This is a genomic window from Superficieibacter sp. 1612_C1 (assembly GCF_015234305.1).
Classification (GTDB): domain Bacteria; phylum Pseudomonadota; class Gammaproteobacteria; order Enterobacterales; family Enterobacteriaceae; genus Superficieibacter.
The window spans coordinates 1,263,464-1,320,169 of record NZ_JADGMI010000001.1; the positions used below are offsets into that span (position 1 = coordinate 1,263,464).

The 56,706-nt window shown below is 55.7% G+C and carries 52 protein-coding genes (2 of these 52 only partly in view); 18 read left to right on the plus strand and 34 right to left on the minus strand.

All coding sequences use genetic code 11. The features are described from left to right. Window positions 1-240, plus strand: the end of a protein-coding gene (locus tag INT84_RS06060) for a virulence factor SrfC family protein (protein WP_194206031.1). 1,899 nt of this gene lie to the left of the window's left edge; 240 of the gene's 2,139 nt are visible here — the last part of the coding sequence; the start codon falls outside the window, past its left edge; the stop codon is at window positions 238-240. Window positions 241-278: 38 nt separating this feature from the next. Here the strand turns inward: INT84_RS06060 and INT84_RS06065 are convergent, their stop codons facing one another. Next, window positions 279-452, minus strand: a complete 174-nt coding sequence (locus INT84_RS06065; protein WP_194206032.1) for a GhoT/OrtT family toxin — start codon at window positions 450-452, stop codon at window positions 279-281. Between the two features lie 191 nt (window positions 453-643). Here INT84_RS06065 and yncL point away from each other — a divergent pair, with 191 nt between their 5' ends. Next, window positions 644-739 (plus strand): stress response membrane protein YncL, encoded by a 96-nt coding sequence (gene yncL, locus INT84_RS06070; protein ID WP_072094343.1) that lies wholly within the window; start codon window positions 644-646, stop codon window positions 737-739. Window positions 740-798: 59 nt separating this feature from the next. Here the strand turns inward: yncL and INT84_RS06075 are convergent, their stop codons facing one another. From INT84_RS06075 to INT84_RS06090, 4 genes are all read right to left on the minus strand, one after another. Then, complete coding sequence (locus tag INT84_RS06075; RefSeq protein WP_176920179.1) at window positions 799-1,245, minus strand: DUF421 domain-containing protein; 447 nt, start codon at window positions 1,243-1,245, stop codon at window positions 799-801. A gap of 9 nt (window positions 1,246-1,254) precedes the next feature. After that, window positions 1,255-1,773 (minus strand): hypothetical protein, encoded by a 519-nt coding sequence (locus INT84_RS06080; protein WP_194206033.1) that lies wholly within the window; start codon window positions 1,771-1,773, stop codon window positions 1,255-1,257. Between the two features lie 114 nt (window positions 1,774-1,887). Further along, complete coding sequence (gene patD / locus INT84_RS06085) at window positions 1,888-3,312, minus strand: aminobutyraldehyde dehydrogenase (protein ID WP_194206034.1); 1,425 nt, start codon at window positions 3,310-3,312, stop codon at window positions 1,888-1,890. A gap of 183 nt (window positions 3,313-3,495) precedes the next feature. Beyond that, entirely contained in the window at window positions 3,496-4,905 is a 1,410-nt protein-coding gene (locus INT84_RS06090; RefSeq protein WP_194206035.1) for a PLP-dependent aminotransferase family protein, read from the minus strand. 169 nt (window positions 4,906-5,074) lie between these two features. On the opposite strand from INT84_RS06090, the gene INT84_RS06095 reads away from it, so the two are divergent. From INT84_RS06095 to INT84_RS06105, 3 genes are read left to right on the plus strand one after another with little or no spacing between them, the layout of a single operon-like run. After that, entirely contained in the window at window positions 5,075-6,475 is a 1,401-nt protein-coding gene (locus tag INT84_RS06095; protein ID WP_194206036.1) for a cytochrome ubiquinol oxidase subunit I, read from the plus strand. Continuing rightward, window positions 6,475-7,485: a cytochrome d ubiquinol oxidase subunit II gene (cydB, locus tag INT84_RS06100; RefSeq protein ID WP_176920184.1), complete on the plus strand. Its 1,011-nt coding sequence runs from the start codon at window positions 6,475-6,477 to the stop codon at window positions 7,483-7,485. The genes INT84_RS06095 and cydB overlap by 1 nt, the downstream gene beginning before the upstream one ends. Continuing rightward, entirely contained in the window at window positions 7,485-7,613 is a 129-nt protein-coding gene (locus INT84_RS06105) for a DUF2474 domain-containing protein (protein ID WP_176920185.1), read from the plus strand. Before cydB ends, INT84_RS06105 begins: the two co-directional genes overlap by 1 nt. 134 nt (window positions 7,614-7,747) lie before the next feature. Here INT84_RS06105 and INT84_RS06110 read toward each other — a convergent pair whose 3' ends face one another. Together INT84_RS06110 and INT84_RS06115 are read right to left on the minus strand one after the other, a co-directional pair. Beyond that, complete coding sequence (locus INT84_RS06110) at window positions 7,748-9,712, minus strand: U32 family peptidase (RefSeq protein WP_194206037.1); 1,965 nt, start codon at window positions 9,710-9,712, stop codon at window positions 7,748-7,750. Window positions 9,713-9,783: 71 nt separating this feature from the next. Beyond that, window positions 9,784-10,320, minus strand: a complete 537-nt coding sequence (locus INT84_RS06115; RefSeq protein ID WP_304949798.1) for a helix-turn-helix domain-containing protein — start codon at window positions 10,318-10,320, stop codon at window positions 9,784-9,786. Between the two features lie 62 nt (window positions 10,321-10,382). Here INT84_RS06115 and INT84_RS06120 point away from each other — a divergent pair, with 62 nt between their 5' ends. After that, window positions 10,383-11,582: a benzoate/H(+) symporter BenE family transporter gene (locus tag INT84_RS06120; RefSeq protein ID WP_228065975.1), complete on the plus strand. Its 1,200-nt coding sequence runs from the start codon at window positions 10,383-10,385 to the stop codon at window positions 11,580-11,582. Here INT84_RS06120 and INT84_RS06125 read toward each other — a convergent pair. Then, window positions 11,556-12,428 carry a helix-turn-helix domain-containing protein gene (locus tag INT84_RS06125; RefSeq protein WP_194206040.1) on the minus strand — a complete coding sequence of 291 codons (873 nt, stop codon included), beginning with the start codon at window positions 12,426-12,428 and terminating at the stop codon, window positions 11,556-11,558. The two genes, INT84_RS06120 and INT84_RS06125, sit on opposite strands and share 27 nt — an antisense overlap. A gap of 184 nt (window positions 12,429-12,612) precedes the next feature. On the opposite strand from INT84_RS06125, the gene INT84_RS06130 reads away from it, so the two are divergent. After that, window positions 12,613-13,518: a DMT family transporter gene (locus INT84_RS06130; RefSeq protein ID WP_194206041.1), complete on the plus strand. Its 906-nt coding sequence runs from the start codon at window positions 12,613-12,615 to the stop codon at window positions 13,516-13,518. A 46-nt stretch (window positions 13,519-13,564) separates the two neighbouring features. Here INT84_RS06130 and INT84_RS06135 read toward each other — a convergent pair whose 3' ends face one another. The 3 genes from INT84_RS06135 to INT84_RS06145 all read right to left on the minus strand — a co-directional run bounded on the left by INT84_RS06135 (window position 13,565) and on the right by INT84_RS06145 (window position 16,290). Then, window positions 13,565-14,230, minus strand: coding sequence for a DUF3313 domain-containing protein (locus tag INT84_RS06135; RefSeq protein WP_194206042.1), 666 nt, complete (start codon window positions 14,228-14,230; stop codon window positions 13,565-13,567). A 167-nt stretch (window positions 14,231-14,397) separates the two neighbouring features. Continuing rightward, on the minus strand, window positions 14,398-14,622 hold the full coding sequence (locus tag INT84_RS06140; RefSeq protein ID WP_228065826.1) for a hypothetical protein: 225 nt from the start codon (window positions 14,620-14,622) through the stop codon (window positions 14,398-14,400). Window positions 14,623-14,697: 75 nt separating this feature from the next. Then, window positions 14,698-16,290 (minus strand): ABC transporter substrate-binding protein, encoded by a 1,593-nt coding sequence (locus INT84_RS06145; protein WP_194206043.1) that lies wholly within the window; start codon window positions 16,288-16,290, stop codon window positions 14,698-14,700. Window positions 16,291-16,408: 118 nt separating this feature from the next. Between INT84_RS06145 and pepT the strand changes: the two genes are divergently transcribed. Then, window positions 16,409-17,638: a peptidase T gene (gene pepT / locus INT84_RS06150; RefSeq protein ID WP_194206044.1), complete on the plus strand. Its 1,230-nt coding sequence runs from the start codon at window positions 16,409-16,411 to the stop codon at window positions 17,636-17,638. Here pepT and tehB read toward each other — a convergent pair. Then, window positions 17,635-18,231 carry a tellurite resistance methyltransferase TehB gene (tehB, locus tag INT84_RS06155; RefSeq protein ID WP_194206045.1) on the minus strand — a complete coding sequence of 199 codons (597 nt, stop codon included), beginning with the start codon at window positions 18,229-18,231 and terminating at the stop codon, window positions 17,635-17,637. The genes pepT and tehB overlap by 4 nt on opposite strands. Window positions 18,232-18,346: 115 nt before the next feature. Between tehB and ydcK the strand changes: the two genes are divergently transcribed. After that, complete coding sequence (gene ydcK, locus INT84_RS06160; RefSeq protein ID WP_194206046.1) at window positions 18,347-19,327, plus strand: YdcK family protein; 981 nt, start codon at window positions 18,347-18,349, stop codon at window positions 19,325-19,327. A 3-nt stretch (window positions 19,328-19,330) separates the two neighbouring features. Here the strand turns inward: ydcK and rimL are convergent, their stop codons facing one another. From rimL to INT84_RS06175, 3 genes are all read right to left on the minus strand, one after another. After that, window positions 19,331-19,885 (minus strand): 50S ribosomal protein L7/L12-serine acetyltransferase, encoded by a 555-nt coding sequence (rimL, locus tag INT84_RS06165; protein WP_194206047.1) that lies wholly within the window; start codon window positions 19,883-19,885, stop codon window positions 19,331-19,333. A 72-nt stretch (window positions 19,886-19,957) separates the two neighbouring features. Beyond that, on the minus strand, window positions 19,958-21,613 hold the full coding sequence (locus tag INT84_RS06170; protein ID WP_194206048.1) for a glucan biosynthesis protein D: 1,656 nt from the start codon (window positions 21,611-21,613) through the stop codon (window positions 19,958-19,960). A gap of 225 nt (window positions 21,614-21,838) precedes the next feature. Next, a complete protein-coding gene (locus tag INT84_RS06175) occupies window positions 21,839-23,182 on the minus strand; it encodes a VOC family protein (RefSeq protein ID WP_194206049.1) in 1,344 nt (447 codons plus the stop codon). 323 nt (window positions 23,183-23,505) lie between these two features. Between INT84_RS06175 and INT84_RS06180 the strand changes: the two genes are divergently transcribed. Beyond that, the gene (locus tag INT84_RS06180) at window positions 23,506-24,429 is read left to right on the plus strand and encodes a LysR substrate-binding domain-containing protein (protein WP_176920213.1); all 924 of its coding nucleotides are present in this window, start codon (window positions 23,506-23,508) and stop codon (window positions 24,427-24,429) included. A 478-nt stretch (window positions 24,430-24,907) separates the two neighbouring features. Here the strand turns inward: INT84_RS06180 and INT84_RS06185 are convergent, their stop codons facing one another. The 3 genes from INT84_RS06185 to INT84_RS06195 all read right to left on the minus strand — a co-directional run bounded on the left by INT84_RS06185 (window position 24,908) and on the right by INT84_RS06195 (window position 28,175). Then, entirely contained in the window at window positions 24,908-26,596 is a 1,689-nt protein-coding gene (locus tag INT84_RS06185; protein WP_194206050.1) for a methyl-accepting chemotaxis protein, read from the minus strand. 152 nt (window positions 26,597-26,748) lie between these two features. Further along, window positions 26,749-27,867 carry an S-(hydroxymethyl)glutathione dehydrogenase/class III alcohol dehydrogenase gene (locus INT84_RS06190; protein ID WP_194206051.1) on the minus strand — a complete coding sequence of 373 codons (1,119 nt, stop codon included), beginning with the start codon at window positions 27,865-27,867 and terminating at the stop codon, window positions 26,749-26,751. 32 nt (window positions 27,868-27,899) lie between these two features. After that, entirely contained in the window at window positions 27,900-28,175 is a 276-nt protein-coding gene (locus INT84_RS06195; RefSeq protein ID WP_176920216.1) for a metal/formaldehyde-sensitive transcriptional repressor, read from the minus strand. 117 nt (window positions 28,176-28,292) lie between these two features. On the opposite strand from INT84_RS06195, the gene INT84_RS06200 reads away from it, so the two are divergent. Beyond that, complete coding sequence (locus INT84_RS06200) at window positions 28,293-28,970, plus strand: SOS response-associated peptidase (protein WP_194206052.1); 678 nt, start codon at window positions 28,293-28,295, stop codon at window positions 28,968-28,970. A 3-nt stretch (window positions 28,971-28,973) separates the two neighbouring features. On the opposite strand, the gene INT84_RS06205 is transcribed toward INT84_RS06200, so the two are convergent. From INT84_RS06205 to cybB, 3 genes are all read right to left on the minus strand, one after another. Beyond that, window positions 28,974-29,174: a hypothetical protein gene (locus tag INT84_RS06205; RefSeq protein WP_176920220.1), complete on the minus strand. Its 201-nt coding sequence runs from the start codon at window positions 29,172-29,174 to the stop codon at window positions 28,974-28,976. 108 nt (window positions 29,175-29,282) lie between these two features. Beyond that, entirely contained in the window at window positions 29,283-30,584 is a 1,302-nt protein-coding gene (locus tag INT84_RS06210) for an MFS transporter (RefSeq protein ID WP_194206053.1), read from the minus strand. Window positions 30,585-30,760: 176 nt separating this feature from the next. Beyond that, a complete protein-coding gene (gene cybB, locus INT84_RS06215; protein WP_194206054.1) occupies window positions 30,761-31,291 on the minus strand; it encodes a cytochrome b561 in 531 nt (176 codons plus the stop codon). Window positions 31,292-31,480: 189 nt separating this feature from the next. Between cybB and INT84_RS06220 the strand changes: the two genes are divergently transcribed. Continuing rightward, entirely contained in the window at window positions 31,481-32,413 is a 933-nt protein-coding gene (locus tag INT84_RS06220) for an alpha/beta hydrolase (RefSeq protein ID WP_194206055.1), read from the plus strand. Window positions 32,414-32,592: 179 nt separating this feature from the next. Here INT84_RS06220 and aldA read toward each other — a convergent pair whose 3' ends face one another. Beyond that, window positions 32,593-34,032: an aldehyde dehydrogenase gene (gene aldA, locus INT84_RS06225; RefSeq protein WP_194206056.1), complete on the minus strand. Its 1,440-nt coding sequence runs from the start codon at window positions 34,030-34,032 to the stop codon at window positions 32,593-32,595. Between the two features lie 163 nt (window positions 34,033-34,195). Continuing rightward, entirely contained in the window at window positions 34,196-34,984 is a 789-nt protein-coding gene (locus tag INT84_RS06230; RefSeq protein WP_228065828.1) for a YdcF family protein, read from the minus strand. A gap of 205 nt (window positions 34,985-35,189) precedes the next feature. Here INT84_RS06230 and INT84_RS06235 point away from each other — a divergent pair, with 205 nt between their 5' ends. Genes INT84_RS06235 through INT84_RS06245 form a run of 3 tightly spaced genes read left to right on the plus strand, consistent with a single transcriptional unit; the run spans window position 35,190 to window position 39,320 of the window. Next, the gene (locus tag INT84_RS06235; RefSeq protein WP_370529633.1) at window positions 35,190-36,842 is read left to right on the plus strand and encodes an MFS transporter; all 1,653 of its coding nucleotides are present in this window, start codon (window positions 35,190-35,192) and stop codon (window positions 36,840-36,842) included. 19 nt (window positions 36,843-36,861) lie between these two features. Continuing rightward, complete coding sequence (locus INT84_RS06240; RefSeq protein ID WP_194206057.1) at window positions 36,862-37,944, plus strand: HlyD family secretion protein; 1,083 nt, start codon at window positions 36,862-36,864, stop codon at window positions 37,942-37,944. Next, window positions 37,941-39,320: an efflux transporter outer membrane subunit gene (locus INT84_RS06245; RefSeq protein WP_194206058.1), complete on the plus strand. Its 1,380-nt coding sequence runs from the start codon at window positions 37,941-37,943 to the stop codon at window positions 39,318-39,320. Before INT84_RS06240 ends, INT84_RS06245 begins: the two co-directional genes overlap by 4 nt. 64 nt (window positions 39,321-39,384) lie before the next feature. Here INT84_RS06245 and hrpA read toward each other — a convergent pair whose 3' ends face one another. Beyond that, window positions 39,385-43,287 carry an ATP-dependent RNA helicase HrpA gene (hrpA, locus tag INT84_RS06250; protein WP_194206129.1) on the minus strand — a complete coding sequence of 1,301 codons (3,903 nt, stop codon included), beginning with the start codon at window positions 43,285-43,287 and terminating at the stop codon, window positions 39,385-39,387. 201 nt (window positions 43,288-43,488) lie between these two features. Here hrpA and azoR point away from each other — a divergent pair, with 201 nt between their 5' ends. Next, window positions 43,489-44,094 carry an FMN-dependent NADH-azoreductase gene (gene azoR / locus INT84_RS06255; RefSeq protein WP_194206059.1) on the plus strand — a complete coding sequence of 202 codons (606 nt, stop codon included), beginning with the start codon at window positions 43,489-43,491 and terminating at the stop codon, window positions 44,092-44,094. Window positions 44,095-44,154: 60 nt separating this feature from the next. On the opposite strand, the gene INT84_RS06260 is transcribed toward azoR, so the two are convergent. From INT84_RS06260 to INT84_RS06305, 10 genes are all read right to left on the minus strand, one after another. Then, complete coding sequence (locus tag INT84_RS06260) at window positions 44,155-44,670, minus strand: hypothetical protein (protein WP_194206060.1); 516 nt, start codon at window positions 44,668-44,670, stop codon at window positions 44,155-44,157. 37 nt (window positions 44,671-44,707) lie between these two features. Further along, window positions 44,708-45,103 carry a hypothetical protein gene (locus tag INT84_RS06265; RefSeq protein WP_194206061.1) on the minus strand — a complete coding sequence of 132 codons (396 nt, stop codon included), beginning with the start codon at window positions 45,101-45,103 and terminating at the stop codon, window positions 44,708-44,710. After that, window positions 45,079-46,356 (minus strand): phosphatase PAP2/dual specificity phosphatase family protein, encoded by a 1,278-nt coding sequence (locus INT84_RS06270; protein WP_194206062.1) that lies wholly within the window; start codon window positions 46,354-46,356, stop codon window positions 45,079-45,081. Before INT84_RS06270 ends, INT84_RS06265 begins: the two co-directional genes overlap by 25 nt. Then, a complete protein-coding gene (locus INT84_RS06275) occupies window positions 46,353-48,110 on the minus strand; it encodes a bifunctional alpha/beta hydrolase/class I SAM-dependent methyltransferase (RefSeq protein ID WP_194206063.1) in 1,758 nt (585 codons plus the stop codon). The genes INT84_RS06270 and INT84_RS06275 overlap by 4 nt, the downstream gene beginning before the upstream one ends. Beyond that, window positions 48,103-48,744: a 1-acyl-sn-glycerol-3-phosphate acyltransferase gene (locus INT84_RS06280; RefSeq protein WP_194206064.1), complete on the minus strand. Its 642-nt coding sequence runs from the start codon at window positions 48,742-48,744 to the stop codon at window positions 48,103-48,105. Before INT84_RS06280 ends, INT84_RS06275 begins: the two co-directional genes overlap by 8 nt. 4 nt (window positions 48,745-48,748) lie before the next feature. Continuing rightward, the gene (locus tag INT84_RS06285) at window positions 48,749-49,666 is read right to left on the minus strand and encodes a phosphatidate cytidylyltransferase (RefSeq protein WP_194206130.1); all 918 of its coding nucleotides are present in this window, start codon (window positions 49,664-49,666) and stop codon (window positions 48,749-48,751) included. Next, a complete protein-coding gene (locus INT84_RS06290) occupies window positions 49,666-50,265 on the minus strand; it encodes a CDP-alcohol phosphatidyltransferase family protein (protein WP_194206131.1) in 600 nt (199 codons plus the stop codon). Before INT84_RS06290 ends, INT84_RS06285 begins: the two co-directional genes overlap by 1 nt. Before the next feature lie 111 nt (window positions 50,266-50,376). Then, a complete protein-coding gene (locus tag INT84_RS06295) occupies window positions 50,377-50,700 on the minus strand; it encodes a YdbL family protein (RefSeq protein ID WP_194206132.1) in 324 nt (107 codons plus the stop codon). Window positions 50,701-50,707: 7 nt separating this feature from the next. Beyond that, complete coding sequence (locus INT84_RS06300; protein WP_176918109.1) at window positions 50,708-50,899, minus strand: YnbE family lipoprotein; 192 nt, start codon at window positions 50,897-50,899, stop codon at window positions 50,708-50,710. A 9-nt stretch (window positions 50,900-50,908) separates the two neighbouring features. Beyond that, complete coding sequence (locus INT84_RS06305; RefSeq protein ID WP_194206065.1) at window positions 50,909-53,521, minus strand: YdbH family protein; 2,613 nt, start codon at window positions 53,519-53,521, stop codon at window positions 50,909-50,911. Between the two features lie 281 nt (window positions 53,522-53,802). Here INT84_RS06305 and INT84_RS06310 point away from each other — a divergent pair, with 281 nt between their 5' ends. Both INT84_RS06310 and INT84_RS06315 read left to right on the plus strand, forming a co-directional pair. After that, entirely contained in the window at window positions 53,803-55,596 is a 1,794-nt protein-coding gene (locus INT84_RS06310; protein ID WP_194206066.1) for a sensor domain-containing phosphodiesterase, read from the plus strand. Between the two features lie 150 nt (window positions 55,597-55,746). Then, window positions 55,747-56,706, plus strand: partial view of a 2-hydroxyacid dehydrogenase gene (locus INT84_RS06315; protein ID WP_194206067.1) — the 5' portion only. The gene runs 30 nt beyond the window's last position; the window shows 960 of its 990 coding nt (coding positions 1-960); it begins with the start codon at window positions 55,747-55,749; its stop codon lies beyond the right edge, outside the window.

Here is a 56,706-nt window from a genome sequence, read left to right on the forward strand (position 1 = left end):
CCGCTGGCGCAGCGTCCGGCAAGCAGGATAGCCAAAGGCAGCGTGATTTTTGCTCCCACAGAGGCCATCGCCATGACCCGTCTTGATCGCCTGGCAGAGCAGCCCGTTCATGCCGCTACCCGTTACGTCTACGACTGGCTGGTGGCGCTGTATACCCGCGCCAGTGAAAATCAGCGCTACCAGAATCCGCTCGACGTCACGCCAGCGGACCGGGAGCGACTACTGGCACTGCTACCCTAATCGTTGCCCGGCCATTTGTGCCGGGCGCATCGCGAAGGTCAGAAAATAGACAACAGCAGCGCCATGGGAAAACTAAAGGGCCAGGTCGCACCAACCAGCAGCGCCGCCACCAGGCGGATACTGGGTTTGTCTTTCGTCAGGAACCAGGTGATCAGGGCGCAGATCGCGGCCATGACCACATAAAAAATCAGCATTTTTTGATAAAACGTCATAACCAATGTCTCCTCCCTGGAGAAAAATGCCGCGAATATGCTCTTTTTTTTGACCTACATCAAGTTTTTCTGGCACAAATTCCTAAACCCAAACTAAAATCAAATCTGCGCAAACAAAAGTATTGGGTTTTCGACCCAATTTTTCTGTGCGCAAGCTACCATTTGGTCAAACTTTTGAGGGTTAAAACACTATGGAAGTTTCGGACAAAACAGTGGTGATGATTAATGTTTTTGCAGCGCTCGGCCTTTTCAGCCTGCTTTCATTGCGTTTTGGATGGTTCCTCTGAAGATTTTGTCACTTCAGTGACGCAACGCCCGGCATCCGCCGGGCGTTCATCATTCCGCCCTAGGACTCTTTAGTAATAATGGAAATATGACCATTGCGCTCGAGGATCGCGAATTTAATATCGGATATTTTATAGACTCCCTGATTATTTCGCGCCGAGGCCATAATATCGTCACAGGAGATATCAGCCAGTTTCATCTTCTCATGCAGTAATTCGCCATTCTCCACCAGAATAACCGGCGAGCCGTCAATCATCGATTCGGCACCCGAAATATACTTTTTAATCATGCCAAAAATCATATCTACCACCACTAACGTGATGATGGTTAAGGCTGCACCGGTGACGGAAAAATCATTGCCCAACAGCGCCTGCTGCGTGGCCTCACTGATGATAAGGAGTAAGATCAAATCAAATGAGGTCATCTGTAATAATGTGCGCCGTCCAGCAATTTTAAATACCACCAGCAACACCAGATAAATGGCTACCGCTCTGACTATCATGTCCATATTTTGTTCCTACGGATAAATAAATTGTGAGAAAGTCACGGTTTCAGTGTTATTAAGGGTAATTTTATTATGCCGGTTGCCTGGATTAAGCGGCTCTAATCCAATCCAGACGCTGTGCTCCGCCGGCCCACCTTTCCCCGGATATTCAAGGATCAGACTATTGTTCTGACTCAACGTGTGCAGCGGCTGGGGTTGCAGCGTGCGGATCTCATAACGTTCCATCAAATCGCCATCCAGAGCCAGAGTAAACCCCCGCCCCGGCTCGCCACGCACGATCACTTTGATGGAGATATCGCTGGTTTGCCTGCCGAAGCGTTCATACTCTACCGAAACGCGATTATCCGGGCTGGCGGCCGTGGTTTCACTGAAAATCCCGCTGGAGAAAAGGCCGCATACGCCCGCCACTATAATCAGCACCAGCAGTAGAAAACCCCACCGGCGGCAGCCCGCTTCAAAGCGCAGCCAGATATCATTCTCATGCACTGGCTGGGAGGCATTACTGTGAATTATCGAGCTATCTTTGCGCATCCATTAAGCCTGTAAAAGTAACCTGAAGTAATGGAAGTATGGCTCAGAAGTGAAAAAGCGGTGAAGTTTCGTTGCGCTTACGGGAACCGTTCAGGCCCCGTAAGCGGATGATAATTAGTGCTTAATCATAACGTGGCGGACCACGGTATAATCTTCAAGGCCATACAGCGACATGTCTTTACCGTAGCCCGACAGTTTCTGTCCGCCGTGGGGCATTTCGCTGACCAGCATGAAATGCGTATTCACCCAGGTGCAGCCATATTGCAGACGGGCGCTCAGCCGGTGCGCCCGTCCAACGTCGCGGGTCCAGACGGAAGAGGCCAGACCATACTGTGAATTGTTGGCCCACGACAGGACCTGATCTTCATCGCGAAATGCCGTGACGCTGACCACCGGACCAAAGACTTCATGCTGGACAATGTCATCCTCCTGTCGCGCCCCTGCCAGCAGCGTTGGCTGGAAATAGTACCCTTTTCCGCCAGCTTTGCTGCCGCCAGTGACAACCTGAATATGATCGAGCGCTTTGGCCTTTTCAACCGCGGCACTGACCCGCTCGAGGTGGGCCTGGGAACTGAGCGGCCCCAGCTCGGTGGTCTCCTCCTCCGGTGCGCCCATTTTCAGGCTGGCAACCGCCGCGCCGAGTTTTTCCACCAGCGCGTCATAAATGGCTTCATGCGCATAAAGGCGACAGGCGGCGGTGCAGTCCTGCCCGGCGTTATAAAAACCAAACGTGCGCACGCCTTCGACAACCGCATCCAGATCGGCATCATCAAACACAATCACCGGGGCTTTGCCGCCCAGCTCCATATGAGTCCGTTTTACCGACGAGGCGGTGTGGCTGATGATATGCTGGCCGGTCGCAATAGAGCCGGTCAGCGACACCATCCGCACTTTTTCATGCCCGGTTAGCGGATCGCCTACCGTTTTACCGCGCCCGAAGAGGACGTTAATCACGCCCGCCGGGAAGATATCTTTTGCCAGTTCCGCCAGCGCCAGTGCGGTAAGCGGTGTGATTTCAGAGGGTTTGATCACCACGCAGTTGCCCGCTGCCAGCGCCGGAGCCAGCTTCCAGGCCGCCATCATCAGCGGATAATTCCACGGCGCAATAGAGGCCACCACGCCCACCGGATCGCGGCGGATCATCGACGTGTGCCCTTCCAGGTATTCTCCGGCGGCCAGGCCGTTCAGACAACGCGCCGCGCCGGCGAAGAAGCAAAACACATCCACCACCGCCGGGATTTCATCACCGATCACAGCATGCAGCGGCTTGCCACAGTTTTGTGACTCCAGACGAGCAAGGCGGTCAGCGTGCTGCTCAATGACCTCCGCCAGCCTTAACAGGCATTCCGCACGGACTTTGGGTGTGGTTTGCCCCCACTGGGCAAAGGCCGCGTCTGCCGCTTTTACTGCCGCATCCACCTGCGCGGCAGACGCTTCGGCGATCTCAAGGATCACCTCGCCCGTCGCCGGGTTATACACCGCCTGTTTTTCGCCTTCACCGGCCACCAGTTCGCCATTAATCAATAAATGATGTTGCATAGTGTTGTCCTGTTCAAAGTGATCGGGTCCTGTACATCAAAATGCAGCAAGCGTGCCAGGTGTTAACGACACGTCGACATTGATAAAAGGATAGATGGCAACCGGGCGGTGTGACGCACGCAGAGTGTTAACGCCGCCACATAACTGAACAGTGATGCACATTCGCAGTGCACCAGCAGGAATTTACCCCATCATCTCGCGGATGAGCACGCCGAGGGTGCGTACTGCGCTATCCTCTTTTTCACCCCAGCCCCAGGAGGTGTTGAAGCGAAAAAAAGGCCGCCATGCGCCCGAGGTCGAAAACATTTTGCCCGGCGCGATGCTGATATGGTGCGCCAGCGCCCGCTCGCTAAGCTCCCCGGCGTCGAGATGAGAAGGCAGTTCCAGCCACAGAAAATAGCCGCTATCGTTGTGATGAATTTTTACCTCCGGCGGCAGATAACGCAGCATCGCCTGCCACGCCAGCTGTTTGCGCTCGGCCAGCTGGCGACGCAGCCGCCGCAGGTGGGCGTCGTAGCGCCGGGTAGAGAGATAATCGACCAGCGCCAGCTGCATCGGCGAACTGCTGGAAAGCGTGCTCATTAGTTGCAGTTGTTGAATACGCCGGGCGTGTTTCCCTGCCGCCACCCAGCCAATGCGAAACCCCGGCACCAGGCATTTGGAAAACGAGGAACAGTGCAGCGTCATGTCATCGCGATCCCAGGCCTTAGCGGGCAGCGGTTTCTCGCGGCCAAAGTAGAGCTCGCTGTAGACATCATCTTCAATCAACACCACATTATGCGCCGCCAGCAGCGCGACCAGCCGGGCTTTTTTGGCCGCACTCAGGGTAAAACCGAGCGGGTTCTGGCTGTTGGTCATCAGCCAGCAGGCTTTGACCGGATACGTCGCCAGCGCCTGTGCCAGCGCCTCCAGATCGATACCCTCTTTCACGTCGCTTGCCACCGCCAGCGCCTTCAGCCGCAGACGCTCCAGCGCCTGAAGCGCGCCGTAAAAACAGGGGTTTTCAACGATCACCCAGTCGCCAGGTTCCGTCACCGCCTGCAGGCTGAGATTCAGCGCCTCCAGCGCCCCGGCGGTGATCACAATCTCGTCAGGCGACACCGGAATGCCTTGTAAAGCGTAGCGACGCGCGATGGCATGGCGCAGTTCACTGTTTCCCGGCGGCAGGTTTTCAATCACGCTCATCGCGCTGGCGGTTTTGCTAACCTGCGCCAGCGAGCGGTTAAGCTGACGCAGTGGAAACAGATGCGGATCGGGAAAGGCCGAGGCGAAAGGCAGTACCGAGGCTTCGCGGCTGGCCTGAAGCACCTCAAAAATGCAGGTATTGATGTCCACCGACTCGTCGCTCATCACGCGGGCCGGTGGTGCGGGTTGTTTGCTGACGGGGTGTGGTGCCACGTAGTAGCCGGACTGCGGACGCGCCACGATCCGGCCCTGACTCTCCAGCATCTGATAGGCGTGACTGACGGTCATAAAACTCATCCCGCTGCTCCCCACCTGCTCGCGCAGAGACGGCAGGCGATCGCCAGGTTGCCAGACGCCTAAATCCATCTGTTCAAGAAGCTGTTGTGCCAGACGCTGATACTTTTTCATCAAGAAATGATAAGCCAGTGAGTGAATAGTTAAGAATAAATTATATCAGTTGCAGGAAAATAAAGCATTTGTAGCAACTGTTATAGATAAAAAGAACGCATCTGTGTCTGACAGTTACCGCTTGCAGTGACTACCCTATGATCATCGTTATTCTGTTTCGGGGTAGTCCATGTTTGGTCTCGATGCGTTTCACCTCGCGAGGATCCAGTTTGCCTTTACGGTATCCTTTCATATTCTTTTCCCGGCCATCACTATCGGCCTTGCCAGCTATCTGGCGGTGCTCGAGGGGTTATGGCTTAAAACTAAAAATCCGGTCTGGCGCATTCTGTATCATTTCTGGCTGAAAATTTTCGCCGTCAATTTCGGTATGGGCGTGGTTTCCGGTCTGGTGATGGCCTATCAATTCGGTACTAACTGGAGCGGTTTTTCCCAGTTTGCGGGCAGCATTACCGGGCCACTGTTGACGTATGAGGTGCTGACCGCCTTCTTCCTCGAAGCCGGCTTTCTCGGCGTGATGCTGTTTGGCTGGACCAAAGTCGGTCCGGGGCTACATTTCTTCTCTACCTGCATGGTGGCACTGGGAACGATTGTCTCGACCTTCTGGATCCTCGCTTCGAATAGCTGGATGCATACGCCACAGGGGTTTGAAATCGTTAACGGCCAGGTTATTCCCGTGGACTGGTTTGCGGTGATTTTTAACCCCTCCTTCCCGTATCGCCTGCTGCATATGACCATCGCGGCCTTTCTGAGCAGCGCCCTGTTTGTCGGCGCGTCCGCCGCCTGGCATCTGTTGAAGGGCAATAATACCCCCGCCGTCCGCACCATGTTTTCGATGGCGCTGTGGATGGCGCTGATCGTCGCGCCCATTCAGGCGCTGATTGGCGATATGCACGGCCTCAATACGCTTGAACATCAGCCCGCTAAAATTGCCGCGATAGAAGGACACTGGGAGAACCGTTCCGGCGAGGCCACCCCGCTGCTGCTGTTCGGCCTGCCGGATATGGAACAGGAGCGCACCCGCTATGGCGTGGAGATCCCGGCGCTGGGAAGTCTGATCCTGACGCACAGCCTGGATAAGCAGGTTCCGGCGCTGAAAGATTACCCGAAAGAGGATCGCCCGAATTCGACAATCGTTTTCTGGTCGTTCCGCGTGATGGTGGCGATGGGCCTGCTGATGATGCTGCTTGGCGTGCTGTCGCTCTGGCTGCGTTATAAACGCCGGCTTTACGAGTCCAGAATCTTCCATCGTTTTGCGCTCTGGATGGGGCCTGCGGGTTTGATTGCCCTGCTCGCCGGGTGGATCACCACCGAGGTGGGGCGACAGCCGTGGGTGGTTTACGGTTTCCAGCGCACTATCGATGCCGTATCCGCGCATGGTGAACTGCACATGAGCCTGACGCTGCTGGCATTCTTTGTAGTCTACTCATCGGTGTTTGGCGTCGGTTACGCCTATATCGGCAGTATGATCAAGAAAGGGCCCCAGCCGTTTGACGAGCTTCCGACGCAGGGCACACCTGCCCGTCCGCTATCAGCGGCGGGTGAAGAGTTTGATACGAAGGAGAAAGTATAATGGGTATCGATCTCTCTATTATCTGGTTTGTGATTATCGTCTTTGCCACCCTGATGTATATCGTGATGGACGGCTTCGATCTGGGGATTGGCATTCTGTTTCCTGCCGTCCGCAGTGCGCAAGATCGCGATGTGATGGTCAACACTGTCGCTCCGGTGTGGGACGGGAATGAAACCTGGCTGGTGCTCGGCGGCGCGGGGCTTTTTGGCGCGTTTCCGCTGGCGTATGCGGTGATTATTGACGCACTCACTCTGCCACTGACGCTGATGCTGATTGGCCTGATTTTTCGCGGCGTGGCGTTTGAGTTTCGTTTTAAAGCAACGCCATCACATCGGCCTTTCTGGGATAAAGCCTTTATCGGCGGCTCCATATTAGCCACTTTTAGTCAGGGCGTGGCGGTGGGCGCGGTGATCAATGGTTTCCAGGTGACCGGACGCAGCTACAGCGGCGGCGCGCTGGACTGGCTGACGCCGTTTAACCTGTTCTGCGGTCTGGGGCTGGTTGTGGCCTACGCGCTGCTCGGCGCAACCTGGCTGGTGATGAAAAGCAGCAACCCTCTTCAGGACCGGATGCGCTACGTCGGGAAAAAACTGCTGCTGGCGCTGCTGGTGGTGATTGCGGTGATCAGCGCATGGACACCGCTGACGCATCCCGCCATTGCCGATCGCTGGTTTACGTTGCCAAACCTGTTCTTCCTGCTGCCGGTGCCGCTGCTGGTGCTGCTGTTCAGTTTCTGGCAATGGCGCTGTCTGAATAATCCGCACAGCCACACCCGGCCTTTTTTGCTGACGCTGGGGCTGGTGTTCCTCGGCTTTAGCGGGTTGGGTATCAGCATCTGGCCGCATATTATTCCGCCGTCCATTACGCTCTGGCAGGCAGCGGCACCGCCGCAAAGTCAGGGCTTTATGCTGGTCGGCGCGCTGCTGATTATTCCGGTGATCCTGGTGTATACGTTCTGGAGTTATTACGTGTTCCGCGGAAAAGTACAGCACGGCGAGGGGTACCATTGATGCAACAACCGTTATTAAAACGCCTGTTCTGGCTGGTAGTGATCTGGGGCGGCAGCGTGCTGGCGCTCGCCGTGGTCGGTATGTTTTTCCGCCTGCTGATGACCGCTGCGGGGTTTAAGTCGCATTGAGGCGGGGCAACACGGTGGCCCCGGGTGGCGGCTTCGCCTTACCCGGCCTACAAAACCCACAATATCAATAAGTTATACAATAATCACAGGCCCGGTAAGCGCAGCGCCACCGGGCAACGCGGCGCGGGCCTGGATTATTTTCGCCCTGGCAGCGTTTTCACCAGTTCTTCGGGACTGACCGACGCCACCACACTGCCCACCAGCGGCATTTTCAGGATGTGATTTTTAATCTTACCCACCACATGCATCTCGCACGGCTTACAGTCAAAACGCAGGGTTAATACCTCATCGCCATGCACCAGCTGCATCGGCGTGGCGCGCCCGCCTTTAACGCCGGTCACGCCTTTTGCCTGTTTCGGACACAGATTAAAGGCAAACCGCAGACAATGTTTGGTGATCATCACCGGCACGTCGCCCTTCTCTTCATGCGCTTCATACGCCGCGTCGATCAACGTCACCCCATAGCGCTGGTAGAACGCCCGCGCTTTATGGTTATAGACGTTCGCCAGAAAGCTCAGATGCGTTTCTGGATAAACCGGCGCAGGCTGCGCCACCGCTTTTCGCTGCCCGCGCTGGTATCTCGCCAGCCGCGCCTCGTCCAGCAACTCCACCGTTTCGCGGCGTAGCTGGTTGAGCTGGCTTGCTGGCACAAATAACGCCCCCGGCAAGTTGACGGCGACGTTCTGCGCGTAGTAGCGCGTTTGCCCGAGCTTCGCCAGGCCGTCATGCAGGCTGGCGAGGGCTTTCTCCGCGTTGTTAGCCTCTCCGAACAGCCCTTCAAGCGTATGCGTCACGCTGACGCCATCCTCGCTGGTCAGGGTTAAAATAAGCTGTTCCTGCCAGCCGCCGAGTTCGATATCCACCGCAATGCGTCGCTCGCTGGAGGTCTTTAACAGCGCCTGCTGCCAGTGATGATCGAGGTTACGATTAAGCGGATGGTGCGCGCGCAGGGTCTGCATCTGCGCGGGCATCTCATTCGGCCAGACGCGATAGCGATTTTCCGTCAGCTTTTCCACAGTATTCGCCCGGAATCCGACGACCTCGCGCTTAATCATCACGTTAAGACCGTCGCCGTTCGCCAGCGGCACGGTCGCGTCAACATCCAGATGATCTCTGGCGACCTTCAATACCTCTCCCACCGGCAGTCCGATAAATTTGGGCGAATCAAACGCGCCGATGTCGCCTTTGCGCTGGTTGACGAAGTAATCGGTACTGCCGCGGTGAAAGGTTTTCTCGGTGGACGGAATGAAGAAATGTTCCGTGCGCCCTGCCGATGCGCGTGCCAGATCGCCGCGCGCCTCAATAATGGCATCCAGCATCTGCCGGTAATGAGCCGTAATATTCTTTACGTAGCTCATATCTTTATAGCGACCTTCAATCTTGAAGGAGCGCACGCCCGCGTCAATCAGCGCCGCCAGGTTGGCGGTCTGATCGTTGTCTTTCATCGATAACAGATGCTTTTCATAGGCGACAACCCGCCCCTGATCGTCCTTCAAGGTGTACGGCAAACGGCAGGCCTGCGAGCAGTCGCCGCGGTTGGCGCTGCGCCCGGTCTGGGCATGAGAGATATAGCACTGGCCGGAATAGGCTACGCACAGCGCGCCGTGAACGAAGAACTCAATGGTGGCGTCGGTGGCCTGGTGGATGGCGCTGATTTGCGTCAGGTTAAGCTCGCGGGCAAGCACGATCTGACTGAAACCAACATCGCCGAGAAATTTCGCCTTTTCCACGCTGCGAATATCGCACTGGGTGCTGGCATGAAGCTCAATCGGCGGGATATCCAGCTCCAGAATGCCCATATCCTGCACAATCAGCGCGTCCACGCCGGTCTGATAGAGATCGGTGATCAGCTTTTGCGCTGGTTCCAGCTCATTATCATGAAGGATGGTATTAAGCGTCACGAAGATTTTCGCGCCGTAACGATGGGCAAAGGGCACCAGTTCAGCGATATCGCGAAGCGAATTGCTGGCATTGTGTCGCGCGCCAAAACCGGGGCCGCCAATATAAACGGCGTCCGCGCCGTGCAGAATCGCCTCGCGGGCGATAGCGGTATCGCGGGCAGGACTTAACAGTTCAAGATGATGAGGTTGCAGGCGCATACAATCGTCGTTATCCGGAAAAAGAAAAGGACGGCTATTGTAGTCAGAAGCCCACAGTTTCGAAACGGTTTTTACGGCGTTGGCGCGTAATGGATGAGCGAGTGAAACAGTACCGTTTCCTCCGTGCTGTTGCGGTAAGCGTGCGTCTGGTCGCCCGCGAAGCGGATGCCGTGGTTAGCGGTAATGGTCTGCCACCTTTCGTCAATGCGCATCTCTAAAACGCCGCTGATCACCACCACATGCTCAATGACCCCTTTTTCATGCGGCGTGGATTCGCTGAACGCGCCGGGCGCAAGCGTGATTGACAGATGATCGAAGCGCAGCACCTCATCGAAGGGAAAGAGCGGCGTGATCACCATCGCCTGCTGCTGCGGATCGTAAACGGGGCGTGGGTCAGCCTGTTCAGGCACGATAAATACCGAAAACGGCACGTTCAGCCCGGTGGCGATTTTCCACAGGGTAGCCACCGTCGGACTGGATTCATGACGTTCAATTTGACCGAGCATCGCTTTCGAGACGCCCGTTTCTTCCGCGAGACGTGAAAGGCTCCAGCCCCGCTGCTGGCGCAGGTTTTTTAAAGTTGTCGCCAGATAATCTGCAATATCCATCATCTCTCCTGTGAAGCCGCCAGTTTAGCACTTGTCCGCTATAGCGCACAGTGTTAGATTTTCTGGACGTTATAACGCACGAGGCAGCTATGCGCAGTTTGTCATTCTCTTTTCATCCGCTACTGGCGGGGTTCGTGGCAGTCCTTGTTGGCTATGCCAGCTCGGCGGCAATTATCTGGCAGGCCGCCGCTGCCGCTGGCGCTAACGATGTGCAGATCGCTGGCTGGATGACCGCGCTGGGCATAGGCATGGGGATAAGCACGCTGGCGCTGACACTCTGGTATAAAACGCCGGTACTTACCGCCTGGTCAACGCCCGGGGCAGCGCTTCTCGCCACCAGCCTGGAGGGCGTTTCACTGAACGAGGCGGTGGGCATTTTTATCTTTGCCAACGCGCTGATCCTGCTCTGCGGCCTTACCGGACTGTTCGCCCGTCTGATGAAGATTGTGCCGCCGGGGCTGGCGGCAGCGATGCTGGCAGGCATTCTGTTGCGCTTTGGGTTGCAGATGTTTACACCGCTGCCGCAAAATATCGTGTTGTGCGGCAGTATGTTTCTTGCCTGGTGCAGCGTGCGCCTTATTGCGCCACGCTATGCCATTATCGCCACACTCGTCGTCGGCCTTATCATTGTCATCCTAAAAGGTGACATTGTCACAAAAAACTTACCCATCGCGCTTGTGATGCCGACATTTATTATGCCGCAATTTACCCCATCCGCGCTGGTGAGCATTGGCCTGCCGCTGTTTCTGGTGACGATGGCCTCGCAAAACGCGCCGGGCGTCGCCACGATGCAGACCGCGGGATACCCCGTCGCCGTCTCTCCGTTGATGATATTTACCGGCGGGTTGGCGCTGCTGCTGTCGCCTTTCGGCGTCTATTCTATCTGCATCGCCGCCATCACCGCCGCGATATGCCAGAGCCCGGACGCCCATCCGGATAAAAATAAGCGCTGGCTGGCCGCTGCTGCTGCCGGGGGTTTCTATCTGCTGGCGGGCATCCTCGGCGGTTCGATCACCGCGCTGATTGCCGCATTGCCGACAAGCTGGGTTCAGATGCTGGCGGGGCTGGCGCTCTTCAACACGCTTAGCGGGAGTTTACACCAGGCGCTGATCCACGAACGCGAGCGTGATGCGGCGATGCTCACCTTTCTGCTGACGGCCAGCGGCATTACGCTTTTCGGCGTTGGCTCCGCCTTCTGGGGGTTAATCCTGGGAGGCGCGTACAGGGCGCTGACGTCACGCCTGCGACGCGCGGAGCTGTGACGGCGTCATGCCGATCGCGCTTTTAAAGCGGTTGCTGAAATGGCTGGCCGAGCTGAACCCACAGGCCAGCGCGATATCGGTAAGCGGCGTCGTTGAATGCCGCACCAGTTGAAGCGCCCGCTCCATTCGCCGCTGCATCACATATTGATAAGGTGCCATCTGCATCGACTGACGGAACATCCGCGCAAAATGGTATTCACTCAGGGAGGCGATGCCCGCCAGGTCGTTGAGCGTCAGCGGTTGCGACAGGTTGGCGTCGATCCAGGCTAACACGTTGCGTAATACCGAGGGGGCCAGGCCACCTTTCACCGTGGGCAACTGCCACTGTACGTTGCTGTAGTGGCGAATTAAATGCGTCAGCAGCAGCGTTGAGGCGGTGCTGAGCGTCATCTGATTGGCCTGCTCGCGCCAGCTGTTACCGAGCAAAAACTGCCGATAGACGGTTGTGATCTGCGCATCGCTGCCAAAGGTTTTTTCATCCAGCGTCAGGGAGTGCGGACTCCGATCCCAGACCTTCTCGCCAATATCACGCAGATGGGCATCGGTACAGTAAAGATGCACAAACGACAGGTCATCGCGGATATCCCAGCTTGACTCGCTCTCTTTCGGCATCAGACAAAACCGATCCGGGCCGCCGCCGTTTTTCCAGCCGCCTGCCGTTTTATGGTAGCTCTCATAGCCGTCAGCGACATACAGGCTCAGCGTATGATGGTCACAATATTGCGTGATGTTATCGCGTTTATTCGACCATGCCGCCAGCCGGATACCGGAATTCAGCGCTACGGTATCGTGTAATACGGCTTTATGATTTCGCAGATTTTCAAATGCGCCGTAGGTTTCTGCCATCGCGTTACATCACCTGTGGGGGATCATTATTTCAGTCTATGGACAGGCTTTCTGAGATACCAGACCTGAGCACCATCCAGCGTTAAAAAAGCGCAAGAATTTGCAAGTCTCCCGCAGCCCGCTGCAAGCTGACGCGCCGGGTAAGGCGCATACTGCGTGCATTCAACATAACAGAGAACCACGTATGAACGCACTGCTTTACGGCCTGGTAGTGGCGATCTGGGGCACGACCTGGATCGCTATTTTTCTTCAACAGGGTGATGTTCCCGCGCCGGTATCGATTTTCTGGCGCTTCGCCGTCGCCAGCCTGACGCTGCTCATTGTTTTAGGTCTGAGCCGCCGACTGCGCAGGTTGGCCCTGCGGGATCACCTTTTCTGCGTGCTTCAGGGCTGCTGCGTTTTCGGCTTTAACTTCTGGTGTTTTTATACCGCCGCCGCGTGGATCAATACCGGCCTTGAATCAGTTATTTTCTCTATGGCAGTGCTGTTTAACGCCCTTAATAGCTTTTTGTTTTTTGGACAGAAGCCGTCGCGCCGCTTTTACATTGCCGCCATTCTGGGGATGGGCGGGATCGTTACCCTCTTCTGGCAGGATCTGATGGCGACGGGCGTGAGCTGCACTCTGCTTTTCGGCGCGGGCCTTTCCCTGCTGGGGACCTGGGGCTTTTCGCTGGGCAATATGATAAGCCTGCGCCATCAACGTAACGGGCTGGAGACAATGACCACAAACACCTGGGCAATGTTGTGGGGCACGCTGATCATGGGAACCATCGCGTTATTACGCGGGGACGACTTTACCCCTGACTGGACGGTGAGCTATCTCGGCGCGATGCTTTATCTGGCCATATTCGGTTCGGTGATTGCCTTCGGCGCGTACTTTACGCTGGTGGGCCGCATCGGGGCCGGGAACGCGGCTTACAGCACACTGCTTTTCCCGCTGGTGGCGCTGACCCTCTCCACGTTCTATGAAGGCTATGTTTGGCATCTGAATGCAGTGCTGGGATTAGGGTTAATCCTTACCGGCAATCTGGTGATGTTCGCCAGGCCCGTGCGCATCGCAGGCATTAGGAAGTTACAACGTCACGCCTGAAACCGCTAAAAAAACCCGGCATCATGCATAGCCGGGTTTTTCCACTTTATTTTGTGATGTCAAACATCGTGGCGTCGGTCGCCAGATCGTCGACAACCTGTTTTAACGTATCGGCGGTCATTGGCGTATTTTCATTGCTCAGGCTTTCACCCTCGCCCATACGTACCACTCTTACTACCGGCTTGTTGGTGGCAGCGTCAATCAGCTCGCCTTCGAAATAGAGGTGCGTATCCATAGTACGGTGTCCCGTTGCCATTTGCGTTCCCGCCACCACCAGCGCCACCGGGATCACCTCATAGAATTGCAGCCCTTCTTTGCTGGTGTTCACACCGGTGATCGCACCGCGGAAAATCAGGGTATGTGGCCCCGGAGTCATCACCAGTGGTTTACGCTCTGCCGCCGCCGCTTTTAATTTCGTATTGGTATAGGTCAGCAGCCCATCCAGAACTTCTTTACCCACCTGCGTCGTCGGTTTAGGAATTGGATAATAAGTGACCGGACGGTAATCAATGCTGTCGTAATTCGCCGCATTAAAATCCGACGCAACCCAGCGTAAAATGGGTTTCCCGGTTGCCGAAGTGGTTTCCTGGAGGCCAGAGTAGTCTTTCAAAAAGCCGGAATACTTCTCGGGCTGCGTCACTTTCGATGCACAGCCGGTTAACGCCAGCAGGCCGCAAAGGGCAGCGACTTTAAAAAGAGCTTGAGTACGCATGAATATGTCCCTGAATTGATTATTCAACATGTTAAGTTATAGCAAAAAGGCAAGAAATAGTTGTGACAAAAAAGGTGCTGGAGGCGGAAAATCTGGGGCTAAAGCAAAAAGTCTCCTGCCCCAAAACTCAGGCAGGAGACACGTTTTACCCGGTTGATACGGACTTACTACTCAAGATTGGCGTGTCGACTGAACATCTGCGCGTCGGTCTGCGCCGTTTTCTCCTTCAATGCGATCACCACGCTGTCATAAATAAGCCAGCTCAACGATGGCGTGGTCGGTTCGCCAACGAACCAGACGCTAAAGCCCAGGTGCATCAGGCGGTTGGAAAAGGCTCGCGCCGCAAAACCGGAACGCCCGGCCCCGGCAACAAATATTCGTTTGGCCCGCATAATCGCCTCGCCCAGCGCGTTAACCGCCTCACCGTCAATCTGCCGCGCCAGGTCCGGGCGAACCTGGCGCAGGTATTACTTCATATCTACCTGATAAAAAATGTGTTTACCAAACGGGTCGATTTCGTAGCCCGTCACCTCTTTGCGCACCGGCTCGAAAATCGTGGAGTGGGCAATCATCACCGCAGGCATCTGATCGTGCATCATCTGCTGCGCCTGTTTGTACAGCGCGGTGCGTTTGTCCTGGTCGGTAATGACTTTTGCATCGGCAATCAGCTTGTCAAACGGCTTATAGCACCACTTCGCCGAGTTAGAGCCGCCATCCGCTGAGGTGCAGGTAAACAGCGGGCCGAAGAAATTGTCCGGATCGCCGGTGGCGGTGGTCCAGCCCATCAACGCCGCCTGGTGCTCCCCGCTCTTCACGCGCTTCAGGTATTCGCCCCATTCGTAGGTCACAATTTTGGCCTGTACGCCCACTTTCGCCCAGTCGGCTTGGATCATCTCCGCCATGCGTTTGGCGTTCGGATTATAGGGACGCTGAACCGGCATGGCCCACAAATCGATAGTGGTGCCGTTCGCTAAACCGGCCTCTTTCAGCAGCGCTTTCGCTTTTTCCGGATCGTAATCGTAATCTTTCAGATCGCTATCGGCGCTCCATACCCCCGGCGGCAGCAGATTTTTAGCCGCCGTGCCGGTGCCGTGGAATACCGCTTCAATGATTGCGGGCTTATTGATGGCCAGCGCCAGCGCCTGTCGTACTTTGACGTTATCCAGCGGCGCTTTCTGGGTGTTAAAGGCGAGGAAACCGGTGTTCAGCCCCGCTTTACTCATCAGGTTCAGGTCCTTATTTTCTTTCATCCGCGGCAGATCGGCAGGATTGGGGAATGGCATCACCTGACACTCGTTTTTCTCCAGTTTAGCGAAGCGTACTGAGGCATCCGGTGTGATGCTAAACACCAGCCGATCCAGTTTTGCTTTGCCGCCCCAGTATTCCGGGAACGCGGTGAAAAGAATGCGCGAATCCTTCTGATACTGCGTCAGCTTAAATGGCCCGGTGCCGACCGGCTGCATATCCACGCGCTCAGGGGTTCCCGCTTTCAGCATGGCGTCGGCATATTCGGCGGAGAGGATGGAAGCAAAATACCAGCCCAGATCGGCAACAAATGGCGCTTCCGGATGAGCGAGATTAAAGCGAACCGTGTAGTCGTCCACTTTATCAATACTGGTAATGAGCGTGCCAAACTCGAGGCTTTCAAAGTTGGAATAGGTGCCGCCAGAAACCTTATGGTACGGATTGTTGGGATCTTTCTGGCGCATAAACGAGAAGATCACGTCATCGGCGTTAAAGTCCCGCGTCGGCTTGAAATATTTATTGCTCTGGAACTTCACGCCTTTGCGCAGATGGAAGGTATAGGTTTTGCCATCCTCGCTGACGTCCCAGCGTTCCGCCAGGCTCGGCTCCAGCTCCGTGGTGCCGACTTTAAAATCCACCAGCCGGTTATACACCGGGACGGCGCTGGCATCCACGCTGGTGCCGGAGGTATAGAGCTGCGGGTTAAAGTTTTCCGGCGATCCTTCCGAGCAATACACCAGCGTTTTCGCCGCCACGGTTGAACTTACCGTCAGTGCGGCCAGCGCCAGAGCAAGGGTAGAGAATTTGCTTTTCATCACTTTTTCCTGTTTTCTTGAGCCAGAGGCGGATGACGTACATGTCGTTTGCTGACTCATAGATAACATTAAAAACGCCTTGCAAGCACCTGATAACATAAATAAAGAAGGAAACACCATGTCTTCGCCGCTAGCCAGTCAATTAACCCAACGCTTCTTCCGCTATCTTGCCATCAGCAGCCAGAGCGATCCTGCGGCGACTACCCTGCCTACCACCCCGGGGCAACACGAGATGGCGCGGGCGCTGGCGAGCGAACTGGCGCAGTTTGGACTGGACGATATCGTCATTGATGAACATGCTACGGTGACCGCAGTGAAAAAAGGCAACGTGCCCGGTGCGCCGCGCGTTGGCTTCATTACCCATATCGATACCGTCGACGTCGGACTGTCGCCGGATATTCATCCACAGATCCTGCGTTTTACTGGTGAAGATCTCTGCCTGAACGCTGAGAAAGATATCTGGCTGCGGGTGAGTGAGCATCCGGAAATTCAGGCTTATCCGGGCGAGGAGATCATTTTCAGCGACGGCACCAGCGTGCTGGGCGCGGATAATAAAGCGGCGGTGACAGTAGTGATGACCCTGCTGGAAAACCTGACCGCCGAACATCGGTACGGCGATATCGTGGTGGCGTTCGTACCCGATGAAGAAGTGGGTTTACGCGGCGCGAAAGCGCTGGATCTGCAACGCTTTGCGGTGGATTTTGCCTGGACCATCGACTGCTGCGAACTGGGTGAGATTGTGTATGAGAACTTTAACGCCGCGTCCGCCGAGATCCGTTTTACCGGCGTGACGGCGCATCCGATGTCGGCGAAGGGCGTGCTGGTCAACCCGCTGCTGATGGCCTGCGATTTTATTAACGAATTCGATCGCCAGCAGACGCCGGAGCATACCGCCGATCGCGAAGGTTACGTCTGGTTTAACGGTATGGAAGCGGTGCAAAGTTATGCGGTACTACAGGCGAGCATTCGCGATTTCGACCTTGCCAGCTTTGAGCGGCGCAAGCAGCAGATCGCTGAGGTGGCACACAAAATAGGTGACCGTTACCCCACTGCAAAGGTGGAATACACGATCAGCGATATCTACAGCAATATCAGCAACGCGATTGGCGAAGACCGCCGGGCCGTGGATCTGATCTTTGAGGCCATGCAAACCCTCGGCATTCCCGCAAAACCGACGCCGATGCGCGGCGGCACCGACGGGGCTGCGCTTTCTGCAAAGGGATTGCTGACCCCGAACTTTTTCACCGGCGCGCATAACTTCCACTCGAAGTTTGAGTTTTTGCCGCTGAAATCTTTCGAGGCTTCTTATAACGTTGCGCTGCAACTCTGTTTGCTGGCCGCCCGTTAAGCGCCTTTACGCGCCAGCATAGTGGCAAAACGCAGCTTGATGCGATTACCCTCGGCGTCGGTGCGGTGCAGCTCACCGACGTCTTCATTATATTTCACCAGCTCCCAGCCGGTATAATAATCGCGGAGTTCGCCGCGCTTAAAGGCAAACGGAAAACCAACGGTACAGGGATAATCGTCGGTATCCATCGCCGCCACGATCAGGTTATAGCCGCCGGGCACGGTGCAGCGCTGCATATTGGCGATCAGGCCCGGAATGGTCTCCGCTTCAAGGAACATCATGACGACGGTGGAGAGAATAAAATCGTATTCGCCGTCAAACCGCAGAGTGTTCAGATCCTGAATACCGGTGCGCAGATTTTCCAGCCCCTCCGCCGCCCGAATGGTCTCCAGATTTTTAATGCTCATCGGATTACGATCCCAGGCAGTAACGTCATAGCCGTTTGCTGCCAGCCACAGGCTGTTGCGGCCATTACCGCAACCCAGATCCAGCGTTTTGCCTGGCGACATATGGGTGGCGGCTTCAACGACGTCTGAGTGAGTTCGGGTCAAACCATATTTTTCAGTGAAGTAATTTTCATCGCGTACGTTCATGTTTTTTCCTGCACTTTTATAAGATGTATTTTTGATGAATTTTAAGAAAATCCGTTCTTAATAGCCAGCGCTATAACCTCTGCTACCTTTATCTAAGGTGAACCGGGAGAGAAGCATGCAAAAATACCGCCTGAGCGAGGAAACGCGGGTTTATAGCTGGCAGGAAGACGGGGAAACCTATCGTGTGACGCTATATCAGATTATCGCGCTGAAAGATTTTGCGGATGTGGTAACGGGCAGCGAGGGCGGCTGGATAGACAGCGAAGCAGCGCTCAGCCAGTCAGGCGACTGCTGGATCTACGACGTTAACAGCGCGGTATTCGCCGGGGCGCGAATTGAAGGCAACGCCCGGCTGACCCAGTGCTGTGTGGTCAGTCATGGTGCAGTGGTGAAAGATAACGCCTGGCTGGACGCGGCGGAGGTGAGTCAGCGGGCGGTTATACGTGACAACGTCACTATTCAGCACTCTTCCGTGCGCGGTGAATGCCTGATTAGCGGCGAGGCACGGATTTTACACCACAGCGAAATTATTGCGGTTCGCGGGCTGACGCGGGAACGCGACCAGCTGCTGCAAATCTACGACCGCGCCACCGTCACCGCATCGCGCGTTGTCCATCAGGCGCAGATTTACGGTGACGCCATCGTGAAATACGCCTTTATTGAGCACCGCGCCGAAGTGTTTGATTTCGCCCTGCTGGAAGGCAATGAAGAAAACAACGTCTGGGTGTGCGACTGCGCCAAAGTGTACGGCCACGCGCGGTTGATTGCCGGGACGGAAGAGGATGCGATCCCGACGCTGCGCTACAGCTCGCAGGTGGCAGAGAATGCGTTAGTCGAGGGGAACTGCGTATTGAAGCATCATGTGCTGGTTGGCGGTGAGGCCTGGCTACGGGGCGGCCCTATCCTCATCGACGATAATGTGGTGATCCAGGGGCGCGCCCGCGTGAGCGGCGACGTCATTATCGAGCATTTTATTGAGCTCACCGACGATGCGGTGATTGAGGCCGCTGAAGGCGACGTACTGCAACTGCGCGATCATAAAGTCATCAACGGCGCGCAGCGGGTGACCCGCACGCCGCTGGCCGGTCTACTTTGAGATTCACTCAAAAATACGCGCGTAGATATTCTGATCTTCATATGCGCCGTTGAGAAATTCTGCCTGCTTCAGACAGCCTTCCAGCGCGAAGCCGTTACGCAAGGCTAGTTGATTACTTCTGACATTACCGACGCGACATTTAATGACGAAGCGGCGAAGCTCGCCACGGTTGACATAGTGCTGCATCAGCGCCTGAAGCGCCTGCGACACAATCCCCTTTCCCTGCGCCTCCTCGTCCAGCCAGTAGCCGATATAAGCGGTTTTATTTAGCGGTTCGATCAGATTAAACGAGAGCACGCCGACCAGCGCCTGATGATAAAAAACCAGATACATTTTGGCGTAGCCTCGCTGGTGCAGCATCACGTTGCCCTGCACATTTTTCCGCGTATCCTCCTCGTCATTGACAAACTGCGGCCAGTTCAGGCTTTGCTGTAGCCAGTCCCTGTTTTTCTGCGTTAACTGATACAACGGCGTGACGAAAACGTCATCCACCGCGCGCAGAGTAATGGCGTCGTTAACCGGGATCATGTCAATTTGCAGGTCAGTTGACGCAGTCATCGAGAACCTCTTGATAGCATTTACGGCGATGCAAGAAGCCGGACAGTATGACGCCGTCCGGCAAGTACAGTTTTAGCGCATGACGCGGTCGTCAACGTAGTTACGTTTATCCACCGCCGGAGGGAAATACTGATACAGCCAGGTTTCGCTGATCGCATCCCCTTGACAGCGCAGGAACAGGCGCATTTCTACCGGATCGGTGGCGTCGGACGTTGGATACCAGTCAAACAGGATACGGTAGCCGTCGAAAGGTTCGACGTAGAGAACCTCGACCTGTTTCGCCTCGCCGCTGGAGAGCGTGATCACTGGTTCAATGCCTTTCGGTGCGGCGGCTTTCAGGTCGCCGCCGACAAAATCAATAGCAAAGCGGCGCGACCATTTTTCCGGGAAATGTTCGCCCGGTGCCCATCCTTCCGGGAACGACCCCATACCAGTACGCGTCGCCATCACGCGGGCCAGTGGTGAGCGAACCGGCGGCTGAGCGCTCCAGTAGAGACGGTATTTGAAGTCCAGCGCATCACCGGCGCGGATCGCTTTCTCCGGTTGCCAGAAGCAGACAATGTTATCCAGCGTTTCGCCGGTGGTCGGGATCTCCATCAGGCTGACGGCCCCTTTCCCCCATTTGCTGCGCGGTTCAACCCACAGGCTTGGACGTTTGTTGTACCAGCCCATCACATCCTGATAGTGGGTGAAATCACGATCGAGCTGTAACAGTCCAAAGCCCTTCGGGTTGTTATCAACGAAAGCATTGAACTGCAATTTCTGTGGATTGTTGAGCGGACGGCAGATCCACTCGCCGTTGCCGCGCCACATCGCCAGGCGGTCGGAGTCGTGGATTTGCGGATGGATAGTGTCGCACATCCGGCGCTCGTTATTGCCGCAGCTAAACATACTGGTCATTGGGGCGATACCAAGCTGCTTGATGTCTTTACGCGCATAGACGTGGTTTTCCACATCCATAATGACCTGGCTCTCTTCGCAGTGGATCACGAACTTATACGCCCCGGTCACGCTGGCGCTGTCCAGCAGCGCATAAACCGTAAATGTGGTCGCTCCCGGCTTGACGGTTTCAAACCAGAATGACGTGAAATCAGGGAACTCTTCCGGCGTATCGGTAAAGGTGTCGACGGCCAGACCTCGCGCGGAAAGGCCGTACTGGTAAGTGCTGTCCACCGCGCGGAAATAGCTCGCGCCGAGAAAGGAGACGATGTCGCGACGCGCCAGCTCAGGAGCTTTAAAGGCGCGGAATCCGGCAAAGCCTAAATCGGTCTGGCCGACTAGCTGGCGGGTATCAACCCCCGCATCGTTGTACTGGAACAGTTCCGGGCGGAAATGGATCTCCCGCGCTCGCTGCGTCGCGGAATCCAGCGAAAACATCCGCACCCGGCGGCGGAAGCCCATCCCGACGTGGAAAAACTGCACGTCCAGTTTGCGCCCTTCGACGTTATTCCACAGGGAGTGCGCTGCATCATATTGAATGCTGTTATAGGCCTGCGGGGTCAGCGTTGCCAGCGTATTGGGTAACGGACGCGGTGCACCGACCCAGGGCTGCTTCGCCAGATCGCTGGCGGTAGACTGGAGAACGGAAAAGTCAAAAGGCCGGGTCTGGCCGTCGGCGATATCCGACTCTTCCGCGAAGGCTGCCCGCGAGAACAGCGTCGAAATCCCGGAAGTACCACACACGGCGGCGACCGCCATTGTATTTTTAAGAAATCTTCTGCGATTCATGCCTGGAAAAACATCCTTTGGTCAGCAAATGGAGCCGCCCATGCCGATGACGGCAGCGCGTCCGAAAGCGCCCACTTTAGACAAAATCCGTTAATAAACCAATTGTTGACGGCGGAAAAACTGCGTCAGGAGGAAAAAACAAGCTGCCAATGAGACCAGGCTGAATCATCGGTAAAGTTATGTATGAAAAATCCCCATCTCTGTTATTAAATGGGGAGAAGTGTTTCACAGCAGTCCGCAACGCTTTTTACTGCGATCTTCCGCCTGCTGATAAAGCGTAAACTCATCCAGAACCGGACACCCCAGCGCCTGCTCAAAGGACTGGCGCGAAGCGTTGCCGTGACGGCGAGCCTGGGTTTCGTTGCCGAGGTTCGACTGAAAAATCCCGGCGGCGCTGACCGGCAAAAAATCCTCATAAATAATAGGCTGCGCCACGACCCAGCCGCGTTCAATCAGCGGCTGTGGATCGTCGCCGGGATGAATGGCGTTACGATGCGCCTCCCCTGACGGCGTCAGTCGATAACGGTAATAGGCCAGTCCCTGACGGCGCAGGAAGATATCGCTATCGGGAAAGCGTTTAAAGACGTCCTGTAAATGCAGTTGATGGGTCAGATTGTCTTTACCCGTTCCCGCTTCACCAAGAAGCCGATCGTATAGCTCGCGCCCTTTTGGCGTTAACGCCACGCCGCGCTGCTCAATTTCGCCAAAGCGCGCGGTGTGGGTTCCCTGATGGCTCCCGGCGAACAACACCGGCTCCTCCAGCGCTTTGAAACTGGTCTGGCGGAGTAAAATTGGCACCTCGCGGCGCGGTGGGCCTTCGATCAGGGTTTTAGGTTCGATACCGCAACCCGGCATCAGCGCCTGTGCCCGATCGATATCCAGCGTGCGCGGGGTAAGATGGTTGATATGGCAGCCGGGAAAACACACTACATCGGCAATCAGGCGGTGCTCCTGATTAAGCGCATGATAGGTCTCTTCATCAACGGTGGCGTGCCGATGCCAGCGGAACGTTTCCAGCGCTTCGCGCACAAACTCCTCGCCTTCCGCCGGGGTAAAAACACCCTGCTCGTCGAATCGGTCCAGCAGCGCCCGGCAGCGCGGCGTGAAAATATCGCGTAGTGCAAGCGTCGCCGCTGCCCGCTCCCGCAGTTTCGGGTCATCAATCAGTTCAAGGCGCAGTAATGAGGTGAAAATACGAAACGGATTACGCGCCAGCGCCGCATCCTCCACCGGACGAAATGCCGTGGAATGCACCGGAACGCCCGCCTGCGACAGGTCATAATAGCTGACGGGAAACATCCCCATAATGGCGAACATCCGCCGCAGCGTGCTGAGTTCCCTGGCCGTACCGACGCGGATCGCGCCGTGACGCTCAACGTTTAATCGTGCCAGCTCATCCGCGTTCGCCAGTTGTTCATGTAACGCCGCATTATTTTCCAGTACCGCCAGATTCACATCTGCCACCAGTTCCAGTAACGTGCCGTACTGAGGCACTTCCTGCTGGTACATTGCCGACATAGCCTGCGAAAATTGTTCCCGAATCTCATCAGCCGTGATGGTGTTCGCCATGATGTCTGCCTCCAGTGAATACTCTCTGGAGTGTAGAAAAGCGCTTCTAAAGCTGGGGGAAGAATTTGCGATTTGTGATCGCTGCCGATCTTCCTTCTCCGGGTTGATTATTTACCTCTTACATGACCCAGGCTTATGAAAGATGGCCGGAGGTTTCACTTAAAATTAACCTCGCTCGTTGGCATCCTTTGACAATCGACTGATTTTTAGACTAATTCACTGATTAACCCCAATATGAAAATGTTAATGAAATTTTGCTAGCAAGTTATCAAAATTAGATAACTTTACTTGTCACTGTTGCGCTCTGTTTTTAACATCCGGTTATGGAAAAAAATGGCCTTTTTAATCAGCGCATTCGGTTGCGCCACCTGCACACGTTTGTTGCCGTCGCTCAACAAGGGACGCTGGGACGTGCGGCTGAAACGCTCAACCTCAGCCAGCCAGCACTGTCAAAAACGCTCAATGAACTTGAGCAATTGACCGGTGTGCGGCTTTTCGACCGTGGGCGACTCGGCGCACATTTAACCCTGGTCGGCGAACAGTTTCTCACTCATGCCATGAAGGTGCTGGACGCGCTGAATACCGCCGGGCAATCGCTGAACCGCAAGGAAGGCGTGAGTAATGATATTGTGCGTATCGGTGCGCTGCCGACCGCGGCGCTGGGGATCCTCCCGGCGGTGATCGGTCAATTTCATAAGCAGCAAAAAGACATCACCTTACAGGTTGCTACCATGAGCAATCCGATGCTGCTGGCGGCGCTGAAGTCGGGAGAAATTGATTTGGGCGTGGGACGGATGTCCGACCCTGAACTGATGAGCGGTCTGAACTACGAACTGCTGTTTCTTGAATCGCTGAAGCTGGTGGTCCGTCCCGGTCATCCGCTGCTCCAGGAAAATATTACCTTTAGCCGCGTGCTGGAATGGCCGGTGGTGGTCACTCCCCGAGGGACCACGCCAAGACAGAATGCGGAAGAATTATTGCTCAGCCAGGGATGCAAAATGCCCGCTGGCTGTATTGAGACCCTCTCTGCCTCGCTTTCACGCCAGTTAACGGTAGATTATAACTACGTCTGGTTTGTGCCGTCCGGTGCGGTGAAGGATGATTTACGTGTCGGTACCCTGGTGGCGCTGCCCGTGACCACGCAGGGAACCGGCGAGCCTATCGGCATTTTAACGCGGATTGACGGGAATTTGTCGCCCGGCGCACAGACACTGCTGAGTGCGATCCGTAAAACGTTGCCGGAGTAATATTCTTTCTGCTCCGCCGTACAACCCGTCAGTGTAGAGTCTCTACAGCCTGTGAATAACTTTTTGATATTGATGATTTTGTAGGCTGGGTAAGGCGAAGCCGCCACCCGGCAACGTTACCACACAGAGGCCGCTTTTGGCTGCCTGCCCGGCGGCGCTGTCGCTTGCGCGGGCCTACGGGTAAAATTCACGCCGCAGCGATCCCACCCAGCCAATAAAGCGTAGGCTGGGTAAGCGAAGCGCCACCCGGCACGTTACCACACAGAGGCCGCTGTTGGCTGCCTGCCCGGCGGCGCTGTCGCTTGCGCGGGCCTACGGGTAAAATTCACGCCGCAGTGATCCCGCGCCTCCAATGAAACGTAGGCCGGGTAAGCGAAGCGCCATCCGGCAAAACGGCGGGTAAATAGCAAAACCTGTTTTGTCATCATTCTGCAACGCCGGCCCCCCGGCGTTTTTTACGTGACCACAACCGGCCTGGTTAAAACGTCTCCCAGTTATCCCCGGACACGACCGCTGGTCTCTGCGTAGCCAACACCGGCGTTTGCACCGCTGGCACGCGGCGCTCAGTGGTACCGGTTTGCAGGCGGAAAGCCCCGACGGCTTCCGTCAGGCGAGCGGCCTGCTCTTCCAGGGAGGCGGCGGATGCGGAAGCTTCCTCCACCAGCGAGGCGTTTTGCTGCGTTACGTTGTCCATTTCGCTGATCGCCTGGCTAACCTGGGTTATTCCCCGGCTTTGCTCATCCGAGGCGGCAGCGATTTCGAGCATAATGTCCGTCACGCGTTTCACTGCCTCGACGATTTCTTTCATCGTGCCACCTGCGGCAACCACTTCACCGGAGCCGCGCTCGATCAGGGTGACGGATTCGCTAATCAACCCTTCAATCTCTTTCGCCGCCTGCGCACTGCGGCTGGCAAGGGTCCGGACTTCACTGGCGACGACCGCAAACCCACGGCCCTGTTCACCAGCGCGCGCCGCTTCCACCGCCGCGTTCAGCGCGAGAATATTGGTCTGGAAAGCAATGCTATTGATAACAGCGGTAATCTCAGAGATTTTCTTCGAACTGGCGGAGATATTGCCCATAGTGGTGACCACGCCGGAGACAATTTGCCCGCCCCGGCTGGCTTTACCGGAAGCATCTTCCGCCAGTTTGCTGGCATGATGGGCGTTATCCGCATTCTGTTTCACTGTTGCGGTGAGCTGCTCCATGCTGGCGGCAGTCTGTTCAATCGCTGCCGCCTGCTCCTCGGTGCGCGAAGAGAGGTCGGTGTTACCCGCTGAAATTTCGCTGGTGCCACGGTAGATCTCATCTGCGCCCATGCGAACGGTGCCAACGGTGCGCACCAACGAATGCTGCATTTTTTGTAAATCGCGGCTTAAATGGCCAATTTCGCTGCGGCCAGTCACTTCATCGGCCAGCGTCAGATCGCCAGCGGCGATATTCTCAATACGCTGCGCGGCGCGCTGTAAGGGCGAGATCACCGTGCGGCGTAACACGATAAAGGTCAGCAGCGTTAATACCAGCGCGATAGCAAACGCGGCTGCCATAAATACCATGCCCAGCTGGCTGCGATGATGCGCCTGCTCCCGCAAGCTATTCGCCCGCTCGGTTCTTAACTGGATCGCTTTTAACAGCACCTCGTTATAGGCGTTATCCAGCGGACGTGCCTGTTCATTTTCGTGATTAATAATGGCTTCAAACATGCCGTTTTTTGCAAATTTGAGCATCGGCTGCATGCCTTTAATATAGGCGGCAAAGCTGGCATTCAGCGGGGCATCCAGCGCTTCATCCGCAGGCGTTTTGATCGTGCGATTCATATAAACGGCAAAACCGTCCTGCGATTGTTTAATACGTTTTTCTGCTTCGGCAATGTTCGCCTTCATCGCATCCATTTCGGCAATACGGCTGGCTGCTCCGGCATGGATCAGATTGATACGCGCGGTGCGCAGGTGGTTCGCACTGTTGGAAAGCCCCATACGGACCTGGATCTCTTCGGTGACATCTTTCTGATCGTGGTCGGCCTGCATTAAAAAATAGCCGGCCAGTCCCGCACTTAGCGCGAATAACAGCAAAATGCCGCCGAGAATGGTCGAAAACAGAGGAACCAGACGGATATGGTGTAAAAAACTCAGCTTGTGCGCAGGTTGCAGCGCTGTTTTATTGTCCATGGCTATCGACTCTCATTGAAAGAAGCGTACAAACACGCCCGTCTGATAGTCATCGGCATTTAAGCGCAATTACTTACCGCGAAAAGCGATACCTGGCTCACACTTCACAACATTGAGGGGAGTGCCAGCGGCGGGAACCGCTGGCAGATGAATCAGTTATCGCCGAAATGGATAACGGTACGGATGGATTTGCCTTCATGCATCAGGTCGAAGGCGTCATTGATCTGCGCCAGCGGCAGGCGGTGAGTAATGAACGGATCGAGCTTAATTTTACCCGCCATCGCATCTTCCACCATGCCGGGCAACTGCGAGCGCCCTTTCACCCCGCCGAATGCCGAACCGCGCCATACGCGGCCTGTCACCAGCTGGAACGGGCGGGTACTGATCTCCTGACCGGCACCGGCGACGCCGATAATCACGCTTTCGCCCCAGCCTTTATGGCAACATTCCAGCGCAGCGCGCATAACGTTGACGTTACCGATACATTCAAAGCTGAAATCAACGCCACCGTCGGTGAGTTCAACGATAACGTCCTGAATCGGCCGGTCGTGATCTTTCGGGTTGATGCAATCGGTGGCACCCATCTCTTTTGCCAGCTTGAACTTCTCCGGGTTAGTGTCGATGGCAAGAATGCGTCCCGCCTTCGCCTGCACCGCGCCCTGGATCGCGGCAAGACCAATACCGCCGAGACCGAAAATGGCAACGGTATCGCCCTCTTTCACTTTCGCCGTGTTATGTACCGCACCGATACCGGTGGTCACGCCACAGCCCAGCAGACAGACTTTATCCAGCGGAGCCTGCGGATTCACTTTCGCCAGCGAAATCTCGGCGCAGACCGTGTACTCGCTAAAGGTACTGGTTCCCATATAGTGATAAATCGGCTCACCATTATAAGAGAAACGGGTGGTGCCATCCGGCATCAACCCTTTGCCCTGCGTGGCGCGGACCGCCTGGCAGAGGTTGGTTTTGCCCGATTTACAGAACTTACATTCGCCGCACTCTGCGGTATACAGCGGGATCACGTGATCGCCCGCCTTCAGGCTGGTCACTCCCTCACCTACTTCAACCACAATGCCGCCGCCTTCATGACCGAGCACCGCCGGGAAAACGCCCTCCGGATCGTCGCCGGAGAGGGTAAAGGCATCGGTATGGCATACGCCGGTGTGGGTAATTTTGACCAGCACTTCGCCTTTTTTCGGCGGCGCGACATCAATATCGACGATTTTTAAAGGCTGGCCCGGGCCAAAGGCCACTGCTGCACGTGATTTCATATTCTTTCTTCCCCTGTTGCGATGTTAATCATTTATTTTAGATACGAACGGAGTAAATGGCCGACTTCCGCCATTCGCACCGCGCGCTGATCGGGCGTTGTCTCGCCGCTGACCAGCTCGTCTTTAAGGTGAATTTCGACCATCTCGCCCATCAGCCCATTTGCGGCCCCACGAATAGCCGCGATCTGTTGCAGGATGGCAATGCAGGGTTCGCCTGACTCCAGCGCCCTTTCCAGCGCATCGACCTGACCACGAATGCGCCGGACGCGGGTTAATGCGCGTTTTTTATCTTCGGGTGACTGCGGCATGAAAACTCCGGGGTTATACTATAGGAGGGTATAGTAACAGCGAGATAACTGTCTTGCAAACCCCACCCCCTTTCCCATGCTCTATACTCTCAACAGGCTGTCGACGGGAGAATGGCTATGTGTGGGCGTTTTGCGCAATCAAAAAACCGTGAAGACTATCTCGCGCTGTTCGGTAAAAAGGAGGCGTTCAACATCCCTTACGATCCTGAACCGATTGGGCGCTACAACGTGGCACCGGGGACGAAGGTTTTGCTGTTAAGCGAGCGCGACGAACAGGTTTACCTCGATCCGGTGCTGTGGGGATATGCGCCGGGGTGGTGGGATAAACCGCCTCTGATCAATGCCCGTGTTGAAACGGCCGCCGCCAGCAGAATGTTTAAACCGTTATGGCAACACGGACGGGCGATAGTGTTCGCCGACGGCTGGTTTGAGTGGAAGCGCGAAGGCGATGTGAAGCAGCCGTATTTTATTCACCGCGCGGACGGCGAGCCCATTTTAATGGCGGCGATCGGCAGCACGCCCTTTGAGCGCGGTGATGAAGCGGAAGGTTTTTTAATCGTGACGGCGGCAGCCGACCGTGGGCTAATTGATATTCACGATCGCAGACCGTTGGTTCTGGTACCGGAAGCCGCGCGTGAATGGATGCGGCAGGACGTCGGCGGTAAAGAGGCCGAAGCAATAGCCGCTGAGGGCGCAGTGCCAGCGGATGCCTTTATCTGGCATCCTGTCACGCGGGCTGTCGGTAACGTACATAATCAACGCAGCGATTTAATCACACCGCTTGATGAGCGTTAACCACTACATCCCAGGCGTTGGGCAGGAAGCCGGTGCGCCGGTTGAGTCAACGCATCCGCCTGCTGCCGAGGTGATTTTCGTGCCGGGCGCGGGGGCGGCATGCTCTGCCGCTGTCTGATTATCAGAACGCGTGGCTTCCGTATAAGTGGTGTGCGAGCAACCCGCCAGGGTGAATAACAGGCCAGCGATAAAAAATTTATTCATAATTCCTCTCTATAAATCAATCGGGATAAACAGAGACCGGTTACAGTAAGTGTGACTGATAAAGAGAAATTTTCCAGCTCCCGCTTCGGATCGCCGCCCGCCGGGGCATTACCTTTTAAGCGGCAGACCGGCGGTCTCTTTCGCACGCAGCACCGTCAGGAGCGTGATCAGCGCCGCCCCCATCACATACCAGGCCGGAGAAAACTTATCGCCAGTGGTTGCGATCAGCCATACGGAGAACCACGGCGTGATACCGCCAAAGAACGCCACCGCAAAGTTATAGGCAATTGACAGCCCGCCGTAGCGGACGCTGGTAGGAAAAAGCTCGGCCATGGCTGCGCTACAGGCTCCGTCGAAGGCGGCAATAAAGGCTCCCAGCATCAACATGGCGAAAACAGCGGAGAGCACATCGCCCTGCGCCATCACCATCATCGCCGGGTAACTAAACAGAATAAATCCGCTACAACCTGCCAGCATCAGTGGCTTGCGGCCAAAGCGGTCGGAGAGATAACCCATAAACGGCACCATAACCGCAATAGCAAACAGTCCGATGGTGGTAATGGCGTAGGCGTTCAGGCGGGAAAAATGCAGTTCGGTCGCCAGATAACTGGGCATAAACGTTTGCAGCGTCCAGTGCCCTACCGCCTTGAGAACCACAAACCCCACGCAAAACAGCAGTGCAGCCCACGCTTTCGTGACCGCTGCGCGAAGCGGCGCGGCCTCGGTTTTCCCTGTCGCGGCCACCGCTTTATATTCGGGCGAATCTTCCAGATGCTGACGCAGATAAAGCCCAATCCAGCCCAGCGGTCCGGCGATTAAAAACGGAATGCGCCACCCCCAGTCGTTCATGGTGTCGTCCCCGAGCGAGGCCGTCAGCAGGAATACCAGCCCCGATCCGGCGACAAAGGCCATAAAACCAAAGTTATCGATCCAGCAGGTGAAATAACCGCGTCGGGCGACGGGAGCATATTCCGCCAGATAAGTGGTCGCCCCCGAACTTTCGCCGCCAGCGGCGAAGCCCTGGACAAGACGTGTGATGACCAGCAGTATCGTCGCGGTAATGCCGATGCTGTGATAAGAGGGCAACAATCCCATCGCAAACGTTGCGCCAGAGGTGAGCAGGATCACTGTCGCCAGCACTTTCTGCCGCCCTACCCGGTCTCCCAGCGAGCCAAACCATAACCCGCCGAGGGGACGCATAATAAAACCCGCGCCGAAAACGGCGAATGAGGAGAGCAATGCCACGGCCGGGTCGGCCGAGGGGAAAAATTGCAGGCCGATAATCGCCGCCAGCGTGCCGTACAGGCCAAAATCAAACCATTCAACGAAGTGGCCCACGCCAGTCGCGAGTAGCACTTTGCGTAGCTTCCTTTCAACCGGTACCGGGCGATCTTTGGTTATTGTTGTCATCACCACCTCAAAGTGTTTCTATTATAGATATACTTTTACACCGACCGGCGATTATATGCACAGAAGAAAGGCATTAAAATGTGACCGTCCGCAAAGATGCCGCGCAGAAAAACCGCGTCGATCACATTTTTGACCGCAAAAAAAGCCCCGCCATAGCGGGGCAAGAAGCAACATTATCAGCTGCGTTTTTTGGGCATCATGCGCAGTAACGTATTGTCTTTCCAGAAATAGTGATGCAACAGTGCGGCCAGTGCGTGAAGGCCGATCACCCAGTAGCCCAGTTTTGCCAACAAAATATGGTAATCCTTCACCACGTCCACTACGTCAAAATTGGCTTCTGCGGCATACGGCATCACCACGCCAAACGCCATCCACGGGTGGCCACGGTTATACATCATCACCAGGCCGAGGATCGGCAGCACGATAAAGAGCAGATAAATAACCAGATGTCCCAGATGGGCCATGCCGGTCATCATCGGTCTGGGCTTAGGCACAATCGCCGGCGTCTTATATTTAAGGCGCAGCAGCAGACGGGCCAGCATCAGCACCAGCACGGAAATGCCGCAGGAGACATGCACCATGTTAAACCACAGCCGGGCGCTTCGCGGAGCCAGACCGCGAAATTCCATTGCGCAGTACGCCACCACAACTAACAGAAACACCAGCCAGTGAATGACAATTTGCACGCCGGAATATTTATTACCCATCAGATTTTCCCGAAATATCCATAATAAAAGAACAACATAGCGGGGTTTCGTTAAAAATTCATTAACTTTTAGCGCAGCGTACTGCGCAAAGTTTGATTTTGAAACAACAGTTTACTTTGTTGGCTGGCTTAACATTTTTCATGACGCGCTGTGCTATAACCTCTTTTTGCCCTTCACAGGAGAAACGGTATGTTGTCCATTCCCCCCGAAGAACTGGTGCAGTTGATGGCGGAAGCTACCCGCAAAGCAGGCACCTTCCCCGTCTGGCCTCAGGGCGAGGCACCCGGCGCGGTGACCAGTCGCGTCCAGTTTGTGCTGGAAGAGAATCACACGGGCAGTTCCGCGTTTGATCGTTCCGTGACCGGCGTTCGCGCCCCGCAAATTACGGTTTATGCCCCTGCCGAGCCGAACGGTATCGGCATTCTGGTCACGCCGGGCGGATCGTACAAACGCGCGGTGCTGGATAAAGAAGGCTGTGCGCTGGCTCCGTTTTTTAATGCCTGCGGCTATACGCTGTTTGTGATGACCTACCGTATGCCCGACGACGGTCACGCTGAAGGCGCCGATGCCCCACTGGCGGATGTGCAGCGTGCGATGCGCACGCTGCGGGCACGCGCGGCGCAATGGCAACTGGATGCGGATCGTCTCGGTGTACTGGGTTTTTCTGCCGGAGGACATGTGGCGGCAAGCCTCGGTACGCGCTTTGCGGAACAGGTTTATCCGCCGCTGGATGAGATTGACACCCTGTCGGCACGTCCGGCGTTCATGGCGCTGGTTTATCCGGTGATCACTATGCGCGACGAGATTGACCATCCGGCATCGCGTCAGGCATTGATCGGCACACAACCGGACGCCGCGCAGATCGCACATTACTCCCTGGAACAACGGGTCGACAGCCAGACGCCGCCAACCTTTTTGCTCCACGCGGTTGACGATCCGACGGTGAAAGTGGAAAACAGCGTGGTGATGTTTACCGCACTGCGCCAGCACGGCGTGCCGGTGGAGATGCATTTGTTTGAACAGGGTAAGCACGGATTCGGTATCCGCGATGCGCAGGGGCTACCAGTATCGGTGTGGCCTGAACTGATGATGAGCTGGATTAAAAGTAAATTTTTGCAGTGAGCGCGGCCCGGCGGGTAATGCCGGGTGGCGGCTTCGCCTTACCCGGCCTGTGGGATGGAATTTATTATAGTATTTACAAACGGTTAGCTTTCCCACAAGATCGCGTTTCATCCACCCCGTAGGCCCGGTAAGCGCAGCGCCACCGGGCAGAGCGGCACGGGAGTGCCGTCAATCCCCCGTCAGGACTGCAAATACACCACCTGCGTTTGCAGATACTCTTCCAGCCCGTGACGACCATCGGCTCCGCCAATCCCCGATTTGCGCCAGCCGGCGTGGAAACCCTGCATGGCTTCAAAGTTCTCGCGGTTAATGTAAGTTTCGCCGAACTTCAGCCCCTTAATCGCTTTCATCGCCGTATTCAGGTTCTGGGTATACACCGCCGATGTCAGGCCATAATCGCTGTCGTTGGCCATCGCCAGCGCCTCTTCAAGGGTATCAAACGCGATAACCGGCAGCACCGGACCAAAGGTCTCTTCATGAACAATCGCCATTTTCTGATGCACATCCAGCAACAGCGTCGGCGGATAGAAGTAGCCCTTGCCTTCCGCAGCCTTACCGCCGAGAACCACTTTCGCGCCTTCTTCCACCGCGCGGGCGACTTTCTGCTCCACGCGCTCCAGCGCGGCGGCATTAATTAACGGCCCCATCGCAATATCGCTACGCTGGCCCGGATCGCCATATTCCACCGCTTTCAGCGCCTCGCCAAGCCGGTTCACAAAGCGATCGTAAATCCCTTTCTGCACATACACCCGCTCGGCGCAGTTACACACCTGCCCGGTATTGATCACCCGCGAATCAACAATCGCTTTTACCGCCAGATCCAGATCGGCATCGTCCATCACGATAGCCGGAGCCTTGCCGCCGAGCTCCAGGCAGACTTTAGTAATGTTTTTCGCGGCGGCAGCCATGATTTTTTCCCCGGCCCCTACGCTTCCGGTCATGCTGACCATAGCCACTTTCGGGTTGCCCGCCAGTTCCTGACCGACCGTTTCACCGCGCCCCAGCACCAGGTTGAAGACCCCTTTCGGCAGACCAATCTCATGGACGATTTCGGCAAAGGCGATGGCATTATTCGGCGTAAACTCGCTGGGTTTGATAACGATAGTGTTGCCGGTAATGAGCGCCGGAGCCAGCTTACGGGCGATCAGGAAAAACGGGAAGTTCCACGGCAGGATGCCGGTGGTGACGCCCAACGCGCGTTTGAAAACGAGGATATTTTCGCCGGGACGATCGCTTTGCAGGATCTCACCTTCGTAGCGGCGCGCCCACTCGGCCATATAGTCGATATAGTCAGCGGTAAAAGAGACTTCTACTTCGGCAAGCTGCTGGATTTTGCCGCCTTCCGCAACGATCAGCGCGCTAATCTCACTGGCTCGCTCACGAATACCCGCCGCAATTTTTTTCAACCAGCCCGCACGTTCAATGGCCGGTAACGCCTCCCAGCCTGGCTGCGCCCGATGCGCCGCATCAATGGCCTCTCGCGCCTGCTGAGCACTACCATCCGGAATACGCGATAGCAGCGCTTCGGTTGCCGGATTGATGACGTCGATCCAGTTATCGCCCTGCCAGCTTACGAACTGACCATCGATATACATTCCGTGCTGCACTGGTGCTGTCATGTCTGCTCCTGTGATTATATTGTTTTCAACAAGTAAACGCATTGTTAAAACAATACAATCGCAGGCGGGAATTCCTACTGTCAAAGGCCGATTATGTGAGATGACGCATAAAAGTGAGCGAAATGAAACAGATGTGCCCGCTGGTACGGCAACGGGCAGCGCATTACATCAGCGAACGGGTTTTGAGCGCATCAATCAGTAATTCATCATCTTTAAGGGTATGCCAGGCGTGTTCAACTTCCGCCGGAATAGTGACGTGACTGATGAATCCTTTTCCATTAGGGCCGTACCCCTGCGCATCATCACGCAGGCGTGGGATCTCGCCGAGGATCAGCGACAGATAACGCTCGACCGGCCACAGACCTCGTTGGCTATCCATCAGCGCCAGACCCTTCTCGCTATTATGCAATTGCGGCACGATCCCGGGATAACTCATCAGGCGCGGCGGCGTTTTACGGTCGCGAAACTCATGCGCAAATGTCGCCATGGTTCGACGCTGCATCGTGGGGTCCTGCACCACCACGGTATTGGCGTGCGCCAGGCCAGTAACATCAAGCATCTGACGGGTAAAGTGCGCATTTTCACCGCAGTTCGTGGATTTGCTCTCTATCAACACCCGTTCAGCAGGGATGTCCCAGAACTGCCGGGCGATCTCCGCCAGAATCTCAGCCTCTGAGCGCCCGGTGGTTTGCACTTTGTTATAGCGCGGATGGCGGGCAATGGCGGCGTAGAGAAAGGTCGTCGAATGGCCGATACCGCCGCTGATCAATAAGGGACACGATTTGGCCGCAGCCACTTCGCAGGCCGCATCAATACTGGGGATAACCGCGTTCCCCGCCAGCACCACCAGATCAACAGCCCCGTCGACAGACTCATTCTGCGCCAGCCATTGCCCCAGCAGATTTGCCGCCTGAAGGGTGGCAGCGGGCAGTTGTGGAAAAATACCTGTCATTCTTATTACTCCTTGATTTGACTCCCTGGAGCGTAACATCTGTCACGCGCCTTCACAGCGGATCTATCTTAAAGCCGCAGTGTAATCCTTTCCGCGTTCCCGCGCCGCTGGTCTATATTTTCATTCACTTGAATTATGAATCATACCGGTTGTACACTCGAATGCCGGGTGCTGAAGATACTGTTATATAAGGTGGAAAATCATTATGCGCCTGCCAGGACGTGATCCCTACGCGCCGCGCGAATGGGCACCTCATGAAAAGCCTATGCTGCTCGGCTCGCCGTCGACGCCGTTGCACAGTACGCCAAAACGCATCGCTTATGGCATTGTTGGCCTGCTGGTCTGCCTGACCGGGGCACTGGGTAATGCGGTCGTCACTGCCAACCTGCAAAATTTGCAGGGCACCTTTGCCGCGTGGTCGACGGAGATCGCCTGGCTCCCTACCGTATACGTGATGACCAATGTGTCCATCAACCTGCTGCTGGTGAAATTTCGCCAGCAGTATGGCCTGCGCGCGTTTACTGAAGGATTTCTGGTGCTTTACGTGCTGGTGACCTTTTTTCACCTGTTCGTCAACGATCTCAGTTCGGCGATGATGGTGCGTGCTGCGCACGGAATGGTGGCGGCAGCGCTAAGCTCACTGGGGATTTACTATCAGATTCAGGCCTGGCCCGCGCGTCATCGCCTTAAGGCCCTGACGATTGGGATTACCGGCTCCTCGCTGGCGATCCCGCTGGCGCGCCTTTTTTCCAGCGACCTGTTGCAACTGGACGAGTGGCGCGGTCTCTATTTTTTCGAACTGGGACTGGCGATGATTTCGCTGGCCTGCGTGATCTTACTCAAACTTCCGCCCGGCGATCGCAAAAAAGTCTTTGAGAAGAAAGATTTTCTGACCTTTATCCTCCTGGCCCCCGGCATGGCATTGCTCTGCGCGGTACTCTCGCTCGGTCGGCTGGAATGGTGGTTTGAAACACCGTGGATCGGCTGGGCGCTGGCAGGCTCGCTGGTGCTGATTGTCTCCGCTATTGTGTTCGAGCATAACCGGCAAAACCCGCTGCTGAATACGCGCTGGCTCTCGAGCGGCAGTATTTTACGCCTCGGGCTGATTATGCTGTTGATCCGCATTGTACTGGCGGAACAGAACACCGGGGTGATCGGCTGGCTTCAGTATGTCGGTCTGCAAAACGAACAGATGACCTCGCTGGCATGGTCGATTTTTGCCGGGATAGTTTGTGGCATCATCGCCAGTTGCCTGACGATCAAACCGCAGCGGCTGGCGTGGCCGATCCTGACCTCGCTGGCGCTGATGATCATCGCCTCCTGGCTGGACAGCCATTCCACCAGCCTGACGCGCCCCAACCAGTTACTCTTCAGTCAGTTTTTACTGGGCTTTAGCAGCGCTTTTTTTCTCGCCCCTGCCATGCTGGCCGGCATCGGTGGCGTAGTCGCTGAACCCCGCAATCTGGTCAGTTTCTCCGTGCTTTTCGGGATGAGTCAGAACATCGGCGGCCTGCTCGGTTCCGCTATTCTCGGGACGTTTCAGACCTGGCGCGAAAAATATCACTCCAGTCTGCTCGCCGACCAGTTAACCACCCTGAATCCGCTGGTTAACGAACGTCTTCAACTATACAGCCAGATGTATAAGAGCCTGATTGGCGACAGCAATTTGCTTAGCGTTCAGGCTAACCTGCAATTACAAAATGCCTCTACGCTGGAAGCAAATATTCTGGCGTATAACGATACTTACTTATTAACCGCGTCAGTGGCGGCTGCAACGATGCTATGGATTTTCTGGCGATTGCTGCGCCTGCGCATTACGGCGCGGATCGGCCTAAAACGGGCAACGGGAACAAAATAATGCTATTTCAGGAGAGGTTATGAGTCAGCAGGACGCCGCCAAAGAGCGGGCGAATACGCGCAGCAACGTGCGTGTAGTCTCTATTTTTGCCGCCGCCGCGATTGCTATCGTCGGGGTCCTGGCGATCCTGTACGCCTGGCAGTTGCCGCCGTTCACCCGCCATACGCAATTCACCGATAACGCCTACGTGCGCGGACAGACGACGTTTATTAGCCCACAGGTTAACGGTTATATCACTGCGGTAAAAGTGCAGGATTTTGTGCAGGTGAAGCGCGGCGACGTGCTGATGCAGATTGATGACCGCATCTATAAGCAGCGTGTTCACCAGGCGCAGGCGCAGCTGGATATGAAAATCGCCGCCCTTAACAACAATCTCCAGCAGCGTAAAAGCGCGGAAGCGGTTATCGCCCGTAATCAGGCGGCGCTGCAAAATGCCCGTGCGCAAAGCCAGAAAACGCAGGCGGATTTACGCCGGGTGAAGGATTTGACCGCCGATGGTTCTCTGTCGATTCGCGAACGCGATGCGGCGCTCGCCAGCGCGGCCCAGGGTAACGCTGACATTGCACAGGCCCAGGCCACGCTTGAGATGTCTCGCCAGGATCTGCAAACCACCATCGTGAATCGCGCCTCGCTGGAAGCCGATGTTGAAAATGCGAAAGCCGCGCTCGAACTGGCGCAAATCGATCTGCAAAATACGCGGATAATCGCCCCTCAGGATGGTCAGCTCGGACAAATTGCCGTGCGCCTCGGGGCCTACGTTGCCGCGGGCACCCATCTGACTTCGCTGGTTCCCGCGCAACACTGGGTTATTGCCAATGTGAAAGAGACCCAACTGGCAGAGATCCGTATTGGTCAGCCGGTGCGTTTTAGCGTTGACGCACTCAATAACCGCAGCTTTAAGGGCCGGGTGCAAAGTATCTCTCCGGCAACCGGCGTCGAGTTCAGTGCCATTTCTCCGGATAACGCGACCGGTAACTTCGTCAAAATCGCCCAGCGTATTCCGGTACGTATTGAAGTGTTAGGCCAGCCTGAAGAGATCGCGCATCTGCGACCGGGCATGTCGGTGCAGGTCACGATTGATACTCGCGAGGAGCAGCAATGAGACGGCATTCCCTTGCCCTGCTGCTGGCATCATTACTGCTTGTCGCCTGCCAGTCGGTTGACGTCAAACCCGCCAAACCCTCGCTGCATATCCCGCCGCAGTGGCGTCAGGACATCGGTCCGACAAGTCCGGTTGAAGGGGTCTGGTGGCGTAACTTTCACGACAGCGCCCTGAATCGCTATGTCGATCGGGCGCTGCACTATAACAGCGATGTGCTGATTGCCCGCGAACGGATTAACGAGTATCAGGCGCAAGTTTATGCCACCCAGGGCGATCTTTTCCCTACCCTGGACGCAGGACTGAGCGGCACGCGTGCCCGCTCGCAGTCTGCCGCGACCGGGCTACCGGTTTACAGCACGTTATACAAAGGCAACCTGACGGCCAGTTACGATGTTGATATCTGGGGAGCAAATCGCAGCGCCACCGAGGCCGCCGAGGCCGGGCTGGAAGCGCAAAAGGCCGCCGCCGCTGCCGCAGACCTGACCGTTGCGGCGTCGGTGGCGAGTGGCTACGTGACGCTCCTGTCGCTTGATGAGCAGTTAAAAGTGACACAGGCCACGCTGGAAGCGCGTGAAGCGTCATTTCGCCTCGCCCAGCGTCAGTTTGAGACGGGCTACAGTTCGCGTCTCGAACTGATGCAGGCCGATTCCGAACTGCGCGCCACCCGCGCGCAGGTGCCACAAATTCGTCATCAAATCACAGAGCAGGAGAATGCCCTCAGCCTGTTGCTGGGCCAAAATCCGCAGAGCGTCGGGCGCGGCGGCGCGTTCGATCAATTGACGCCGCTTACGCTTCCTTCCCAGCTACCGTCAACGCTGTTAAACAGGCGTCCGGACATTGTCCAGGCCGAGCGCCAGCTTATCGCCGCCGATGCCACGCTGGCCGCGTCGCGCGCGCAACTACTACCGTCCCTCAATCTGACCGCCACCGGCTCGGTGCAGGATCGCACCCTGCCCGGCCTGCTTGATAACCCGCTCCAGCTCTGGAGTATCGGCGGCAGTATTCTCGCGCCCCTGCTGAACCGTCAGGCGCTAAATGCGCAGGTAGATGTTTCAATGTCACAGCGCAACCAGGCGCTGTACAGCTACGAGAGTACGGTGCGTAACGCCTTTAAAGAGGTGAACGACAGTCTGGATGCCATCCGCCGTTTACAGGAGCAGTTACAGGAGCTGGAAGGCCAGGAAGCCGTGGCGCAGGAGACATTACGCATCGCGCAGAACCGCTATCGCAACGGTTATTCTTCCTATCTTGATGAGCTGGATGCCCAGCGCACGCTGTTTTCAACCCAGCTGAATGTGGTGCAGGTGAAAAACAGCGTATTACAGGCGCAGATTGATTTGTACCGGGCGCTGGGTGGGGGATGGAACGAGGGGTGAAAGCATAAACCCGGCAGCTTTTACGCAAACCGGGTTTAAAGGCATAGCACATTAACAGGGAATGTTATCCGCTAATCTGCTCCATCGCCTGTAAAATACGCTTATCGGATATCGGGTACGGCGTGCCCAGTTGCTGAGCGAAGTAGCTCACCCGCAGTTCTTCGATCATCCAGCGGATCTCTTTCACGTCTTCATCTTCACGACGCGCGGGCGGCAGTTTATTCAGCCACTGTTGCCACGCCTGCTGGACCTGCTCCACTTTCAGCATTTGTGCACGGTCGCGATGCGGATCGACCGCCAGTTTCTCCAGCCGTTTTTCAATCGCCTGTAAGTAACGCAGCGTATCGCCGAGACGTTTAAAGCCGTTGCCGGTAACAAAACCGCGATACACCAGCCCGTTCATCTGCGCTTTGATGTCCGATAGCCCGAGCGCCATAGTCATGTCTACCCGGCCTTTAAGCCGTTTGTTGATGGTAAACACGGCGGTAAGGATTTGCTCGACTTGTTTGGCGATCTCCACGACGGTGTCGTTCAGTTCGGCGCGGACTTTTTCATGCAATACGGCAAAGCCCTCTTCGGTCCACACCGGACCACCGGCTTCATGGATCAGTTTATCGACACCGCAGGAGATGCAGTCGTCGATCAGATCCAGCACTTTGCCATACGGGTTAAAATAGAGTCCCAGTTTGGCTTTATTCGGCAGCTTTTCATGCAGATATTTGATCGGCGACGGGATATTGAGAAGCAGTAAACGCCGCAGCCCGCGCCACATTGCCTGCTGCTGTTCCAGCGGGTTGTCGAACAGTTTGATCGCCACGCTATCGCGCTCATCCACCAGCGCAGGCCACGCTTTCACTTTATAGTTGCCGCGCTTCTGCTCGTAGCTTTCCGCGAGAGTACCAAAGCTCCAGATATGCAGGCCGCTTTGTTCGATGCCATCGTCCGCTACTGCCGAAAGCGTCTCCTGGACTTTGCCTTTCAGACTCTCTTTCAGCGCCGTTAAATCGCGGCCTTCGAGCAGTTTTTTGTTTTTGTCATCCACCACACGGTAAGTGATTTTAAGATGATCGGGTACCTGATCCCAGTGCCAGTCGTCACGGTCGATGGTGTTGCCGGTCATCCGCCGCAGTTCGCGCTCCAGCGCCTCCAGCAGCGGCAACTCCAGCGCCGTCACGCGGCCCAGAAACGCCTCGGCATAGTTGGGCGCAGGCACGAAATTGCGGCGAACGGGTTTCGGTAACGATTTAATCAGCGCAATCACCAGCTCACGGCGCAGGCCGGGGATCTGCCATTCGAAACCGGCTTCTTCGACCTGGTTCAGCAACGGTAGCGGAATGTGGACAGTGACACCGTCCGCATCAGCCCCCGGTTCGAACTGGTAGCTCAGGCGCAGTTTGAGATTGCCCTGGTGCCAGAAGTTCGGATAATCGAGCTTGCTGATCGACTCTGCGCCCTCTTTGATCAGCATACTTTTTTCAAAGTTGAGCAGGTCCGGCGTCTCGCGGCTGACCTTTTTCCACCAGTTGTCGAAATGGCGGGCGGAAATAACATCCACGCCAATGCGCTGGTCGTAAAATTCAAACAGCGTTTCGTCATCGACCAGAATGTCGCGGCGACGGGATTTATGCTCCAGCTCTTCCACTTCGGCACGCAGCTTCAGGTTCTCACGGAAGAAGGCGTGACGCGTCTGCCAGTCGCCTTCCACCAGCGCATGACGTATGAACAACTCACGGCACAGCGCCGGGTCAATCTGGCTGTAGTTCACTTTTCGCGCGGCAACAATGGGCAAGCCGTAGACGGTGACTTTTTCCGTCGCCATTACCGCGCCCTGCGCCCGCTCCCAGTGCGGTTCGCTGTACGAGCGTTTCAACAGATGCTGCGCCACCGGCTCTACCCATTCTGGATCGATCCGCGCGGCGATGCGTCCCCACAGGCGGCTGGTTTCCACCAGCTCGGCGACCATCGTCCATTTAGGCGGCTTTTTGAATAAGCCGGAACCGGGGAAAATTGAAAAACGCGCGTTGCGTGCGCCGGTATATTCCTGCTTGTCAGCGTCTTTCATGCCGATATGCGAGAGTAAACCTGTCAGCAGCGCAATATGAATTTCGCGGTATTCCGCAGGCTCGCTGTTCACCGGAATGCCCAGTTCTTTCACCACCTGGCGCAGCTGGGTATAAATATCCTGCCACTCACGCACGCGCAGATAGTTAAGATAATCGGTGCGGCACAGACGGCGGAAGGCATTCGAGGAGAGCGCCTTCTGCTGCTCGCCGAGGTAGTTCCACAGGTTCACAAACGCGAGGAAATCAGATTCTTTATCGTGGAAGCGGCGATGTTTCTCGTCGGACGCCTGCTGTTTGTCCATCGGACGCTCGCGCGGATCCTGAATGGACAGCGCGGAAGTGATGATCATCGCTTCGCGCACGCAGCCGTGTTTTTGCGCTTCCAGCACCATTCGTGCCAGGCGCGGATCGACTGGCAGCTGCGATAGCTGACGACCCTGGGCCGTCAGCTTATAGGCCGTTTGTTGCTCGTCGGTGGTGATCGCCCCCAACTCTTCCAGCAGGCGCACGCCATCCTGAATATTACGTTTATCCGGCGCTTCCACAAAAGGGAACGCGGCGATATCACCTAATCCCAGCGCGGTCATTTGCAGGATAACGGACGCCAGGTTGGTACGCAGGATCTCCGGATCGGTAAATTCCGGGCGTGACAGGAAATCGTCTTCCGAATAAAGACGGATGCAGATCCCCTCCGACACGCGGCCGCAACGCCCTTTACGCTGGTTGGCAGACGCCTGCGATACTGGCTCAATCGGCAGGCGCTGGACTTTGGTGCGGAAACTGTAACGACTGATACGCGCCGTACCGGGATCGATAACGTATTTAATACCCGGCACCGTCAGCGAGGTTTCCGCCACGTTGGTCGCCAGCACAATGCGCCGTCCGCCGTGCGGCTGAAAGACGCGGTTCTGCTCGCTATTCGACAGGCGGGCATACAGCGGCAGCACCTCGGTATGGCGCAGGTTGAGTTTGTTCAGTGCATCAGCGGTATCACGGATTTCGCGCTCACCGCTCATAAAGATCAGGATGTCGCCCGCACTTTCACGCCCCAGCTCGTCCACCGCGTCGAAGATAGCCTGGAGCTGGTCGCGTTCGGTATCGTCCGCCTCTTCCACAATCGGGCGATAACGTACTTCCACCGGATAGGTGCGCCCGGAAACTTCAATGATCGGCGCATTATTAAAGTGGCGCGAGAAACGTTCCGGATCGATGGTTGCCGAGGTGATGATGATCTTCAGGTCCGGACGACGCGGCAACAGCTCGCGCAGGTAGCCGAGCAGAAAATCGATATTCAGGCTGCGTTCGTGCGCTTCATCAATAATGATGGTGTCGTACTGCATCAGCAGCCGGTCCTGCTGGATCTCCGCCAGCAAAATACCGTCGGTCATCAGCTTAACCATCGTGTTATCGCTGACGTGATCGCTGAAGCGGACTTTATAGCCGACGCAGCCGCCCGGCTCGGTTTGCAACTCTTCGGCAATACGGTTGGCAACGGTGCGCGCCGCCAGACGACGAGGCTGGGTGTGACCAATCAGGCCCTTAACACCGCGCCCCAGTTCCATGCAGATTTTCGGCAGTTGGGTCGTTTTACCGGAGCCGGTCTCGCCAGCGACAATCACGACCTGGTGATCGCGCACGGCCTCAAGAATGGCCTGTTTTTTCTGGCTGACGGGCAGATTTTCCGGGTAGGTTATCGGCGGACGTACCGCAACGCGCCGCGCAACTTTCCCCGCCGCCTGTTCTATCTCGCCCGCCAGCGCCGTCAGAATGCCTTGCTGAGATTCAGGATTTTTAACCTTCTTCGCGCCGTGAAGCCGTTTCGCGAAGCGCTGTTTGTCGCGCAGCATCAGCTCGTCAAGCTGCTGATGCAGGTGCGCAGGAGTCAATTTCTGTTGTTCTGTCATCGTATTATTGGGCATTAAAATGCCCCAGGGAAAATTTACTTTTATGATGGCTATAGCGTAACACACTGGCGCTTTGACCGCCTTATTCAAAAAAATCGAATATAGAATTCGATATATTGCGCTTTCACTGGGCCGTTTTTGTGAATAGAGTGTAAACAAGTGGCGGGCTATCCCCCTTCAAACACATAAAAGGAAACACCCATGAGCAAAGTATTGGTTCTTAAATCGAGCATCCTGGCAGGGTATTCACAGTCTGGTCAGTTATCTGACTACTTTGTTGAGCAGTGGAGTGAGAAACATCCGGGTGATGAAGTGACCGTCCGCGATCTGGCAGCGAATCCCGTTCCGGTGCTGGATGGCGAACTGGTTGGCGCACTGCGCCCGAGCGACGCGCCGCTGACTCCACGTCAGCAGGAAGCGCTGGCGCTTTCCGACGAGCTGATTGCAGAGTTGCAGGCTCACGATGTGATTGTTATCAACGCACCGATGTATAACTTCAATATTCCGACCCAGCTGAAAAACTATTTTGATCTGGTGGCACGCGCTGGCGTGACCTTCCGCTACACCGAAAAAGGGCCGGAAGGTATGGTCACGGGCAAACGCGCAGTGATCCTCTCCAGCCGCGGCGGTATTCATAAAGATACGCCAACCGATCTGGTTGCGCCGTACCTGACGCTGTTCCTCGGTTTTATCGGTATCACCGATGTGAATTTCGTCTTTGCCGAAGGTATTGCTTACGGTCCGGACGTGGCCGCGCAGGCGCAGAATGATGCGAAAGCGGCGATTGATGGTCTGGTAGCAGCATAAGTTCTCAGCCCTCTCGCCTCTGTCGCGGGAGGGCTTATGAACTCTGAGTAACACACATCGTTACTGATTCTCTTCAGCAGAATCAAACACCACGCTCGCCAGGCACTCCGGGCGTTTTTCTTTGAAGCCAAATGCCAGCTTCCAGTGGTTAAACGTGGTGCGGTATCCGGTTTCTTCCTCCAGCGAATGTCCGTGCGGCACCTGACTGAGCGTTAAGTCAGCATAATGCTGTTTAACATCCTCCAGGGTGATACACCCTTTACCTTCCAGACTGAGCACCAGAAAGCTGCCACGCGGCGAAGCGCCGGGTGTGGGCACTCTAAAATCGATATTAGCAATACGCAGATTATTGTTAAGCTGAGGACCAGCGCCTGCATAAAACAACGTGTATTGGTTCTGGTTTTTTAACGTCAGTTTGGTCGCAAAATCCCGTTCAATGCTTTTGCGCGTCATAGCCGATTCGCTGCGAAGAAGCGTCATGATCTCCCACAGGGTTTTCGTTGTGCCGGCAGCAAAAGCGCCTGGCTGGGCTGCGCTTAAAAGTAGTATGCCGACCAGAGAGGCATAAATTTTCATGGTTGTTTTCCTGACGGAGGATTGAGCCTCAATGGTGTTAGAGCGTAATAATCAGCGCAAGCAGCCACAGCGCCCACGCCAGCATCGTTGCTTTCATCGTCAGATGCAGTTGCCGCCGGGCACCCTGCTCCCGCTCTGTCGGGGTTAAGGTGCTGAGGCGTTCACGCTGCCAGATAAAGGCCAGCGTTTCTCCCGCCGCTGCATGGCAGTCTTGATTAAGAATTCTGAAATAGCCTTCATCCAGCCACAGTCGCCAGCAGCCAAAAGCAATATAACCTGCGTTGATGACCACTATGATTTGCAGCCAACCAGCAGGCAACACCGTCACTGCCCACAGCAACGGTAGCATCCCCAGCAGCAAAAAGAATTTCCAGCTTGCCAGAGAGTGCGTCAGCAGCGCTGCTCTTGTCAGGTCGTCACGGTTTTCTGCCATTGTTGCAGCACCTCCAGTTGACCGGGTTTAATCACAATCTGCTGGCGACAGGCGCGGAGCATCGCCACCGCCTCTTCTGCCGTCTGGGCTTTGCCGGTACGTAAAAGCCAGGCCGCAACCACCAGCGCACTGCGCGACAGCCCCAGCGCACAGTGAACCAGCACCGTTCCATACTCAGCGCGCAGCTGTTCAAGTTGATTAACGGCCAGCGTTAGCTGCTCCTCTTCCGGCACCACCAGGTCGAGCATCGGCACGCTGTAATAAACCTGGTGTGCGGTTGCCGCGGCGCGGGGGAATTCGCAGGTAAGATCGAGAACGGCGCGCTGTTCCGTTTGCTGACGGGGATAGCTGCCGAGAAAAATGCCTTCTGTTATGGGGGCGACGTTGGGAACGTTGCGGGTAAACCACAGCGCAGAGAGATGCGTACCGAGACGCCAGGGAAGTAACAGCCAGTATGCAGCGGGTGCGATGCGTCCTTCAGCATCTTTCTGCATCGCCGACGCGCCGAACGCCATATAACCCAGCGTCACCATTAGCAACGAAATCGCGGCCCAGCTCAGCCAGGGTGTTGCCAGACACAACAGCGCCCCGGCAAAATAACGCAGCGCCAGTTTTCTGCGTCCCGACTCAGGACGGCGTAAGCGCCACTTTCCCCGGTCCGGTATCAGCCAGCTAATCAGCATTCCGACCGCCAGTCCGGTGATCGCATCGATGACATGATGCTGCCAGGTGGTGACAACCGATACGGCGATCAGCAGAAACCAGCCGTCGCACAGTTTCTGCCAGCCGCCGGAAAGACGCTGATGAAAATGCCACCAGATGATCCAGCAGAGAATAATATGCAGCGACGGCGACTGATTAAACGGTAAATCGAACTGCTCAAGCTGGCCAAATAACCACCCGGCTGCGCCCTCCACGTGCGGGCGAGTGAAGGTAAAACGCAGCGGAAAGAGCAGAAACCCCAGGCAGGCCAGCAGCGAGGCGAGTAATAACCGGCACGCCAGCCGACGCTGTTCACTCAGGGTACGGCAGCACAACAACGACAGCCCGTAGAGAAGATCCAGGCTCCAGTACGGGATAATACTCAGCGGAATAAAAGGAATATGGTGCTCCCAGGAGAAGACCATACTGCCTACATCGCTCCGGCTGGCGGTATAGAGATTCACCTGCCCGTAGGTCAAAAAGAAAATCGGCCCCAGCAGGGCTATCCAGCCCAACCCCTGAAGCAGAATGCGACGATCCACGGTTATCATTCGCGACGTACCGCCATGGAGACGGTAAAAATGCCCCACTGGTCGATAAGCTGGGCGCATTTATCGAACCCGGCTTCACGCACCAGCGCATCCATTTCGCCCTGCGAGCGCACGCGCATCACCCACGCTTTACCGTCTTTGTGGCTGGTGAGTGACCAGGCAATGGTTTTCAGCTGCGGGTGCCAGGGCTGGCCGGTATAGATCAGCACACCGCCGGGGGGAATTGCTGCTGCTAACCCGGCAAGCGACGCGCGCACCGGGGCGTTTTCCGGGAACAGTTCATACAATCCCGAGACAATACCCAGCGTGGGAGTAGGATCAAGCGCCGCCAGCTCATCGCGGTTGAAAGCATCGCCGCGTTCAAATCGTGCGACGCCCGCCATACCCCGCTGAGCAATCATCTCCTGACCTTTACTCACGTTCAGTTCGCTGTAGTCACGCAGCAGAATGGCGTCTACGGCGGTATTTCCCTGGAGGGCATCCAGCACGTAGCGACCATGCCCGGCGGCAATATCCACGATCCGCACCGGTTTATTTTCCTCGACCAGACGATTCACCGCCTGCCTGATAAGCGTATCGAGATGAATTTTACGCTGGCGAATCCCCTGCCAGCCGACGCTGTTGAGGTAGTTTTTATCGATCATCCGGCCCAGCACGCTACTGCCCTGCGGCTGGTTACGATAGACATAATCCAGGGTGCTGCCGGAGTCGAAACCGGTATCAAACCCCAGCTTTACGCCGCTGGACTGGGTGCCAAGCGCTTTCATGCCATAACGCAATGCCCGGAATGACAGGTCGTCAATGGAATACGGTTCCGGTCCGCCGCTGAGAATGCGCCAGGCATCTGCGCCGGGACTGTGGCTGTCTTCTTCCCGGTAATCAAATTGCGCCAGCGGGCTGGCATAAAGACGGTCAATAAAGGCGCGCATTTTGTCAAACGCCAGATGGCGCTCCTGCTCGCCGAGCGTGTCGTGATAAAACCCCGGCAGGATATGCAACTCTTTCTGCGGACTGCGCAGGCGCTGGTAAAAGTCCAGCTGTGGCTTTCGATGCACTACGAAATCTTCACCAGACACCAGCATTTGCGTCGGGACGACGATGGCAGCCGCGTCGCTGACGATACGCTCTGACGTTTTGTACAGTTCCAGCAAAATATTGACCGCGATGGCGCGGGTAATCAGCGGGTCGTGGTTGAAGCTCTCAACGCGCGCCGGATCGTGGGTCAGATATTTGCCTTTGACGTAAGAGTTAACGTAGAAAAGACCGCGAAAACGCTGCATCAGCCCCAGACCGGAACGGGCAAACGGGACGTACAGTTTCACCCTAAACGCCGGTGAGGCCAGGATTAAGCCGCGCAGCTGCGGCGCGTAATCATGCACCCACGTCGCGGCCAGTACGGCCCCGACGCTTTGCGCCACCACAACCACCTCGCCCAGCGTCAGCTGGCTGTCCGCTGCGGCAAAGCGGACAAATTCGTCAACGTCCTGCACCGAGCGGGCCAGCGACGGGCTGTAGCCGCGCGCGCCTTCCGTTCGCCCGTGACCGCGGGCATCCCAGGCGTAAAAGGCGGTGTCTGGCATCATCAGTTCATCAACGATATGCTGCAAGCGACCGGAGTGCTCATGTCCGCGATGAAAAAGGACAATGACCTTACGCACGGGCGTATCGCTTTGCGCAGGCCAGTGGCGATAAAACAGCGTCTGGCGATCGCTGGTCAGAAAGGTATTTTCTTCAGGCGTGCGGAGGTTAGTCATGTGTTTCATGTCCCTGTTGGTGTGGTTGCAAATGCAGTAATGCCTGCAACAGCGAATCCATAAAAGTCGGTTTATCCGGGTGGGTAGCAACTGGGTCCCCCACACAGACATCAATAAATAGCGGCAGCGGAATGCGATTCCCCTTCGCCAGTACCTTTTCCGTGCCCGACAGCCATACCGGGATCACCTTGGTTTCGGGCACGCGCTGGAGCAGATGCCAGATGCCGGATTTCAGCGGCGAGAGTTTTCCCGGCTCGCCCCGCGACCCTTCCGGGAACAGGATCAGAATTTTATTCTGCCGCAGCGCCTGCTCACAACCCGCCAGCGGATCGGTATCTTCACCGGTACGTACCACCGGGATGATATTAAGAATATTTAAGGTGAACCACGCCAGCCAGCGGTTACGCAAAAAATAGTCGGCCGCGGCAACCGGATGCACCTGCTGCTGAGTACGCAACGAAAACAGCGACAGCAGCGCAAAAACGTCCATATGACTATTGTGATTCGCCACCACAATCGCCGGGCCAGCGGTGGGAATAAGATGCCGATGCCTGACCCGCAGGCCAAGCCACAGCCAGATCACCGGCCAGACAATCGTCATGGTAAATAACAGGCGAAGCGCTTTTTTACCCATAGGCTTAATAGTAAAAATAGTGGATGAAATGGAAAAATACCGGCGCGGTAAAAATCAGAGAATCCAGCCGATCCAGAATACCGCCGTGCCCTGGCAGCAGCGTGCCGCTGTCTTTGACGCCAATATCACGTTTCACTGCCGACATCACAATGTCGCCGCAAAAACCGGTGACGCCAATGATAAGACCTGCCACCAGGGCCATAGTCCAGTTCATCGGTGTCATCAGCGGGCCGAGGATCAGGGCAATAACCGCGGTGCTGGCAACGCCGCCGATCAGTCCGGCGAGGGTTTTATTTGGGCTTACGCGAGGCGTGACTTTAATGCGCCCCAGGGATTTACCCCACAGGTACTGGGCAATGTCGTTAAACTCGGTTAAGCCGACCAGAAACAGCACCAATAAGGCACCGGTTTGTGCGCCATCGTTGGGCAATACCAGCAGATATCCCACATGACCGAACGCAAATACGGTGGTCATTAACGCCCAGTGGTGCTGGGAGGCGGTGCGCAAAAAGCCCTCGGTGTTGCCGGTCAAAACCATCCGCGCGGGCAGGAAAAGGAAGGCGTAAACCGGGATGAAAATGATAAACATCCCGTACCAGTTGCAGCCAATCAGCCAGTAGTTCAGCGGGATAGCCAGAAACATCCACAGCAGCGGCATCCGGTCGGAGCGCCGGGAGGGAATGAGGGTTAAAAACTCTTTTAAGGCCAGAAAGCTCACCAGCGCGAAGAGCGTCAGGGCCAGCCAGCGAGGGCTTATCATCGCCAGTGAGAAAAAGAGAATAATCACCCACCAGGTGCGAATACGCAGGGTGAGTTCGCGCCAGTCTTTTTCCGGCCGACGCCAGACCAGCAGCAGGTTAACGAGCGAGGCAAAGATGAGCAGCGAAAAAATCACCGCCAGCGCGGTAAAGAGTAGCGGCATCAGTTCGGCTCCCGTAATACCGAACGGCAGCGGTTGATGGCCGTCCAGAGAAGTAACAGCGTCGCCGCGCCCCACACCACGTTATTCCAGACATTGAGCTGTGGCCATAGCGCGATAACGAATCCCCAGCTACCGAATACCAGGGCTCTGTCGCTTTTGCCAAACGGCCCGGCATAGCTGCGCACCGCGTTAATGGTTTGCGCGAGGATGCCGCAGAATTCGCTCATTACCGTGAAAAACAGCATCGTCAGGATCAGCGGCACATTGCTTTGCGGCAGAAAAATAAACGGCAGATAGAGCGCAATATCCGACAGCACATCGCCCGTTTCATTGAGAATAGCACCCAGCCGCGTTTGCTGGTGATACTCCCGCGCCATCATTCCGTCGAGCGCATTAAGCGCCATACGAATAAACAGCACGACAGGTAATACGATAAACCAGAACGGCTCACGCACGATTGCCAGAAACAGGCCCGTTATAACAGACAGCGCCAGCGCGAATAGCGTGATTTGGTTCGCGCTGATCCCGGTTTTATGTAAGCGGCGTAGCAGTGGACGAAGTAATGCCTGAAAGCGAGGTTTTATATCGTAAAGCGTTATCATGACCGTCTCCCTGAACATGATTAACTACAGAATAAGAGCAAACTATAAGGTTGATGACAAACCGTCCGTGGAACACGGGGCGCTCCCCCACGTTGTCAGCGGTCTGAACTATTTTTGTAACCACTTCCCGTTGATGCCCTGAACATACTCGCCAGGCGACGCGCGCTCAACCAGTTTTTGCCCGGCCATTTTTGCCACTTCGTCGACCGGCAAATTATTGGCGTCTGCCAGACGTTGATAACTTTCGCTGCGGGCCTGATTAATCTGCTTCACCAGCGCCTGGGTTTGGGCATCCTGACGCAGCGGTGCAATATAACCGCTTAAGGTCTCACCGACTCGCCCTTCTGTGCGGGCCTCATTGAGACTCAGCGCAAAAACGCGGGGGCTTATCAGGCTCAGCGCCAGAAGCGCCAGTTTTAACGATTTTTTCATCATTGCCTCAAAACAGATCGCTGCGTGACTTCAGGAGCGTTTCAACGTCTTTATCTACCTTAATATGGATTTCATGTTCGATTTTGACATTCATGTTGATAGTGATCGGCGCTTCGGGTGCCGCCACTTCAATGCGGGGCGTGCAGCCGGTTAACAGCGCGAGTGCCAGCAGCGGTAATAAAGCGATCGCAGTTTTCATTATTATTCCTCACATTCCTTTCTTATCTGACAGCGTCGCATTCTTTTCAAGCCATGACTGTAAATTATCGCCGAAGCGCAGACTACGCCAGAGGGTAAAAATATTCTCCTGGTGGCTATAGTTTAGAGTGATAGCATTACTTTTTCCTTCAACACGACTCGTGCCGGTAATCGCCGCCTGAAGCGTCAGTAATCCCAAATTATCGACGTTAATTTTGGTCCATGAACGGGATATTTCGATGTAACGCAGCCAGTTTATTGCCGCGCCAGCCGCCATATTATCGTTAACAATTGCGTCCGCCGTGTCTTTATCAATACGCAACGTTAACGGGCCGGGGTTGCTTAACCAGCCGTCTTTTACGATCCATTTTTCATTATTCAGCCACAACGGTAGCGCGCCGCTCACCGGGCCGGACAGGGTAAATTGTTTTGGGTTAATGGCGCTAATCAGCTCGCTGGAGGAGATATTCTGCACCCGCAGCAGCGCCGGATCGTGCTGCGGCATCCGCAATTGCAGCAGGGTAATTTTGCCTCCCAGCACATCGACGCTGACGTCGCTGAGCAGCAACGGATCGGTTTCACTCCACGGCCAGCGCCCCTGCAAACTGGCGGTAAAATTTCTCGCCGTGACCTGGTTTTCGATCTCCGCGATATGCAACGATACCGGTCCATGAGTGCCGAGTTGCCAGTTACCGTTGCCATAGCGGAACGGCAAAATAAAGTCGACGCCGTTGATTTTATTATCCGGCAACCATGCGCTGCCGCCTTTGACCACGCCGTGTCCCCCTGCGGTGAATCCTTGAGCGGGCGCGGCAGAAAACGCAATTTGCGCATACAGCTCTCCTTCGCGCAGATCCACTTTCCAGTCCGGCGGCAGCAGCGGCTGAAAAACGGTCAACGACTGCTGCGGCCACCACGCCTGTCCGCGCAGCCGCTCGCCGTCCCAGCGTCCGTTAACTCGCACCGGGCCGATGGCCTGCGCATGCAGATCGCCTTTAAACTGGAATAGCGTCGGGTCGCTACCTTCCACGCTGAAGTTGAGAACCGAGGGCGGCAGAACGCTGCCGCCGCTGAAGGTGGTTTGTCCCGCTTCCAGAGTCAGCGCACCGCTGAACTGCGGATGCTGTGGATCACGCAGCCAGACGACGGGTTTATTGAGGGTGAGACGCGGTTGACGCATCTGCATGGTGCCGTAGCGTAACTGATTAAACCCGGTGGAAAGCGTATTCAGGGTGATGCGCTGGTCCCGCCACTCGCCCGTTCCGGCAACGTCCCAGCGCGCCTGCATTGGCGTAAAGCCGCCCTCGCCCCAGTAACGCCACTGCCACAGACCGTTATCCGGCAGAAAATCCTGCGCTTTGCCATCCAGATGCAGCAGGAAGTCGCCCAGTTGTTGCTCGTGCGCGCGCAGGATCGCCTGAAGTCGTCCGTCAACGCCGCGTTGGGAAAGCGTAACGCCCGCCAGCGGCCAGCGGATTTCATCCAGATTAAGCGATTCGATCACCCGGCCACGCGAGCGCAACAGCGCCCCCGGCGTAAAGGCCAGTTGCGGATCGTCAAGCCGCCCGCTGAGATGTGCCGGAAGAACGGCGTAGAAAATCAGATCCTCATGTTTTGCCTCGCCGGTAAGCTGCATCGGCATATCGCTGGCATCGGGATTCAGTTTACCCGGCCCAAAATTCAGTACCGCGTTACCTTTACCGGCTTTACCGGTAGTAATGACGTTCATCCGCCCGCTGATCAGCGCGTTATCCAGCCCCTGCTTCCAGCCGTCAACATTGACGCCCAGCCGCCCGCTGAGCGGCATGCCCTGATATGGCCAGCTCCAGCGACCGTCACTAATCGTGAGGCGTTGGGGCGTTAGCTGCCAGGGAAGGTCGAGAAGCGGATCGCCCGTTTCGCGGTCAAGCGCGATAAGCTCTCCTTCTCCTTCACGCCACGCTACTTCAACGTCGACCGGGGAGGCGATCGTGGGAATTTGTAAGGTAGTACGCGTATGCCCTTCCACCGGCAGGCCATCCGGCACCAGCGGCATCACAAACTGCCCGTTAAGGGTGATCGGTGGCCGATCGGCGAGAAGGCGCAGCGCAAATTCATCGACAACCAGCGCCTGTCCCTGCAATTGCGCTGAGAGGGTAATATCCTTCCCCTGATAACGCACAGTCTGTTTTTGCGGCGTGATATCGAGCGCGAGTTTCCCCTGCCACTGCTGCCAGGGTGACAGCGTCAGGCGATCGATCGTCACCCAGCTATAAGGCAGCATCGACTGCCATTGCGCCAGGGTACGGGGGGCCGTGGCGGATGGTTCCGCCTGCGGGAGTTTACTCAGGCAGGCGGAGTTGATCTCCAGTTCACCGATGTTGAGACGCCAGCGGCCAGGATGGGTTAACTCGCCCTGCCGGAGGTGCGCCAGTTCGCAATCCGCGACGATATAGCGCAGATCGGGAATACGCAGCGCGTGTAAAGACAACTTCGGCGGGCCGTCCAGCGCAATGCGCGTCCCGGCCGGTAGCCAGATGCCTGCCAGCTTAGGTACCCACCAGCCAAGCGTCATTACCAGCGCGAGCGGCAGAAGTATAATGAGTAAGAGGAGCGCAAGTGCTGCTTTATACCTACCCTTCATGGGTATTTAATATCCTGATTATTCGCGTTTTATCGTCCAGTATCGGCGCATTGTGACACGTAAAGCCAATGAGATGAACCCGTGAGCGCGGCGGTTGCCATTCTGCTAAATATTAAGTATATGCGGCTTTTGGCGTCTGGCTTGATTTGTGTTTAGCCCAACATTACAGAAATAAAGGCCATTACATCGGCGAAAATGTGGTTTTTATGTCATTATTTTGTTAATAAAGCCTAACGGGTGACGGCAAAAAAGAGGGTTTATCCTTCGCGCGGGAGCAATGCATGTTCTCTGGGTTAAATGAAAACGAAACCAAAAAGCTTGCTGCATTTGAACTGCTGCGCAAGGAAAATGCGCCGCGAGACCAAACGCTCGGCGGTTTTGCCCAACTGGCAAGGCAGCTTATCGGCGTTTCGGGCTGTTTTGTCACCATCTTTGATGATAAGTATCAGTACATCAAATATGCCTTTAATCTCGCTTCGGTGCCGGAAACGCTGCCCGCCGATGAGACGATGTGTAAATATTCCGTTGGCACCTGCAAGCCGGTCATTTGTCCTGACGCCCGCCTTGACCCACGTTTTACCCGGCACCCGCTGGTGGTTGAAGGCGCAATTGTGTTCTATGCCGCGGCGCCCCTGAAAACGAAAGACAATTTTGTGCTGGGCACCCTGTGCGTTTGTGATGCCAGCCCCGCCTTACCGACCCCGGAACAGATCGAGCAATTTTTACAGTTAGCCGCGCTGGCAAGCGCTTATCTGGAATCGTGGTATTCTGTGGGTCGCATGGATGCCCTGACCGCACTGCCCAACCGGCAAAGCCTGCTTGAAGAAGTGAATAGCCTGTCGCGGGTGGAAAACGCCGGCAATTACACGCTTATTATCTTTGACTGTATTGATATTAACCGGGCCTATGAGCTTTCCCGCTATTTAGGTATTGCCGCCGTCGAAAATATGCTGCGCAATTTTGCTCCCCTGTTGCGCATCCGACTCGACCTTGATCCCTCCGTTATTCTTTATGCTTTTGCGACGGCGCGTTATGCGCTGTTAATGAAAGAAGATCTGGCCGACGAATTAATTCAGCAGGCGGTAGGATTTCCGGCAACTCAGGCCAAAATTACTGGTGATATTGAGATATCGCTGAGCATGCACGTCGGTTATTTCACTTTCGATCCCGCGGTGATTAACGCTCAGGAAGTGCTGCGCAAAACGGTCAGCGCCCTGCATGAAGCCATTCGTCAGGATGCCCCGGTCAGAGCGTTTGATCCTGAGATGGATGAAAAAAGAAATCAGGAGTTCAGGCTACTTTACGATCTGGGCGAGGCGCTGAAGAGCGAAGGGCAGCTTTATCTGGCGTATCAGCCTAAAATTTCACTGATTAACGGCGAGATTAAAGGGGTTGAAGCGCTGCTGCGCTGGCAGCATCCGACGCTTGGCAATATCTCTCCGGCGATTATTGTTACCCTCGCAGAGCGCACCAGTCTGATGGCAGAGATTACCCAGTGGGTGATCCGGAGAACGCTTTCACAGATCACCGAGTGGCGGGCAAGCGGCGTGAACATTCCGGTGTCAATCAACATCACGGTCAGTGATTTCTCCAGCGCCGGTTTTTCGCTCAGATTAACCCGGCAAATTATTGCCGCTGGTCTCACGCCCGCGGATATTCGTCTTGAGTGCCTGGAAACCGAGAAAATGCTGGAAAGTCCGGCGGCGCTGAATGAACTGGATATTTTAAAATCCATCGGCTTTATTATTCTGCTCGATGATTTTGGTGCCGGTAACAGTAATATTAATTACCTAAGGCGTATTCCGGTCGACACTATCAAGCTCGATCGCTCCCTGATAAGCCAGGTCACTTCCGACTCTGGCAGCCGAATTATCGCCCGTAACGTGGTGGTGATGCTTAAAGAACTAAATTACACGGTGCTGGCGGAAGGGGTTGAAGATCGTGAGACGGCGCTGCTACTGAAATCGTTCGGCTGTGATGAAGCGCAGGGTTATTACTTTGCGATGCCCATGCCGCCCGAAGAGATTCCTGCGTGGATTGCGGCGAACCCGACGCCGGACAAGTTACGTCCCTGAGCGACAGACCTTATGACGCGAATCCGGTCATTTATCTGCGGAACCGACTAAAATTGAGGGATAACACAGTCGATTCAATTATTTTTTATAAATTGTCAGATTATTTTAAAAATGTTAATCTGATCGCAGAAAATCATTGGAGAAAGTCTTATGAAACTCGCCGTCTACAGTACCAAACAGTACGATAAAAAGTATCTGCAACAGGTTAATGACGCTTATGGCTTCGAACTGGAATTTTTTGATTTCCTGCTGACCGAAAAGACCGCAAAAACGGCCAATGGCTGTGAAGGCGTGTGTATTTTCGTTAACGATGATGCCAGCCGTCCGGTGCTGGAAGAGCTCAAAAAGCACGGGGTGAAATTCATCGCGCTGCGCTGCGCGGGTTTCAATAATGTCGATCTTGATGCGGCGAAAGAGCTGGGTCTGCGCGTGGTTCGCGTTCCCGCCTATTCACCGGAAGCCGTAGCGGAACATGCTATCGGTATGATGATGACGCTTAACCGCCGCATTCACCGTGCCTATCAGCGTACCCGTGACGCCAACTTTTCTCTTGAAGGGCTGACCGGCTTTACGATGCATGGTAAAACTGCCGGGGTGATTGGTACAGGTAAAATCGGCCTGGCGACGCTGCGTATCCTGAAAGGGTTCGGCATGCGTCTACTGGCGGTGGATCCCTATCCGAATGCAGCCGTGCTGGATCTCGGGGCCGAGTATGTTGATCTCGACACCCTGCTCTCTCAGTCGGACGTGATTTCTCTCCACTGTCCGATGACGCCTGAAAACTATCATCTGCTCAATCAAAGCGCCTTCGACAGAATGAAAAACGGCGTAATGATCATCAACACCAGCCGTGGCGGATTGATTGACTCTCAGGCCGCCATTGAGGCGCTGAAAACGCAGAAAATTGGTGCGCTGGGCATGGATGTTTATGAAAATGAACGCGATCTGTTCTTTGAGGATAAATCCAACGACGTGATCCAGGATGACGTGTTCCGTCGCCTCTCCGCCTGCCATAACGTGCTGTTTACCGGGCACCAGGCTTTCCTTACCGCCGAAGCGCTGATCAGTATTTCAGAAACCACGCTGGAAAATCTCCGCCAGCTTGAGAAT

Excerpts from the sequence above, each read along its gene's own strand:
- INT84_RS06065 (WP_194206032.1), bottom strand. The coding sequence starts at position 452 with ATGACGTTTTATCAAAAAATGCTGATTTTTTATGTGGTCATGGCCGCG.
- INT84_RS06235 (WP_370529633.1), top strand. The coding sequence starts at position 35,190 with ATGCGCCTGCCAGGACGTGATCCCTACGCGCCGCGCGAATGGGCACCT.
- cybB (WP_194206054.1), bottom strand. The coding sequence starts at position 31,291 with ATGGGTAATAAATATTCCGGCGTGCAAATTGTCATTCACTGGCTGGTG.
- INT84_RS06310 (WP_194206066.1), top strand. The coding sequence starts at position 53,803 with ATGTTCTCTGGGTTAAATGAAAACGAAACCAAAAAGCTTGCTGCATTT.
- INT84_RS06295 (WP_194206132.1), bottom strand. The coding sequence starts at position 50,700 with ATGAAAAAATCGTTAAAACTGGCGCTTCTGGCGCTGAGCCTGATAAGC.
- INT84_RS06130 (WP_194206041.1), top strand. The coding sequence starts at position 12,613 with ATGAACGCACTGCTTTACGGCCTGGTAGTGGCGATCTGGGGCACGACC.
- INT84_RS06135 (WP_194206042.1), bottom strand. The coding sequence starts at position 14,230 with ATGCGTACTCAAGCTCTTTTTAAAGTCGCTGCCCTTTGCGGCCTGCTG.
- INT84_RS06220 (WP_194206055.1), top strand. The coding sequence starts at position 31,481 with ATGTTGTCCATTCCCCCCGAAGAACTGGTGCAGTTGATGGCGGAAGCT.
- INT84_RS06110 (WP_194206037.1), bottom strand. The coding sequence starts at position 9,712 with ATGCGCCTGCAACCTCATCATCTTGAACTGTTAAGTCCTGCCCGCGAT.
- INT84_RS06185 (WP_194206050.1), bottom strand. The coding sequence starts at position 26,596 with ATGGACAATAAAACAGCGCTGCAACCTGCGCACAAGCTGAGTTTTTTA.
- aldA (WP_194206056.1), bottom strand. The coding sequence starts at position 34,032 with ATGACAGCACCAGTGCAGCACGGAATGTATATCGATGGTCAGTTCGTA.
- cydB (WP_176920184.1), top strand. The coding sequence starts at position 6,475 with ATGGGTATCGATCTCTCTATTATCTGGTTTGTGATTATCGTCTTTGCC.
- INT84_RS06140 (WP_228065826.1), bottom strand. The coding sequence starts at position 14,622 with ATGCGGGCCAAACGAATATTTGTTGCCGGGGCCGGGCGTTCCGGTTTT.
- INT84_RS06115 (WP_304949798.1), bottom strand. The coding sequence starts at position 10,320 with ATGGATATTGCAGATTATCTGGCGACAACTTTAAAAAACCTGCGCCAG.
- INT84_RS06265 (WP_194206061.1), bottom strand. The coding sequence starts at position 45,103 with ATGGCAGAAAACCGTGACGACCTGACAAGAGCAGCGCTGCTGACGCAC.
- patD (WP_194206034.1), bottom strand. The coding sequence starts at position 3,312 with ATGCAACATCATTTATTGATTAATGGCGAACTGGTGGCCGGTGAAGGC.
- INT84_RS06090 (WP_194206035.1), bottom strand. The coding sequence starts at position 4,905 with ATGAAAAAGTATCAGCGTCTGGCACAACAGCTTCTTGAACAGATGGAT.
- INT84_RS06280 (WP_194206064.1), bottom strand. The coding sequence starts at position 48,744 with ATGGGTAAAAAAGCGCTTCGCCTGTTATTTACCATGACGATTGTCTGG.
- INT84_RS06275 (WP_194206063.1), bottom strand. The coding sequence starts at position 48,110 with ATGACTAACCTCCGCACGCCTGAAGAAAATACCTTTCTGACCAGCGAT.
- INT84_RS06175 (WP_194206049.1), bottom strand. The coding sequence starts at position 23,182 with ATGGCGAACACCATCACGGCTGATGAGATTCGGGAACAATTTTCGCAG.
- rimL (WP_194206047.1), bottom strand. The coding sequence starts at position 19,885 with ATGACTGCGTCAACTGACCTGCAAATTGACATGATCCCGGTTAACGAC.
- INT84_RS06095 (WP_194206036.1), top strand. The coding sequence starts at position 5,075 with ATGTTTGGTCTCGATGCGTTTCACCTCGCGAGGATCCAGTTTGCCTTT.
- INT84_RS06245 (WP_194206058.1), top strand. The coding sequence starts at position 37,941 with ATGAGACGGCATTCCCTTGCCCTGCTGCTGGCATCATTACTGCTTGTC.
- INT84_RS06080 (WP_194206033.1), bottom strand. The coding sequence starts at position 1,773 with ATGCGCAAAGATAGCTCGATAATTCACAGTAATGCCTCCCAGCCAGTG.
- INT84_RS06075 (WP_176920179.1), bottom strand. The coding sequence starts at position 1,245 with ATGGACATGATAGTCAGAGCGGTAGCCATTTATCTGGTGTTGCTGGTG.
- INT84_RS06270 (WP_194206062.1), bottom strand. The coding sequence starts at position 46,356 with ATGATAACCGTGGATCGTCGCATTCTGCTTCAGGGGTTGGGCTGGATA.
- INT84_RS06305 (WP_194206065.1), bottom strand. The coding sequence starts at position 53,521 with ATGAAGGGTAGGTATAAAGCAGCACTTGCGCTCCTCTTACTCATTATA.
- INT84_RS06205 (WP_176920220.1), bottom strand. The coding sequence starts at position 29,174 with ATGAATAAATTTTTTATCGCTGGCCTGTTATTCACCCTGGCGGGTTGC.
- azoR (WP_194206059.1), top strand. The coding sequence starts at position 43,489 with ATGAGCAAAGTATTGGTTCTTAAATCGAGCATCCTGGCAGGGTATTCA.
- INT84_RS06210 (WP_194206053.1), bottom strand. The coding sequence starts at position 30,584 with ATGACAACAATAACCAAAGATCGCCCGGTACCGGTTGAAAGGAAGCTA.
- INT84_RS06230 (WP_228065828.1), bottom strand. The coding sequence starts at position 34,984 with ATGACAGGTATTTTTCCACAACTGCCCGCTGCCACCCTTCAGGCGGCA.
- INT84_RS06285 (WP_194206130.1), bottom strand. The coding sequence starts at position 49,666 with ATGCCGCTACTCTTTACCGCGCTGGCGGTGATTTTTTCGCTGCTCATC.
- INT84_RS06200 (WP_194206052.1), top strand. The coding sequence starts at position 28,293 with ATGTGTGGGCGTTTTGCGCAATCAAAAAACCGTGAAGACTATCTCGCG.
- INT84_RS06190 (WP_194206051.1), bottom strand. The coding sequence starts at position 27,867 with ATGAAATCACGTGCAGCAGTGGCCTTTGGCCCGGGCCAGCCTTTAAAA.
- INT84_RS06105 (WP_176920185.1), top strand. The coding sequence starts at position 7,485 with ATGCAACAACCGTTATTAAAACGCCTGTTCTGGCTGGTAGTGATCTGG.
- INT84_RS06170 (WP_194206048.1), bottom strand. The coding sequence starts at position 21,613 with ATGAATCGCAGAAGATTTCTTAAAAATACAATGGCGGTCGCCGCCGTG.
- pepT (WP_194206044.1), top strand. The coding sequence starts at position 16,409 with ATGTCTTCGCCGCTAGCCAGTCAATTAACCCAACGCTTCTTCCGCTAT.
- hrpA (WP_194206129.1), bottom strand. The coding sequence starts at position 43,287 with ATGACAGAACAACAGAAATTGACTCCTGCGCACCTGCATCAGCAGCTT.
- INT84_RS06195 (WP_176920216.1), bottom strand. The coding sequence starts at position 28,175 with ATGCCGCAGTCACCCGAAGATAAAAAACGCGCATTAACCCGCGTCCGG.
- INT84_RS06300 (WP_176918109.1), bottom strand. The coding sequence starts at position 50,899 with ATGAAAACTGCGATCGCTTTATTACCGCTGCTGGCACTCGCGCTGTTA.
- INT84_RS06125 (WP_194206040.1), bottom strand. The coding sequence starts at position 12,428 with ATGGCAGAAACCTACGGCGCATTTGAAAATCTGCGAAATCATAAAGCC.
- INT84_RS06180 (WP_176920213.1), top strand. The coding sequence starts at position 23,506 with ATGGAAAAAAATGGCCTTTTTAATCAGCGCATTCGGTTGCGCCACCTG.
- INT84_RS06240 (WP_194206057.1), top strand. The coding sequence starts at position 36,862 with ATGAGTCAGCAGGACGCCGCCAAAGAGCGGGCGAATACGCGCAGCAAC.
- yncL (WP_072094343.1), top strand. The coding sequence starts at position 644 with ATGGAAGTTTCGGACAAAACAGTGGTGATGATTAATGTTTTTGCAGCG.
- INT84_RS06260 (WP_194206060.1), bottom strand. The coding sequence starts at position 44,670 with ATGAAAATTTATGCCTCTCTGGTCGGCATACTACTTTTAAGCGCAGCC.
- INT84_RS06145 (WP_194206043.1), bottom strand. The coding sequence starts at position 16,290 with ATGAAAAGCAAATTCTCTACCCTTGCTCTGGCGCTGGCCGCACTGACG.
- tehB (WP_194206045.1), bottom strand. The coding sequence starts at position 18,231 with ATGAACGTACGCGATGAAAATTACTTCACTGAAAAATATGGTTTGACC.
- ydcK (WP_194206046.1), top strand. The coding sequence starts at position 18,347 with ATGCAAAAATACCGCCTGAGCGAGGAAACGCGGGTTTATAGCTGGCAG.